The 56734-nt window shown below is 39.5% G+C and carries 53 protein-coding genes, 3 tRNA genes and 1 pseudogene; 16 read left to right on the plus strand and 41 right to left on the minus strand.

The window, feature by feature from the left end; genetic code table 11:
* The 4 genes from KTI79_RS17025 to tpiA form a co-directional block, all read right to left on the minus strand.
* Positions 1–72: transfer RNA gene (locus tag KTI79_RS17025), tRNA-Met, on the minus strand.
* A 39-nt stretch (positions 73–111) separates the two neighbouring features.
* Positions 112–196: transfer RNA gene (locus tag KTI79_RS17030), tRNA-Leu, on the minus strand.
* Positions 197–252: 56 nt separating this feature from the next.
* A complete protein-coding gene (gene secG, locus KTI79_RS17035; RefSeq protein WP_016142373.1) occupies positions 253–582 on the minus strand; it encodes a preprotein translocase subunit SecG in 330 nt (109 codons plus the stop codon).
* A 12-nt stretch (positions 583–594) separates the two neighbouring features.
* On the minus strand, positions 595–1389 hold the full coding sequence (gene tpiA / locus KTI79_RS17040; protein WP_032054281.1) for a triose-phosphate isomerase: 795 nt from the start codon (positions 1387–1389) through the stop codon (positions 595–597).
* Between the two features lie 291 nt (positions 1390–1680).
* Here tpiA and pilB point away from each other — a divergent pair, with 291 nt between their 5' ends.
* From pilB to coaE, 4 genes are read left to right on the plus strand one after another with little or no spacing between them, the layout of a single operon-like run.
* Positions 1681–3393, plus strand: coding sequence for a type IV-A pilus assembly ATPase PilB (pilB, locus tag KTI79_RS17045; protein WP_086376312.1), 1713 nt, complete (start codon positions 1681–1683; stop codon positions 3391–3393).
* 26 nt (positions 3394–3419) lie between these two features.
* Entirely contained in the window at positions 3420–4646 is a 1227-nt protein-coding gene (locus KTI79_RS17050) for a type II secretion system F family protein (protein ID WP_032054279.1), read from the plus strand.
* Positions 4646–5506, plus strand: a complete 861-nt coding sequence (locus KTI79_RS17055; protein ID WP_086376311.1) for a prepilin peptidase — start codon at positions 4646–4648, stop codon at positions 5504–5506. Before KTI79_RS17050 ends, KTI79_RS17055 begins: the two co-directional genes overlap by 1 nt.
* Position 5507: 1 nt before the next feature.
* On the plus strand, positions 5508–6104 hold the full coding sequence (gene coaE / locus KTI79_RS17060; protein ID WP_032054277.1) for a dephospho-CoA kinase: 597 nt from the start codon (positions 5508–5510) through the stop codon (positions 6102–6104).
* Here coaE and KTI79_RS17065 read toward each other — a convergent pair.
* The 4 genes from KTI79_RS17065 to KTI79_RS17080 form a co-directional block, all read right to left on the minus strand.
* Positions 6101–7015: a DMT family transporter gene (locus KTI79_RS17065; RefSeq protein WP_016142379.1), complete on the minus strand. Its 915-nt coding sequence runs from the start codon at positions 7013–7015 to the stop codon at positions 6101–6103. The two genes, coaE and KTI79_RS17065, sit on opposite strands and share 4 nt — an antisense overlap.
* Before the next feature lie 35 nt (positions 7016–7050).
* Positions 7051–7800: a 23S rRNA (guanosine(2251)-2'-O)-methyltransferase RlmB gene (rlmB, locus tag KTI79_RS17070; RefSeq protein ID WP_032054276.1), complete on the minus strand. Its 750-nt coding sequence runs from the start codon at positions 7798–7800 to the stop codon at positions 7051–7053.
* A 101-nt stretch (positions 7801–7901) separates the two neighbouring features.
* Positions 7902–8228 carry a pyrimidine/purine nucleoside phosphorylase gene (locus KTI79_RS17075; RefSeq protein WP_004795031.1) on the minus strand — a complete coding sequence of 109 codons (327 nt, stop codon included), beginning with the start codon at positions 8226–8228 and terminating at the stop codon, positions 7902–7904.
* Positions 8229–8304: 76 nt separating this feature from the next.
* Positions 8305–9615 (minus strand): tetratricopeptide repeat protein, encoded by a 1311-nt coding sequence (locus KTI79_RS17080; protein WP_032054275.1) that lies wholly within the window; start codon positions 9613–9615, stop codon positions 8305–8307.
* Positions 9616–9729: 114 nt separating this feature from the next.
* On the opposite strand from KTI79_RS17080, the gene recN reads away from it, so the two are divergent.
* The 3 genes from recN to ruvX all read left to right on the plus strand — a co-directional run bounded on the left by recN (position 9730) and on the right by ruvX (position 12515).
* The gene (recN, locus tag KTI79_RS17085; protein ID WP_032054274.1) at positions 9730–11397 is read left to right on the plus strand and encodes a DNA repair protein RecN; all 1668 of its coding nucleotides are present in this window, start codon (positions 9730–9732) and stop codon (positions 11395–11397) included.
* A 123-nt stretch (positions 11398–11520) separates the two neighbouring features.
* The gene (locus KTI79_RS17090) at positions 11521–12075 is read left to right on the plus strand and encodes a YqgE/AlgH family protein (RefSeq protein ID WP_002114753.1); all 555 of its coding nucleotides are present in this window, start codon (positions 11521–11523) and stop codon (positions 12073–12075) included.
* A complete protein-coding gene (gene ruvX, locus KTI79_RS17095) occupies positions 12075–12515 on the plus strand; it encodes a Holliday junction resolvase RuvX (protein WP_032054273.1) in 441 nt (146 codons plus the stop codon). The genes KTI79_RS17090 and ruvX overlap by 1 nt, the downstream gene beginning before the upstream one ends.
* A gap of 45 nt (positions 12516–12560) precedes the next feature.
* Here ruvX and KTI79_RS17100 read toward each other — a convergent pair whose 3' ends face one another.
* From KTI79_RS17100 to KTI79_RS17115, 4 genes are read right to left on the minus strand one after another with little or no spacing between them, the layout of a single operon-like run.
* On the minus strand, positions 12561–13562 hold the full coding sequence (locus KTI79_RS17100) for an HlyD family secretion protein (RefSeq protein ID WP_032005687.1): 1002 nt from the start codon (positions 13560–13562) through the stop codon (positions 12561–12563).
* A 39-nt stretch (positions 13563–13601) separates the two neighbouring features.
* Positions 13602–13808, minus strand: coding sequence for a DUF1656 domain-containing protein (locus KTI79_RS17105; protein ID WP_032054272.1), 207 nt, complete (start codon positions 13806–13808; stop codon positions 13602–13604).
* Positions 13801–15900 (minus strand): FUSC family protein, encoded by a 2100-nt coding sequence (locus tag KTI79_RS17110; protein WP_032054271.1) that lies wholly within the window; start codon positions 15898–15900, stop codon positions 13801–13803. The genes KTI79_RS17105 and KTI79_RS17110 overlap by 8 nt, the downstream gene beginning before the upstream one ends.
* Positions 15891–16022, minus strand: coding sequence for a hypothetical protein (locus tag KTI79_RS17115; RefSeq protein ID WP_002115031.1), 132 nt, complete (start codon positions 16020–16022; stop codon positions 15891–15893). Before KTI79_RS17115 ends, KTI79_RS17110 begins: the two co-directional genes overlap by 10 nt.
* A 367-nt stretch (positions 16023–16389) precedes the next feature.
* On the opposite strand from KTI79_RS17115, the gene KTI79_RS17120 reads away from it, so the two are divergent.
* Positions 16390–17163, plus strand: a complete 774-nt coding sequence (locus KTI79_RS17120) for an IclR family transcriptional regulator (RefSeq protein ID WP_016142387.1) — start codon at positions 16390–16392, stop codon at positions 17161–17163.
* A gap of 194 nt (positions 17164–17357) precedes the next feature.
* Here KTI79_RS17120 and KTI79_RS17125 read toward each other — a convergent pair whose 3' ends face one another.
* The 7 genes from KTI79_RS17125 to KTI79_RS17160 all read right to left on the minus strand — a co-directional run bounded on the left by KTI79_RS17125 (position 17358) and on the right by KTI79_RS17160 (position 24057).
* Positions 17358–17969 carry an alpha-ketoglutarate-dependent dioxygenase AlkB family protein gene (locus KTI79_RS17125; protein WP_017402599.1) on the minus strand — a complete coding sequence of 204 codons (612 nt, stop codon included), beginning with the start codon at positions 17967–17969 and terminating at the stop codon, positions 17358–17360.
* Complete coding sequence (locus KTI79_RS17130; protein ID WP_032054270.1) at positions 17966–18820, minus strand: methylated-DNA--[protein]-cysteine S-methyltransferase; 855 nt, start codon at positions 18818–18820, stop codon at positions 17966–17968. Before KTI79_RS17130 ends, KTI79_RS17125 begins: the two co-directional genes overlap by 4 nt.
* Positions 18821–18946: 126 nt before the next feature.
* Entirely contained in the window at positions 18947–19534 is a 588-nt protein-coding gene (pgsA, locus tag KTI79_RS17140; RefSeq protein WP_002114808.1) for a CDP-diacylglycerol--glycerol-3-phosphate 3-phosphatidyltransferase, read from the minus strand.
* A gap of 118 nt (positions 19535–19652) precedes the next feature.
* Positions 19653–20447: a thioesterase family protein gene (locus tag KTI79_RS17145; protein ID WP_032054269.1), complete on the minus strand. Its 795-nt coding sequence runs from the start codon at positions 20445–20447 to the stop codon at positions 19653–19655.
* Positions 20448–20568: 121 nt separating this feature from the next.
* A complete protein-coding gene (gene uvrC / locus KTI79_RS17150) occupies positions 20569–22368 on the minus strand; it encodes an excinuclease ABC subunit UvrC (RefSeq protein ID WP_032054268.1) in 1800 nt (599 codons plus the stop codon).
* A gap of 133 nt (positions 22369–22501) precedes the next feature.
* Positions 22502–23032, minus strand: coding sequence for a hypothetical protein (locus tag KTI79_RS17155; protein ID WP_032054267.1), 531 nt, complete (start codon positions 23030–23032; stop codon positions 22502–22504).
* A 188-nt stretch (positions 23033–23220) separates the two neighbouring features.
* Positions 23221–24057 carry a hypothetical protein gene (locus KTI79_RS17160; protein WP_032054266.1) on the minus strand — a complete coding sequence of 279 codons (837 nt, stop codon included), beginning with the start codon at positions 24055–24057 and terminating at the stop codon, positions 23221–23223.
* Positions 24058–24422: 365 nt separating this feature from the next.
* Here KTI79_RS17160 and KTI79_RS17165 point away from each other — a divergent pair, with 365 nt between their 5' ends.
* Positions 24423–24683: a hypothetical protein gene (locus tag KTI79_RS17165; protein WP_032054265.1), complete on the plus strand. Its 261-nt coding sequence runs from the start codon at positions 24423–24425 to the stop codon at positions 24681–24683.
* 45 nt (positions 24684–24728) lie between these two features.
* On the opposite strand, the gene lpxO is transcribed toward KTI79_RS17165, so the two are convergent.
* Together lpxO and KTI79_RS17175 are read right to left on the minus strand one after the other, a co-directional pair.
* A complete protein-coding gene (gene lpxO, locus KTI79_RS17170; protein WP_000598899.1) occupies positions 24729–25643 on the minus strand; it encodes a lipid A hydroxylase LpxO in 915 nt (304 codons plus the stop codon).
* 174 nt (positions 25644–25817) lie between these two features.
* Positions 25818–26825 carry a hypothetical protein gene (locus KTI79_RS17175; RefSeq protein ID WP_171073830.1) on the minus strand — a complete coding sequence of 336 codons (1008 nt, stop codon included), beginning with the start codon at positions 26823–26825 and terminating at the stop codon, positions 25818–25820.
* A gap of 389 nt (positions 26826–27214) precedes the next feature.
* Between KTI79_RS17175 and fadB the strand changes: the two genes are divergently transcribed.
* A complete protein-coding gene (gene fadB / locus KTI79_RS17180; protein WP_032054263.1) occupies positions 27215–29368 on the plus strand; it encodes a fatty acid oxidation complex subunit alpha FadB in 2154 nt (717 codons plus the stop codon).
* Positions 29369–29380: 12 nt separating this feature from the next.
* Positions 29381–30553, plus strand: coding sequence for an acetyl-CoA C-acyltransferase FadA (gene fadA / locus KTI79_RS17185; RefSeq protein WP_032054262.1), 1173 nt, complete (start codon positions 29381–29383; stop codon positions 30551–30553).
* A 47-nt stretch (positions 30554–30600) separates the two neighbouring features.
* Here fadA and KTI79_RS17190 read toward each other — a convergent pair whose 3' ends face one another.
* Together KTI79_RS17190 and KTI79_RS17195 are read right to left on the minus strand one after the other, a co-directional pair.
* A complete protein-coding gene (locus KTI79_RS17190) occupies positions 30601–31092 on the minus strand; it encodes a hypothetical protein (RefSeq protein WP_032054261.1) in 492 nt (163 codons plus the stop codon).
* Between the two features lie 245 nt (positions 31093–31337).
* A complete protein-coding gene (locus KTI79_RS17195; RefSeq protein ID WP_079284235.1) occupies positions 31338–31985 on the minus strand; it encodes an RBBP9/YdeN family alpha/beta hydrolase in 648 nt (215 codons plus the stop codon).
* A gap of 71 nt (positions 31986–32056) precedes the next feature.
* Between KTI79_RS17195 and KTI79_RS17200 the strand changes: the two genes are divergently transcribed.
* Complete coding sequence (locus KTI79_RS17200) at positions 32057–32422, plus strand: MerR family transcriptional regulator (protein WP_032054259.1); 366 nt, start codon at positions 32057–32059, stop codon at positions 32420–32422.
* Positions 32423–32443: 21 nt separating this feature from the next.
* Here the strand turns inward: KTI79_RS17200 and KTI79_RS17205 are convergent, their stop codons facing one another.
* Positions 32444–33202, minus strand: coding sequence for a hypothetical protein (locus KTI79_RS17205; RefSeq protein WP_032054258.1), 759 nt, complete (start codon positions 33200–33202; stop codon positions 32444–32446).
* Between the two features lie 177 nt (positions 33203–33379).
* Here KTI79_RS17205 and KTI79_RS17210 point away from each other — a divergent pair, with 177 nt between their 5' ends.
* The 3 genes from KTI79_RS17210 (at position 33380) to KTI79_RS17220 (ending at position 36606) form a co-directional block, all read left to right on the plus strand.
* Positions 33380–34081: a DsbA family oxidoreductase gene (locus tag KTI79_RS17210; RefSeq protein ID WP_032054257.1), complete on the plus strand. Its 702-nt coding sequence runs from the start codon at positions 33380–33382 to the stop codon at positions 34079–34081.
* A 360-nt stretch (positions 34082–34441) separates the two neighbouring features.
* Positions 34442–35584: a hypothetical protein gene (locus KTI79_RS17215; RefSeq protein ID WP_032054256.1), complete on the plus strand. Its 1143-nt coding sequence runs from the start codon at positions 34442–34444 to the stop codon at positions 35582–35584.
* 125 nt (positions 35585–35709) lie between these two features.
* Positions 35710–36606, plus strand: a complete 897-nt coding sequence (locus KTI79_RS17220) for a hypothetical protein (RefSeq protein WP_032054255.1) — start codon at positions 35710–35712, stop codon at positions 36604–36606.
* Between the two features lie 85 nt (positions 36607–36691).
* Here KTI79_RS17220 and htpG read toward each other — a convergent pair whose 3' ends face one another.
* The 5 genes from htpG to KTI79_RS17245 form a co-directional block, all read right to left on the minus strand.
* Complete coding sequence (gene htpG, locus KTI79_RS17225) at positions 36692–38611, minus strand: molecular chaperone HtpG (protein ID WP_032054254.1); 1920 nt, start codon at positions 38609–38611, stop codon at positions 36692–36694.
* Positions 38612–38712: 101 nt separating this feature from the next.
* Positions 38713–39066: a lysozyme inhibitor LprI family protein gene (locus tag KTI79_RS17230; protein ID WP_032054253.1), complete on the minus strand. Its 354-nt coding sequence runs from the start codon at positions 39064–39066 to the stop codon at positions 38713–38715.
* A gap of 187 nt (positions 39067–39253) precedes the next feature.
* Positions 39254–39835, minus strand: coding sequence for an OmpW/AlkL family protein (locus tag KTI79_RS17235; RefSeq protein ID WP_032054252.1), 582 nt, complete (start codon positions 39833–39835; stop codon positions 39254–39256).
* A gap of 327 nt (positions 39836–40162) precedes the next feature.
* Positions 40163–41587, minus strand: coding sequence for a Na+/H+ antiporter family protein (locus KTI79_RS17240; RefSeq protein WP_002114813.1), 1425 nt, complete (start codon positions 41585–41587; stop codon positions 40163–40165).
* Positions 41588–41688: 101 nt separating this feature from the next.
* Entirely contained in the window at positions 41689–42567 is an 879-nt protein-coding gene (locus KTI79_RS17245) for an alpha/beta fold hydrolase (protein ID WP_081039229.1), read from the minus strand.
* Between the two features lie 117 nt (positions 42568–42684).
* On the opposite strand from KTI79_RS17245, the gene KTI79_RS17250 reads away from it, so the two are divergent.
* The gene (locus KTI79_RS17250; protein ID WP_005079397.1) at positions 42685–43170 is read left to right on the plus strand and encodes a DUF4442 domain-containing protein; all 486 of its coding nucleotides are present in this window, start codon (positions 42685–42687) and stop codon (positions 43168–43170) included.
* Positions 43171–43214: 44 nt separating this feature from the next.
* Here KTI79_RS17250 and KTI79_RS17255 read toward each other — a convergent pair whose 3' ends face one another.
* The 12 genes and pseudogenes from KTI79_RS17255 to KTI79_RS17310 form a co-directional block, all read right to left on the minus strand.
* A complete protein-coding gene (locus KTI79_RS17255; protein WP_032054250.1) occupies positions 43215–43571 on the minus strand; it encodes a hypothetical protein in 357 nt (118 codons plus the stop codon).
* Between the two features lie 205 nt (positions 43572–43776).
* Positions 43777–44142, minus strand: coding sequence for a hypothetical protein (locus KTI79_RS17260; protein WP_016142414.1), 366 nt, complete (start codon positions 44140–44142; stop codon positions 43777–43779).
* A 179-nt stretch (positions 44143–44321) separates the two neighbouring features.
* On the minus strand, positions 44322–48515 hold the full coding sequence (gene rpoC / locus KTI79_RS17265) for a DNA-directed RNA polymerase subunit beta' (protein WP_025470394.1): 4194 nt from the start codon (positions 48513–48515) through the stop codon (positions 44322–44324).
* Positions 48516–48601: 86 nt separating this feature from the next.
* Positions 48602–52690 carry a DNA-directed RNA polymerase subunit beta gene (rpoB, locus tag KTI79_RS17270; protein WP_016142416.1) on the minus strand — a complete coding sequence of 1363 codons (4089 nt, stop codon included), beginning with the start codon at positions 52688–52690 and terminating at the stop codon, positions 48602–48604.
* Between the two features lie 304 nt (positions 52691–52994).
* Positions 52995–53366: a 50S ribosomal protein L7/L12 gene (gene rplL / locus KTI79_RS17275; protein ID WP_001229360.1), complete on the minus strand. Its 372-nt coding sequence runs from the start codon at positions 53364–53366 to the stop codon at positions 52995–52997.
* A 42-nt stretch (positions 53367–53408) separates the two neighbouring features.
* Positions 53409–53915 (minus strand): 50S ribosomal protein L10, encoded by a 507-nt coding sequence (gene rplJ / locus KTI79_RS17280; protein ID WP_016142417.1) that lies wholly within the window; start codon positions 53913–53915, stop codon positions 53409–53411.
* 312 nt (positions 53916–54227) lie between these two features.
* The gene (gene rplA, locus KTI79_RS17285) at positions 54228–54923 is read right to left on the minus strand and encodes a 50S ribosomal protein L1 (protein ID WP_005065788.1); all 696 of its coding nucleotides are present in this window, start codon (positions 54921–54923) and stop codon (positions 54228–54230) included.
* A gap of 3 nt (positions 54924–54926) precedes the next feature.
* Entirely contained in the window at positions 54927–55355 is a 429-nt protein-coding gene (rplK, locus tag KTI79_RS17290; protein WP_001074682.1) for a 50S ribosomal protein L11, read from the minus strand.
* Between the two features lie 109 nt (positions 55356–55464).
* Positions 55465–55998 carry a transcription termination/antitermination protein NusG gene (gene nusG, locus KTI79_RS17295; protein WP_016142418.1) on the minus strand — a complete coding sequence of 178 codons (534 nt, stop codon included), beginning with the start codon at positions 55996–55998 and terminating at the stop codon, positions 55465–55467.
* A 7-nt stretch (positions 55999–56005) separates the two neighbouring features.
* Positions 56006–56446: a preprotein translocase subunit SecE gene (secE, locus tag KTI79_RS17300; protein WP_002114837.1), complete on the minus strand. Its 441-nt coding sequence runs from the start codon at positions 56444–56446 to the stop codon at positions 56006–56008.
* Between the two features lie 75 nt (positions 56447–56521).
* Positions 56522–56597 (minus strand) — tRNA-Trp (locus KTI79_RS17305).
* A gap of 60 nt (positions 56598–56657) precedes the next feature.
* Positions 56658–56734, minus strand: a pseudogene (locus KTI79_RS17310) (elongation factor Tu); the annotation flags it as partial.

The following is a 56734-nucleotide window of genomic DNA, read 5'->3' on the forward strand; positions in this document are numbered from 1 at the left end:
AGCGGGAGCTGGATTTGAACCAACGACCTTCGGGTTATGAGCCCGACGAGCTACCAGACTGCTCCATCCCGCATCAATAAACTGCTTGCACTCAACTTTCTGGTTCAAAGTTGGTGCGGAAGGGGGGACTTGAACCCCCACGCCCGAAGGCACTACCACCTCAAGGTAGCGTGTCTACCAATTCCACCACCACCGCAGCTTGTGGGACGCATTCTAGTCCTTCCAACTGCAAAAGGAAAGCCTTATTTCGAATTATTGACTCGATTTTGGTGCATTTGGTGAAGTTTCAGGCGATGTCGTTTGAACAGGTGCTGTAGTTTGTACAGTTTTCAAGCTATATGCATCCGTAGTCTGTTTTTTTGCAAAAACAGCAAGAGTTAAACTCGTTACGAAAAACAAGGCTGTTAAAACTGCAGTAAGGCGAGTAAGGAAGTTACCTGAACCCGATGCACCGAATACAGTTGCTGCTCCGCCACCGCCGAAAGAAGCACCAGCATCAGCACCTTTACCGTGTTGCACTAGAATCAAGGCAATCATCAGTACCGCTAAAATAATATGTACGATCAGTACAAAAGAGTGCATACCCTATCCTCGTTATTTACTTTGTGCAAAGGCTTGTACAATTTGATAAAAAGATGCTGCATTTAGTGAAGCACCACCTACCAACGCACCATTAATATCTGGACATGCTGCCAATTCGACTGCATTTTCAGCTTTTACACTACCGCCATATAAAATCGCAATGTCTGAACCCGCTGAGGTAATCTGACTTAAACCTTCACGAATCTTAGCATGCATTGCCTGTGCATCTTGTGGAGAAGCAGTTTTACCTGTTCCAATTGCCCAGATTGGCTCATAGGCAATTACAATTTGCTTTTGCCACTGCTCAGCAGTAACTATAGGAGCAATATCACAAATTTGTTGCAATACAACTTGCTCTGCCAAACCTTGTTCACGTTGTTCGAGGCTTTCACCAACACAATAAATGGCAGTCAAGCCTGCATTTAAAGCATTTTGGAGTTTAGCTTTCAAAATTTCAACGTTGTCACCAAAAATATCACGGCGTTCAGAATGACCCACCAATACAAAGTTAATTTGGCTATCTTTTAATAATTCTGCACTGACTTCGCCAGTATACGCGCCAGTACCTGCTACACGTGATACGTCTTGTGCAACTGTATATACTGTTCTTGCAGCATCCTGCAATTGTGTTTGTACCATTGCAAGTGCAATAGAAACCGGAGCAACCCCTACATGACAGCTTTCATCTGCAATTTGGTCTTGTTGCAATAGTTGTTTAAATTCTTCTATAAGTTGTTTGGCATTGGCACGCATTGGGTTCATTTTCCAGTTGCCAACTACCCAAGGCGTAATCGTCGAACCCGACATACGGCTCACCTTTCATCAAAAATGCAGCACATTCTACACGCATTTATACAAATTTCAGATACTTTTCTTTAACGGCTTTACCCATATCTTTTCTACTCATTGAAAACAGTTATAAAAGTTTATTGAATCTAAAGAATCATCTTTCAAAAATTAATGAATAAAAACTTCGACTAGTTCAAGCTTTGGCGAATGGATCAAGACCAGAGCATCATTTTCTCAGGTAGTAATTTTAGATAACAAAAGTATAATTTTTTATATACCAATTATAAGCATATGAGCACAGGTAGGCAGATGTCAGTCATACATACATCTCCAAAATTTTCGGGGTTTTTTCGACGATTAGTCGAAGAAAAACATGTGTCGGCAGCGACCATGCAAACAGCATTAGATGCAGCAAAAAGAGCTAAACGGGATACGGTTGCGTACCTGATTGAAGAGGTTCATCTCTCCCCTTCTTTATTAGCTGAAACAATTTCTATTGAATTTGCTGAACCATATTTTGATCTGGATGTTTACGATACCAGCCAAATTCCCAAAGATTTGGTCGATCAGAAACTGATTTTAAAACATCGGGTCTTACCTCTTATACAAAGAGGGCAGATTTTATATGTCGCGACCAGCAATCCAAGTAATATTGAAGCGATCGATGCTATTCGCTTTAATAGCAAGCTCATGGTTGAGCCAGTTATTGTCGAGCACCATAAGCTTGAGAAAATTCTGACGCAGCAATTTACCGAAGAAAGCAGTTTCGAGTTTAGTGATGAAGAGTTTGATCTTGATGTAGACCTTGAAGCTCCACCCTCACAAGAGGATGAGGAAGAAACACCTCAAAGCGATGAAGCACCTATTGTTAAATATATTAATAAATTACTCATCGATGCGATTCGTATGGGAGCTTCAGACTTGCATTTTGAACCCTATGAAAAATCATATCGGGTCCGTTATCGAGTCGATGGTGTATTGCGTCAGATTGCAAATCCTCCTTTGCAATTGGCTAACCGTTTAGCTTCACGCTTAAAGGTCATGTCCCAAATGGATATTTCCGAAAAGCGAGTCCCTCAAGATGGTCGTATTAAGCTCAAGCTATCAAAAACTAAAGCAATCGATTTTCGTGTGAACTCACTTCCAACCTTGTTTGGTGAAAAACTAGTTCTGCGTATTCTCGATCCATCTAGCGCGATGCTTGGAATTGATGCTTTAGGATATGAAGAAGATCAGAAAGCTCTTTTTTTAGAAGCACTGGATAAGCCACAAGGTATGCTTCTAATTACAGGTCCTACAGGTTCCGGTAAAACGGTATCTTTATATACAGGCTTAAATATTTTAAATACTGAAAGCTCTAATATTTCCACCGCCGAAGATCCAGTTGAAATTAACCTTGAAGGCATTAATCAGGTTAACGTCAACCCGAAAGTAGGTCTGACTTTTTCTGCTGCACTTAAATCATTTTTACGTCAAGATCCGGACATTATTATGGTCGGTGAGATTCGTGATTTAGAAACGGCTGAAATTGCGATTAAAGCTGCGCAAACTGGTCACATGGTCATGTCCACACTACATACCAATAGTGCTCCAGAAACACTGACTCGCCTACGCAATATGGGCGTTCCATCCTTTAATATCGCAACATCAGTCAACTTGGTTATTGCACAGCGTTTAGCACGTCGGCTATGCCCGCAGTGTAAAATACCTGCCGACATTCCTAAACAGAGCCTATTAGAAATGGGCTTTACCGAACAAGATCTGACTCATCCCGATTTTCAAGTTTTCCAGCCTATCGGTTGTACTGAGTGTCGTGAAGGCTATAAAGGTCGAGTAGGTATTTACGAGGTAATGAAAGTTACACCTGAAATTTCCAAGATTATTATGGAAGATGGCAATGCTTTAGAAATCGCTGCTGCTTCTGAAAAACTGGGGTTTAATAATCTGCGTCGTTCAGGATTAAAGAAAGTCATGCAAGGTGTTACTTCGTTACAAGAAGTCAACCGCGTGACCAGTGAATAAAAGACAATTTAAAATAAGGATAATTCATGACTGTCAAAAAGGCACAAATGATGCCGACTTTTGCTTATGAAGGGGTTGACCGTAAGGGCGTAAAAATTAAGGGTGAACTTCCAGCTAAGAATATGGCCTTAGCCAAAGTCACCCTACGCAAACAAGGTGTAACTGTCCGTAATATTCGGGAAAAGCGTAAAAATATTCTTGAGGGTTTATTCAAGAAGAAAGTATCAACGCTCGATATCACAATTTTTACTAGGCAACTTGCAACGATGATGAAAGCTGGTGTCCCACTGGTACAAGGCTTTGAAATTGTAGCGGAGGGTCTAGAAAACCCAGCCATGCGCGAGGTGGTACTCGGGATCAAAGGTGAAGTTGAAGGTGGTAGTACCTTTGCTTCAGCTTTAAGAAAGTATCCTCAACACTTCGATAATTTGTTTTGTTCTCTTGTGGAGTCTGGTGAACAATCTGGTGCGCTTGAAACCATGTTGGACCGCGTGGCAATTTACAAAGAAAAAAGTGAATTACTTAAGCAGAAAATCAAAAAAGCTATGAAATATCCCGCAACGGTAATTGTAGTTGCTGTGATTGTTACCATTATTTTGATGGTTAAAGTTGTTCCGGTTTTCCAAGACCTGTTTTCTTCTTTTGGCGCAGATTTACCTGCATTTACCCAAATGGTCGTGAATATGTCGAAATGGATGCAGGAATACTGGTTTATTATGATCATTGTGATTGGGGCAATTATTGCCGCATTTCTCGAAGCTAAAAAGCGCAGTAAAAAATTCCGTGATGGCTTAGATAAACTCACACTGAAACTACCTATCTTTGGTGATCTGGTTTATAAGGCGATTATTGCCCGTTATAGCCGTACTTTAACCACTACGTTTGCCGCTGGTGTTCCGCTCATTGATGCGCTTGAATCAACTGCCGGTGCTACCAACAATGTTATTTATGAACAAGCAGTGATGAAAATTCGTGAAGATGTTGCTACAGGTCAACAACTTCAATTTGCAATGCGTGTTTCAAATCGTTTTCCATCAATGGCTATACAAATGGTCGCAATTGGTGAAGAATCTGGTGCACTAGACAGCATGCTCGATAAAGTTGCCACTTATTATGAAAATGAAGTTGATAATGCCGTTGATGGTTTAACTTCTATGATGGAACCTTTAATCATGGCAATTTTAGGGGTGCTCGTAGGTGGTCTAGTGATTGCTATGTATCTTCCAATTTTCCAAATGGGCTCAGTTGTATAATGCAAGACATCATTGCGTATTTTATTCAAAACTTAACTGCACTTTATATTGCTGTTGCACTCGTGAGCCTATGTATTGGTAGCTTTTTGAATGTGGTGATTTACCGTACACCAAGAATGATGGAACAAGATTGGCAGAAAGAATGTCAAATGTTGCTTAATCCTGAGCAACCCATCATTGAGCATGAAAAGCTGTCATTAAGTAAACCTGCTTCATCATGTCCAGAGTGCCATCAACCTATCCGTTGGTATCAAAATATTCCTGTCATAAGCTGGTTGATGTTAAGAGGAAAATGTGGCCATTGCCAGCATTCTATTAGCATTCGTTATCCAGCGATTGAATTACTCACGATGCTATGTTCATTGGTAGTCGTCATGGTATTTGGCCCAACTCTACAAATGCTTTGGGGGTTAGTCCTCACTTGGCTTCTGATTGCTCTGACATTTATAGACTTTGATACTCAGCTGCTCCCCGACCGTTTTACCTTGCCTTTGGCTGCACTCGGCTTAGGCATTAATACCTTTAATATCTACACCTCGCCTAACTCAGCTATTTGGGGATATTTAATCGGTTTTTTATGCCTTTGGATTGTGTATTACTTATTTAAAGTGATTACAGGCAAAGAAGGTATGGGCTACGGCGACTTTAAATTGCTTGCTGCCTTAGGTGCATGGATGGGGCCATTGATGCTGCCATTAATTGTGCTATTGTCATCTTTACTAGGTGCAATTATTGGCATCATTTTACTAAAATTACGTAATGACAATCAGCCCTTTGCTTTTGGGCCCTATATTGCCATTGCAGGTTGGGTTGCCTTTTTATGGGGTGACCAGATTATGAAAATTTATTTGGGAGGTTAAGATGGCTTTTATTCTGGGAATCACAGGTGGAATTGGCAGTGGAAAATCTGCAGCAACACAATGGTTTGAGTCCCAAGGAATCCAAGTCGTCGATGCCGACATTGTTGCTCGCGAAGTGGTTGAAAAAGGCCAACCTGTCCTCCAAAAAATCCAACAAACTTTTGGCGATTGGGTACTTCAATCCGACGGCAATCTAGATCGTCGCGCCCTACGTGAATATATTTTTCAAAACCCTGAAGCAAGACAAACACTTGAGAAAATCACACATCCAGCCATTCGCCAATCTATTATTCAACAGCTACAAAATCCAAAAAGTCCGTATGTGATTTTAGTTTCACCACTACTTTTTGAAACCAACCAGCATGAGCTGGTTAACCACACCTTATTAGTTGATGCGAGTGAACAAACTCAAATTCAGCGTGCAAGCCAGCGAGATGGGCAAAACCAAGAACAAATTCAGAAAATTATTGCCGCACAAATGCCACGCGAGCGCAAACGTGAACTTACCAATGACATTGTGTTTAATGACGGATTACTCGAACATTTATATCAGCAATTAGAGCCGTTACACCAAAGCTATTTGAAACGTGCAAACTAATCTTGCTTATTTTGCTGTTGAATCTTTTGCGCCAAGCTATCTTGTCGAAACCAGCGCCAAGGTTGTAAGGCACCGATTCCCATTCCGACCAAGCCCACAACAATCGATGGACTTAATGACTCGCCAAGTAAAGGTACAGCTAAAATGGCAGCAATAAACGGCGCTAAAGTAACAATACTTCCCGTTTTGAAAGCACCAAGTCTTTGGATAGCCGCAACATAGGTTAAGGTCGCAATAATCACGACAAACACACCATGGAAAATACCTTGTATCGCGAGATGAACAGGACTGACTTCCATGAAATGTTTAGGTAAGAATAAAGCATAGATGGGTAAGTAAATAATTGCAGACCAAATCGCGACACTTGCCATAGAGTGCCATGCAGAAAGTTTCCACTGTTTAAGTAATACAGTGAAAATGCCCCACCAAATCGCACTAATAAAAAGAAGTAAATCCCCTACGCCAAAAGCAGAAGCATTACCTTGCAACATCAAAACACTCATGAGAGCCAAGGCAGTGATCATAATCGCCAGACTAATCCATGTATGTTTATCAAATGGTTGCCTAAATAAAATGTATGCTGCAATTGCAGTACAAATTGGGATACAACCATTTAAAAAAATGGCAGCATGTGCAGCGGGAGCATAAAGAAAAGCGGTGTAGACCGTAAGACAATAAATGACTCCGCCAATGAGCGCCAAAATAACTGCGTGCTTACTCCATAAAAAAGCGAGATCTTTCTTATAGATCAGAATCGGCATCAAAATCAGGAAGGCGATAGCAAAGCGCAGTGCAGCAATGTCCCAAGCACTGATGTGCCACTGTGCATTTAAACGGGCAAAAAGTGTAAACCCGCCCCAAATGCACATGGTCACCAATACAAAAAAATAACCTTGCTTACGGGGAGACATATCAAGACTGCTTAGAAACTAGAAAGGCAGCTAGATTATACCTCAGAACGCTGACGACAAGCCTCATAAAGTGCCATACCTGTTGCCACGCTCACATTGAGACTCTGTAAATTTCCAGACATCGGAATATAAACTTTATGGTCACACTGTGCCTGTGTAATTGGGCGTAAACCCGTATCTTCGGCTCCCATAACAATCACAACTGGGCCCGTGAAATCACATTTTTGAATTGGCATTGCACTTTCATCCAGCATAGTACCAATCACACGTGTATGAGTCGTTTCTTTCAAATGGGCTAATGTACGAGCCAAGTTTGTGACTTGAATGAATTTAACTTTTTCAGCTCCGCCCGCTGCAACTTTACGCGCTGTAGGAGTTAAGCTTGCCGAACGATCACGAGGCACAATCACCGCTTGCACGCCCATTGCAGCAGCTGTACGAATGCAGGCCCCTAAGTTATGCGGGTCTGTCACCTGATCTAGTGCCAATAACAATGCATCTGGGGTCTCAGCCAAAATCTGATCTAGATCTTTTTCATTTAAAGTCGGATGCGGACGTACTGCGGCAACTACACCTTGATGAAATGGTAGACCTGCAAGCTTTTCGAGACTATCACGGCTTGCTTTTTGTACACTGATTCCAAAAGGCTCTGCCAATTGCAAAATCTTTTGCAAACGCTGGTCATCCCGTCCTTTTAAAGTAAACAGGGTTAGCACACGTTCCGGCTCAAGTTCTAACAATGACTCCACTGAATGAACGCCATAATAATATTCCGGTTTTGCCATGCATGACCTCTAACAACGTTTGAGCAAAAAAATAAAATCCTGTAAAGCCAACTTCACAGGATTTCTTTGGGCATAGTGTACCCGATTTGAATAGGAATTTCTTAGCCTTCTAAATGGCACACGTAATCGAGGACTTCATCAGTTTCGATTTTAAAAAGACTATTACCAGGCACATAAAATGATTGTCCTGCACGGAATAACTCACTTTCAGTGCTGTCCGCAATTGTTACGCGACATTCGCCTGAAATAATTTCCATACGCTCAGGAACATGCGTCTCAAAAGTTAAAGCCTGCTCAGTCGGCAAAATAACACCTAATGTTTTTTTAGTTCCATCTTCAAATTGCACGGTATGGCTAATACAAGCTCCGCCAAAATAAACGTTTGATTTTTTTATGACCGTTACATGATCAAATTGGGTTGAACTCATGCACACTCTCCAGATAATGCCGTATTTATATAAATTATGATGAATGTAGTTTAATTGTGCCTAAATAACTAATCAATCAGTTTTCATACGGATAGACTTGTAATTTCCACTGCTGTGCCTGAATTTTTTTGGCAAAAGCATGAGGTAAGTTAATCTCAATATTTCGATCAGTAGACACAATTGCATCGTATCTGCAAACTTCGACCTGATTTTCATCTAGAAGTACCCAACACACTCTCTGTGCAGTTGGATGGGCAACTGCTGTAGCAACTACCGGTGAACTGTCATTCATTCCTACATGAAAATTTTCGCTGTCGTTTTGCATTAACGCCAGATCATAAGCTGGAAAATCGGTAGCCTCCGGATCAAATTGCTGACTGTCGTGTATCAGCACACTTTGTTTTAAAGTCGGCCAAATACAATAGCGCAAATAATGCTGATCCATCACCCGATTATCCAGATAACGTCCGGTGGCAACATAATCCCTGATATGTGCTTCAATATTATGAAAAATCCCCGTACATCCACCCCACATTCCCGCCAAAACTAACTCAGTATGAGAATAATTATCTCGCATTAAGTGAAACCACTTATCACTTTTGAGCCATGCATCTACAGCCACTTTTTCACGATGCGACACAATAGAGTCGGCATCACGTATCAGAAAACGCTTAATTGTCGGATCATCCATCACCAAAAAGCGCCAAAACAGGCCAGATAGTTGTTTCTGAGAATCTGTAACCTGAATAACTTGCGCGCCCTTCTCTTTTAAGCGCTGTTGTACGAGTACTGGCACACTTTCATCGACATAAAATCGACACGTCCATTCTGGATAAATCTGTTTGGCAAGCTGAGTATTTAAAATAGAGGTTTCACAATAACGAGGGTTGGCTCCAAATAATGAAAAAGCAATAATATTCTCTTTAGGATTTGCACTAAATGCTGATGGTGCATGATCTGGAATCGCCAAAACAGGTTCGCTCTTCGCTAATTCTTTTTTGGTTGCAATTGCCAAGCGTCCAAATTTGATTGTTTCTTCTTTTTTCTTTAAATGATGACAAACTTCTGTGAGTCCATCATATAAGTTTGTATTTACGTTAGCTCCACTTGCTTGAATCGCTTGTAAATAATGTTGATAGGCATCGTTATAACGGCCTAAGCGTAATTCGGTATAAGCTAAGTCTGACAAGGCACCTGGATGCTTAGGAACTAAGCTAACAGCTTGTTTAACATGTTGATAAGCTTTGGCATAATTCCCTTGTGCTGCGGCTTGTTTAAATGCATTAAAAAGCTGATTTAAAATTTTATTCATTTCCGCAGGGTTGTTTTTTTTATGGCGGTTCATCATCCCTATTGGTGGTTTCGGTAAGCTTAATGTTTTTTTCATTGTAAATATCCGCAATCTTGCTGTTCTATAATTTCAGTTAGAATAATAGATCACTTGTAGCAAATTCAAAACTTCTCTATCTTTAACCCATAATTTGGCGCGTTGGATGCGTTTATGCTCACACATTTAACTTTAATTAATTTTGCATTAGCTGATCATTTGGCTATTGATATAGAACAAGGATTTAATGTTCTAACAGGCGAAACAGGTGCCGGAAAATCATTATTACTGGATGCACTCTCTGCCTGCCTAGGGGAACGTACAGATACAAATTATGTCCGTTATGGTTCGGACAAAGCGGATATTACCGCTGTTTTTACCTATCAAAATAATAGTCCTGAAGCAAAATGGCTCCAAGACCACGAGCTAGATGATGATTCTGGGGAAATTCATTTACGTCGTGTTATTTTTGCAACTGGACGTAGTAAAGCTTGGGTCAATGGACGTCCGAGCAGCTTATCTGAACTTAAAGAATTAGGGCGTTTGCTGGTTCAACTCTATAGTCAGCATAGTCAGCAACAACTTCTTGAACCGCCTTATCCAAAGCATTGGTTAGACCGTTATAACAATTTTTATGCTGAAGCGAATGATGTACGTGAAGCTTATAGCACATGGCAACGTACCATTCGTTTGCACCAAGCGGCCCTAGATGCACAAGCAACGCGTCTACAACGCATTGGTACTTTAGAACATCAAATTGAAGAACTCGAAGAGGTTATTCAAACTGACTATAAAGAAATTGAGCAAGAGTTCGACCGCCTCAGTCATCATGAACATATCATGCAAGACTGTAGCTATAGCTTAAATGTCTTAGATGAAGCTGAGCAGAATATTACTCAAGAAATGTCTTCGATTATTCGCCGTCTAGAGTCTCACGCGGGGCGTAGCGAACAACTTTCTGAGATTTATAATTCTTTACTCAATGCTCAAAGTGAAATAGATGATGCAACAGCAAACTTGCGTCAATTTATTGATCGTCAAAGTTTTGATCCAGAACGAATGGAAGAGCTAAATTCCAAATTGGAAGTTTTCCACCGTCTGGCACGTAAATATCGCACTCAACCAGAAACGCTTAAAGAAGAGTATGAAGCTTGGCAAAGCGAGCTTGAGCAATTACATCAACTTGAAGACCCAGAGACTCTGGCAGAACAAGTTGAAAAATCTCATGAGGAGTTCTTAGAGAAAGCTCAGCATTTAGATCATATTCGCCGTGAAGCTGCTGCTCCGCTTGCTAAACAATTAACTGAACAGGTTAAACCTTTAGCACTACCAGAAGCACATTTCGAGTTTAAATTTGAACCACTAGAGCAACCTACCTCTGAAGGCTTAAGTTTTATTCAGCTTCTATTTACGGCTAACAAAGGTATTCCGCCACAACCACTAGCACGCGTCGCTTCAGGTGGTGAACTTTCACGTATTGCGTTAGTTATGCAAGTCATGAATGCTGAAAAAACCGAAGCAGAAGTTTTGGTGTTTGATGAAATTGATGTCGGGATTAGTGGTGGAACCGCAGAAGTTGTGGGACGTTTACTTGCTGATTTAGCTCAACATGTTCAACTCTTATGTATTACGCACCAAGCACAAGTTGCAGCACAGTCTGATCAGCATTTATTAGTGAAGAAACAACAAACTGACCCAGCCAGTAGTACAATTGTGGAACTAGACGAAAATCAAATCATTTTCGAGTTAGCACGCATGTCAGGCGGTGTTGAAATTAATGAAACAACCTTGCAACACGCAAAACAATTACGCCAACTTAAATTTCAGGCTTCTTCAAATTAATAAAAAATGAGAGAAAAAGATTGGCGAAATCCGATTAACTCTTGTATGTTGATAAAAAGAACCTATATAGATAAAAGGGTCGAGAGACCCTCTAGTGACATTTTTTGAGGGAGAACCGCTTAGGTGACCAAACAATATCTGACTCACCGTTGTCTGATTGCCCCGCCAGAAATGGCAGATGACTTTTTCGCAAACACTGTAATTTATCTTGCCCGTCATGATGAAGAAGGTGCTCAAGGCATTATTATTAACCGCCCTTCCGGCATTCAAATTAAAGAATTACTCAATGATCTCGACATTGAAGCAGACAATGTAAATCCACATGTGGTTTTACAAGGTGGCCCATTACGTCCCGAAGCTGGATTCGTTCTTCATACTGGACAACCGACATGGCATTCATCTATCGCTGTAGGTGAAAATGTTTGTATTACCACCAGTAAAGATATTCTTGATGCGATTGCCCATAATGAAGGTGTTGGTCGATATCAAATTGCTTTAGGTTATGCGAGCTGGGGTAAAAACCAGTTAGAAGACGAGATTACGCGTGGTGACTGGCTCATTTGTGATGCCGATATGGATCTGATTTTTAACCTGCCTTATGACGATCGTTGGGATGCAGCTTATAAAAAAATCGGTGTAGATCGTGCATGGTTAGCATCTGAAATCGGACATGCTTAATGACCGAAACACAATCAAAATCGATTATGGCTTTTGACTTTGGTACTCAAAAAATGGGAATGGCGATTGGCCAGTCTTCAATTGAAAGTACCAATCCCCTCCCTCTATTTGTGATGAAAGATGGTATTCCAAACTGGGATCAGCTCTTAAAAATCGTGAAAGAATGGCAACCTGATCTATTTTTGGTTGGTTTGCCTTTGAATATGGATGATAGCGAGTCAGAACTTTCTACACGTGCCCGCAAATTTGCGAGACGTTTACGCCATCAAACCAATATTGAAACATTAATGGTAGATGAGCGTTTAACTACACGTGAAGCACGAGAAGAACTCGGTTTCTACCAAGAGCAAGGTCGAGCAAAAAAACTCTCGGCAGATAGTTTTGCAGCAGCATTACTCATCCAGAGTTGGTATCGAAATCCGGTCGGTTTAACACCGTAAGATTAAAAAAAGGAAGGCTAAAGCCTTCCTTTTTTATTTCTCGTTTTATTTCTCAATAATATGCACAGTTGCCGTACGTCCAGAGACAAAAGCAAGCTGGTTCTTTGGTGTTTCATCCAATACGATTTTTACAGGCACACGCTGCGCTAAACGAACCCAACTAAACGTTGGATTTACATTAGCAAGAAGTTTAGAGCTGCTTGAGCGTTCACGGTCTTCAATACCCGATGCAATACCTTGTACATGGCCTTTAATTTTCTGACTATCACCCATTAACTGTACACTGGCCTGATCACCAACATGAATACGGTTTAACTTCGTCTCTTCAAAATAGCCCACAACATAGAGTTGTTTACGGTCAAGTAATGCTGCAACCGCCTGCCCAACTTGAACATAGTTACCTGGGCGCATATCAAAGTTAGATAACGTACCATCAGCTGGAGCAATCACCGCAGCACGATGCATATTAAGCTCAGCCAAATGCAAATTACTCGTAGCCGCCTCAATGAGAGCCTGTTGTTGTTTAACAGTTGCTTCCGCTTGTTGAATAGCAGCTTGGAGTTGCTCATGTTCAGCGTGAGATTGATCACGTGTTGCGAAAACTTGATCTTGTTCTTGTTTAGAGATGGCGCCATCCATAAGATTTGAGTAGCGGCTTGCGTTTTTCTCGGCTAATTTAATATTTGTTTCAGATTTAATTAGGTTCGCTTTTGCTTGTGCTAAACCAGCTTGTGCTTGGGCAAAGGCTGCATTTGCTTTTGCTAAATCAGATTTTGCCTGTTCTACATCTAAAGCTCGGCGAGAAACATCAATTTTAAAGAGTACCTGACCTTTTTTCACAGTCTGGTTATCTTGAACCAATACTTCTGTAACAAGCCCTGCAACATCCGAAGATACTTGAATAACGTCACCACGAACTCGACCGTCGCGTGTCCACGGCGCTGCATTATAGTAGTTCCACAAATGCACAATGGTATAGACCGCCACCATTAATGCGACAATCAAAATTACTGGACGGATGACTTTTTTCAAATCCACCTGATTCATTTCACTCACCTAACTCAATCTTTAATTTCGCAAACATCTCTACGCACCGACCCCAACAAAAATTTGATGTATTACCAAAAGCAGTAATAGGTAAAAACACAAATTGAAAATACTAGGTAAAGCAATCCAGCCTTTTGCAATCAACTTGTTTGTCAAAGGGCTTAACCCTCGGAAACAGATATATGCCAAGAGTGCTTGAACGAGCAAAGAAGGCACGTAAATACCATAAACATTAAACTCACCCATTTGCTGGGGCTCCTCTCAGGGTGCTGTTTTCATTCATTTGATCTGATGAAACATGACACATGCTATAAGCAATATTGTTCAGTGAAATGAGTAATCTTTGTCGCATAGTCATATCTTCAACATTTGAAGCAAGCTGTTTTAATTCAAATAACGCTTGGTAGATTTTCTCTACTAAAGCCGCTGTATCATTTCTGTCATTTTCTTTCGCTCTAAACAGTTCATCCAGATTTTGTTGCAAATCACCAATATGCTGAGTGAGTTCGGATGTTTGAGGGAACTGATTAGCTAACTCTTGCAATCGGCTTAAATCGACAATACTACTCGACTCAATCAATGCTTGTTGAATTGAGGCTTTAATCTCGTCTGATTGCACCATTTTGCTGTTTAGAATCCCAATCCGATCTAGCATACTGCGTAGATGAACTTTAAAATCAAGGCCATATGGCAGGTAGATCGCTTGTCGCATGGCACGGTAATGTAAGGCTAAAATACGGCTAGCACTCGTGTCTGGTGACATGGCACGAACAACGTCAATGACAATCAAAGAAACTAAAACACCTAAGATCATGGCAAATGAACTATCAAGATAAGACACCGCATCCATGCTATAAGCATTGTGCAAGTTTAGTCCCATCATGGTATTAATACCCAACACCATACCTACTGGCATCAGCATCTGGTTAGCCATCATAGACACTGCGAATAAGAACATCGGTAATAAAACCAGTCCAAGTTCCCAGAAAGTTGTGACATGCGGGAAAATACCAAATGCATAAACGAAGACTAAAACTGCTGAAGCAATACTGCCCCAGATAAAAATACGCAAAACTGGCACGGGGTTATCTAAGGCCGTTAAAATACAGGCTGTTACTGCTCCCATTTGCGCCATCATAAATCCAGCTTTCCATCCCGACACAATCCAGACCCCAGTCACAATAAAAGTAATAAGGACTGCACTAATACCGCCTCGTATCGCCACCCCATGATCACGGTGTAAACTTGGATATTTGGTCGTCATTGGCGTAATGTTGTCAGGAATCTCTTTATTACCTTGCTGAATTCGCTGCCACAAAACTTTAACGGCTAACACATTACTAATGAAATGGCGCACATCCATTTTCATAGCTGCAACCAAAACTTGTTGATGTGTAGAAGCCGACTCCATCAAACTTGCAAAATCGCTTTCAAACTCATCAGGCAACTGCAAAATATTTTCATCAATAATCAGATCTTTTTGCTCTAAAAACTGTACAACATGAGCTGAAAGCTGTTGCAGTTTTTCTGCATGAGTCTCGATAAACCGAAGTTCTTGAAGCTGCTTAATACGCTCAGATAAAGCGACTAGATTAGCGACCACCATTGAGATTTGATGAAGCATTTCCTGCAAGGGTTTGGTCATACCATGCAACTCGCCCTTCTCATAACTCAAATGTACTGCCAAGGCATGAATGTCTGTGGTGTCACGAGTGATGGCAGCCAGAAGCTGAGTATTGTTCTGCTGCGAATCTGTAGTTAATAAATTAGCAAACAGATTTTCTGTATCTTTTAGGGTTTTGATCACCCGCTGTTTAATTGCCGAGCCAATATGCATTGGAAGAATCGTGGCAGAAACCACGGCACTTGAAATCACACCAATCGAGATTTCTATGACCCGAGCTAAAGCAATATCAAATATATTGTATTGATCAATATAGGTAATCGCATTGAAGACGATCATGGCTGTCGAGTAACCCGCCAGCATAAAAGCATAACTACGTGGAGTACGATCGAGTAACGAAACATAAAGCGCAAAACCCACCCACAACGATAACACCACGGTAAATATCCAAGGTGTATTAATTAGATGTGGCGTTAGAGTTAGGGCAATCACAGCTCCGCCAATTGTCCCTACCACACGATAGACACATTTAGAGGACACCATTCCTGAATATGGATTGGCAATAATCAGGACCGTACCAATCGACCACATCGGGTTAATCAGATCTAATTCAAACGAAACAAATAGTGCCAACATTCCGGCAATAAATGTTTTTAAGGCAAAGATCAGATCAAGCCTACTCGGGCGGAACGCCAGTATTTGCTTTAATAACATGAACTCATCTCAAATACAGATTTGAACTGATGAGCATGCCCTTCAATATTTGATTGTCTTTCTAAAGACAACACAACTTTGCCATTTGCCTCAAAGCAAATGATATGAGGGGCATCCTTCAATACAATGATTTTTCCACATCTCGCCTGATTGGCCGAAATGATTTCAGTTTGGGCGCCATTTAAACGGCCAAGCTTTGGAAAGAAGAGGTATCAAGAAATCAATCTGGAACCGACCAATTTCTCGATTAGATATTTTGTTTGGCAATTTTTTCAAAATAAAGCGATTTAGTCAACTAAAATATCTCTATTTGATAATTTGATATATTTTTTAATTATCGTATATGATGTATAAGCCAAGAGAAGTTTTCTCTTTGTCAGAGTAAAATACTCAAATCAGGCATTTATTTTAGAATTGAGACAAATCTTCTTTTTTTCTGTTATAAAAACTCAAAGATGACTCGTTGTTAAAGGATACGAACAAGACACTATGGCAATTTCAAGTTTTGGCAAAATTTTAACTGTACTGGACCTATTTTCGGTTTCGCGTCCAATCATTAATGTCGATATTATTTGCGAAGAACTTGGCTTGTCCAAACCAACGAGTTACCGTTACCTCAAAGAGCTAGTCTCAGCTGATCTATTAAAACGCATTAATGGAACCTCTGGCGATTATACCTTAGGCTCAAAAATTGCAGTTCTTGACTATATATCTAGAACAACCGACCCATTGGTTCAAATCAGCACACCGTTCATGCGGAATATTGTAGAACGTACCGAACTGTGCTGTTTGCTTACCTATTTAAATGATGACTATTGCATTGACATACATCATGAAATATTTAAAGACACTGAGCTACTTTCATATGGCCGAGGCTGTCCAAGACCAATTTATGTTGGGTCATCTCCAAAAACAATGGTTTCGCATTTAAGTAAACAGCGCATGCAGGACTACTACCACCGTTACCAGCAAGAATTAAAACAATCAGGTTTTGCTGAAGATGAACCGAGCTTTATTCAACGTATGCGTAAAATTAAAAAACAAGGGTTCTATTTCTCACAAGGTGAGATTGACCCAAATGTTTCAGGTCTAGCTGTTCCTGTTCGATTTTCAACCAAGGAAGTACCTTTAGCTTTAACTCTAGTTGCTTCTAAAAATCGTTTTGATTTTTTAAACGTTGAAAAGCTTATCGAAATTTTGCAAGAAAATGCAGCACTTATTGAACAACGTTTTATGGAATTATCTGAAAAAGGTGAAATCTAAAACTCCACCTTATGATAATTTAAAGTTTTCTTACACTTTAAAACATTGAATATATCGCAATATTCTCATATTATGATTTTAGCTCCTATTGATGATTCTTTTCATCAGCAGCTCATCAATAGAAGCATCCCCCTCAGAGGAATAAGCTCATGCTGCCATCATGGGCTTTTTTCTTGCCCGCTTTTTAATGAAGGTTATAAAAACTTAAATTGCCGAAAAGTAAGATTAATACGTGGTTGTAAAATCTTTGTTGAACGATTTAAACGGTGTTGCCAATATTGTTGAGTCTCACCACGCATCACAATAAGTTGGCCTGGCTGTAGCCATAATTCAACTTTCTCTTTACTTTGAATATGCCTAAAAGAAAATTTACGGGTAGCACCAAAGCTTAAAGAAGCGATAGTTGTCGTTCTTGCCAAAGAAACATCTGAGTCACTATGCCAAGCCATCCCTTGGGTTCCATCTTCATAAAGGTTTGCCAAACAAGAATTAAATTTTTCTGAAAGTATCTGCTCTACCTGTTGTTTTAGTTTGGCCAGTGCTTTGTCCCAAGGCAAAGAATCACGTGCGACACCCGAATATTTATATTGATAGTAGTCATCTCCATACCATGCAACTTTTCGAGCTGTAATAAAATGCTTGCCATACAACTTAGCCTCGTCATGTTTCCATGCGAGGTGTTGATAAAGATAGTGAAAATACTGTTCAGCTTCCTCAGGGCTTAAAATACAACCATAGTCCTGAACTTCACCATCGTAGGGTAATAAATTCTCACAAGGTTCTGGAGAAAATAAATCCAAGGTCATACGGTCTCTCCATGTTGCTTTGACATCTCCCAAGCTAACAATGCCAATTTACGCCCCTTTTGCCAATGATATTCTCCGACCATCCCTGTGGCACGGATCACTCGATGACAGGGAATCAGATATGCAATCGGATTTTTCCCAATTGCTGTAGCAACGGCTCTGACTGCTTTAGGCTTTCCAATTTGCTCTGCAATATCTTGATAAGTACGCAATTGGCCTTCTGGAATGGTGAGCAAGGCTTCCCATACTTGTAGCTGAAATGGGGTTCCAGCCAAATTAAGAGGAAGTTTCTGCTGTAAGTGTTCTGAAAAGTCCTGTTCAAACCACGTTGCAATTTGTTGATGCCAAATCGGTGACTGATTTTTCAATTGAGCTTTCGGAAAGTACTGCTTAATGAGTTGTTCAATATTGTCGTGAGTTTCGATAAATCGAATAGAACATATCCCTTTTTCACTACTGACAACCAACAACTCACCAAAGGGGCTTGTCTCAACTGAATAATTAAGAATAACGCCTTCGCCTTGTTGTTTATATTCACCAGGCGTCATCCCTTCAAGCTGAATAAACAGATCGTGTAAACGTCCTGTGCCAGATAAACCCGTATTTAAAGCAGTTTCTAATAAACTCTGCTGTTGCAACAGATAATATTTAGCCTGTTGCAAACTCATATATTGCACAAATTTTTTCGGGCTAATCCCTACCCATTCCTGAAACTGGCGTTGAATATAACCTGAACTTAAATTCATATGGCTCGCAACATCATCTAGACTGGGTTGCTGGTCTAGATGTTCATATAAATATTCAATCACAGTGGCAATTACAGCAAATTGCCGAGAAGAAAGCATTTGCATGTGTCACCTCCTTAGCACTTATATCTTACATTAAAGTAGCCAAAGCCCTATGACGACCCGATTCTTGCACTCTTCAAAAATAAAAAAGCCTTTCATTGTAGAAAGGCTTCATCATTCAATATGCACTTAAGGCTGCTTTAAATAAGGCCAAGCTGCTTTAAGATAAATAAACATTGACCATAGAGTTAAAATGACTGCCGTATATAATAAAGCATAGGCAAGCATTTCTAATGGCTGCCAATTGAGTAAGAACACACTAATCGCAATCATCTGAAAGGCTGTTTTATATTTACCTACCGTCGATACTGCCACACTGGTTCGTGCGCCAAGTTCTGCCATCCATTCACGTAAAGCAGAAACTGTAATTTCCCGTGAAATAATCACAATTGCGGCAAAAGCCATTGAAATGGTTGGATTCCACTGCACTAAAACAATCAGTGCAGCCGCCACCATGAGCTTATCTGCAACTGGATCTAAAAAACGGCCAAATGCTGAAGTCTGGTTTAAAGTTCGTGCTAAATAGCCATCAAACCAATCGGTAATAGCAGCAAACACAAAAATAGCCGTCAAGATAATATGACGACTCATACTTCCTTCATGCTCACCAATACCCATTGCAGGGGGCCAATACGCGATCACCAAAAATACAGGAATAAGCGCGATACGCGCTAATGTTAGGATATTTGGGATATTCAGGATTCGCCCTGTGGTCATAAACACCGCCAATTAAGTCTTCATGCATCTTGTAACAGACAAAAATACTTTCTTCAATATTGTATCTATCTGTAACAGCCACTTTATACGAAATATATGAATCGAGGAAGTGGACTGCTTAGGTAAATACCGTAACAGTTTGCCGTAAAATTGCAATTAAATGATCATTTTGGTCCCACAGATGGGCATATTCTGTGGAATAACCTTCACCTGCATATTCAGTTACCACTTTATATTTAAACCAGTCACACAATTGATGTTGGAACGGATGGACATAGGTAATGTGCCAAGTTAAAGAACTTGCAGGAGCAACTTGCTTAAACATCGGCAATACACCAGGTGGCCAAATATCCATCAAGACAATTAAATCTGGCAAAGTCATTTGACGATTTTCATGCTTATCGGGATTAAACCTCGACCACCCTCCAAAGTCAGCATACTGACTTCCTGTAACAGGATAATGACCTTCTGCCCAGCATACATCAAAATGTTGATAGCATTCTGGCATTTGTCTAGCAAAAGGAATAGGTTGTAACTCTTCAGGTTGCCTATAAACTGGAACGTTAGGCTCATGTCGCACTTCAATATTCGACGCACGCGGCACACCAAAGCTTGCGACCAAAATCGTTTGTACCGCACCATCTTGCCATAAACGGGTTTCAAGCGTAGTGACCGATTTCCCTTCTCTTAAAATTTCAATAGTCAATTGGGCAGGTCCCTGCTGTACGGGCCCCACAAAAGTAATACTACAGCTTAATAATCTTTTATTTGGATCTTGAATATTGCAGCAGGCTTTTTGCATGAGTAGTCCAGCAACAAGACCACCAAAAACAGTTCGCCCTTGTAGCCATCCTTCGGGTATTTCAATCCATTCCTTTTGTTTTATTTCTTCAAATAATTGCAGTAATGACATTCACTTCCCTAAAGCACTCTGACTCTTGATGAAACATCTTTCATCATTTTAAAGGGAATGTGAATGATCATTCTTGTACTTATATGCCAACTATTTGGTCACTCGGTATAGAAACCTATCTTTATTCATGCAGAATTTTATAAATCGTTCTTGCCATCATTTCACCAAAACCGGGCACAAGAGTAAGTTCTTTTTCGGATGCTTTTAAAACACCTTGGATCCCACCAAAATGAGTTAATAAATCTCGACGGCGCTTTGGACCCAACCCTGGAATTGCTTCCAAAACTGAGGTACTACGGCGTTTATCACGTTTAGCACGATGTTTAGTAATCGCAAAACGATGGGCCTCATCACGCACCTGCTGAATCAAATGTAATGCCTTATGGTCTTCTGGCAACTGGATTTTTGTGCCATCAGTAAAATGTAGAGTTTCAAGTCCGGGTTTACGCCCTTCACCTTTAGATACACCCACCATAAAAGCATCTAGCCCAAGCTCTTGCATAACCTCCATCGCCATATGGAGTTGGCCTTTACCACCATCAATCAACAGCAAATCAGGCAATATGGCCTTTTTATAACGTCGTGTTAAAGTTTGACGCATAGCAGCATAGTCATCGCCTGCTGTAATGTCTTGAATGGCAAATTGGCGATAGTCACGCTTACGAGCGCCCCCTTGATCAAACACGACACATGAGGCAATTGGAGCTTCACCCATGGTATGACTAATATCAAAACACTCAATACGATCGACAGGTCTTCCCACTACTTGCTCTAACTGATGGAAACGTTCATTCAGTTCTAAATGATTACTCAATTGCCCTTTAATGGCATGTTGAACGTTCATTTCAGCTAACTCTAACCACTCGGCACGAGTTTCTCGAACATTACTCTTAATCTGAACCTTTTTACCAAACTGCTGTGCCAACGCATCTTCTAATTCTTTACAGTCAGGCAAAGCAATATTTACGATAAGCTCATTCGGTACTTCATCTGCAACCTGAAAATAAAAGTTCGCCATAAAGTCACTCAGCATTTGCCCAAGATCATCACCCAGCATGTCTGGGAAATAGCTTTTCCCACCTAGCATTCGCCCGTTGCGTACATACATAATTTGCACGCATGTCACACCTGCTTGATATGCAATTGCCAGGATATCCGCTTCACCTTTGACTTTAAACACGGCTTGTTGCGCTTGAACTTCACGCAGTAAAGACAATCGATCACGGTAAAAAACAGCTTTTTCAAATTCAAGCTCAGCCGCTGCTTGTTCCATTTTGGCAATGAGCTCTTGATTAAGCTCTTTGGTATCACCTTGCAAAAAGCGAATACTATTATTAACGTCTTCTTTATAATCTTCGGGAGAAATCAGACCTACACACGGGGCTGAACACCGCTTGATTTGATATTGCAAACATGGACGCTTGCGCTGTGAGAAATAGCTATTTTCACACTGACGTACATTAAAAAGTTTTTGCAAAACCAGTAACGTATCGCGTGCACTATAGGCACTTGGATAGGGGCCAAAAAACTTACCAATTTGGTGCTTACCTTTACCACGTCCGCTCGCAAGCCGAGGATAAGGCTTATCGGCCGAAACAAAAATATAGACATACGACTTATCGTCCCGCAGCATAATGTTATACGGCGGACGATGTTGTTTAATTAAATTTTGTTCTAGGAGTAAAGCTTCAGTTTCTGAACGAGTAACTAAAGTTTCAATATCATAAATTCGTGCAACTAAAGCTTGTGTTTTAGGATGCTCAATCGTTTTAACAAAATAACTCGACACCCGATTTTTTAGATTTTTTGCTTTGCCGACATATAATAATTCGCCCTCCTTCCCTAGCATTTTATAAACACCTGGAAGCTGGGTCATGTTGGCTAAAATTTTTTCAATATGAGGACGAGCGTTTTGATTCACTATTGGCATGCATGGCTTAATACTGAATACCTAATGTGATGTTTTCACCCCTACTTTTCAAGTGCTTTACTGTGCCAGAACATAAATTTGGAAACAGATTTAGATATGACCCGACAGATTGTGTCGTACTTGCTTAAGAATCTAGACGATAGTAGCTATATTTAACGTCTTTTTCTTTATAGACCGCATAGGTTTTTTGACGAAAATCTGAGAACCAACCATTGCCTGTGTAACCTGCAATATGACCATAAGTGTGTCCACTTGTTCGCTCAATAATATAAATATCGCCTTCTTCTGGACGGTTAAAAGCAGGTTTAATTTTCTTATAACCGTTCTTCTCAAGTGTATGTCCCCAGTCTGAAGCTGCTACCGGATGCTTAGACACATCGGCGCCTGCTGCTTGTAAAGCAATACGAATATTTTTGGCGCATTTCTCTTTACTATGGTTGGCAGATATACTTTCAAGCTTACTTGAGAACTTATGCAAATTAATATTTTGGTCTTCAGTTTTATGATTTTGAGTTTTAGATCGTTTAGATTTTTCAGTTGTCGAAGCTGCTTGTCTTAACATCACTTTTGTTTTTAAATCGCCTTGAGAACTTTCTTCTTTTCTCTCTTCGATATGATGAACATGTGCATGAGCTGCGTGATGAGCATGAGCCATTTTAAAACCTACTTCCGCTGACCAGTCTTCGAAAAAACCGCGCCATTGTAGAATCAAAATTGCCTATTGGCTTTTAATAGTTGTAACAAATTGCCAGCACTGTGAAATAGGTCACAAAAGTTATTAGATACTTTATGTCATAAAAAAACGCCCTTTCGGGCGTAATAAATAAAACTATTTTTCTATAATTACTGGGTTAAAGATTCACCTTTCCAAGTCTTAATCATAGCATCCGCAGCATTTTCAGTGACAAAGTCACAATATTTACCTACATACGGTGGAACATATTCGTCCACACCCGACTTATGGTGGTACTGCCCAGAATATTCGGTATCGTTTATTGTAAATTTCATTGCTAATAATAACTCATCGCGCGACCAGTTAATACCTTGCCATGTTCCCATTACAGGCGCAGTAGCATTTGATTCTGTATATAAAGGTGCAGTACCGTCACTAGAGAACCCAATATAATCTTTATTGCTGTAGGTTTTATTAATCATCCAACAGGTGGAACCTTTCGGAAAATTAGCTACATTTTGTTGTAATAATGCATTGTAATAATCTTCAAAAAAGCCCTGTTGACTAAATGGTAATGACTCATAAATCCACTGGCCTAAATACTTAGTCACTGGTTGACCTGAAATATCAATTTTAACTAAATCTTGATTTAGAAATAAATTATCGCTTTTCACTAAGTTGGCAGGTTGATAGTTTAAAGCTGTATCAGAAAATTGGACTTGAGAACCTAACAAATACCATGTGCCATCAGTTGTTTTAATCGGATCTAAGGTCACTCCCTGATCAGTGAAATAATGCTGACTAAGTTCATAACCTAATGGATGATTATCAGGATAACTTATATAAATCTTATTATCCTGAATCTTATAATTTTTCTTCTCAATTACTGGATTCCCAGCGATCTGACCCACAGAAAAACCAACCAGTCTCTCACTTTGTTCCTCTGTCTCATCATCACATGCTGAAAGGCTTAATATACATAAACATGAAAGTAGTATTTTTTTCATTTTATTCCTCGATTCAAATTATTAATATAATATAATCTGAATTATCAATAATTTTCTCTTTTTATCAATCTAAAATTAAATATTCAGATAAAAAGCATTATATTTTTATTAAGAACTATTTTATAAAATTTTAATCTTAGACTAAGCAAAATCATATAATTAAATAAGATGACTCACTGCTATTATCTTTTTCCTAAATTATTTTATAGTCTTTTTTATTTTTTCTTTTAGAAAAGAGAACTAAAATTTTCATGCTAAATTAATCTAAAAACCTTCAATATTAAATCCTAATCATTCACATCACGAATCTTTATAAAAGTTTTGTGGTAATTAGACTAGCAGGTTAAATTCCATTGAAATATCCCATGCCCTTACAAGAAATGATATCAAATATTGAACATATTTCTGATGAACACACCATCTATGCTGAACAACCTTGGGATATTACATCCAAAGCAATTGCTCTATCAAACGATGAAAAGATGGAAGTTTTTATCAAGGATACGTGCTACAGCTATTTTCTTGAAGTATTTATTATCAAAGAGTTAATAGAAGACTTAGATGACTCTTTAAGTAATCAAGACGTTGTATTTAAGATCGTTCAATACGCAATAAATGATGCATGATGAATATCATTATTTAAAATAAAAACGCCCTTAAGGGCGCTTTTATTAAAATACATATGGTCGAACAAAAATCAGGAAGAAAATCCCAAGCATGAGGAACCATTTTAAGAAGTAATACAACTTACGGTTCTTAGCTTTTAAAGCTTTAGCTTTAATACGAATTTGATAGACATAACCAAAAGCTTTATTTAGGCCACCTGTTTGGTCGCCTGTTTCATTCGGTGAACTTGCCGCAGTCATCACATTACGACCAAACCAATGGTTGAAACGCTCCATCCATTTTACTTTCATTGGACGTTCAACGTCTGCAAAGAAAATAATACGGTTTTGATCAGTCTTATTTTCAGCATAGTGAATATAAGTTTCATCAAACACGACACTTTGACCATCACGCCAAGAATATCTTTCGCCATCGACGTCAATAAAACAACGATCATCATTTGGTGTAATTAGACCTAAGTGATAACGCAAAGAACCTGCATACGGATCACGGTGTCTTACCAAACGGCTGTCAGGTGCAAGCTCGGTAAACATTGCTGCTTTAATTGTCGGCAATGTTTTAAGAAGTGCTGTAGTTTTTGGGCAAAGCTCAGCAGCAGATGGATGACTCGATTCATACCATTTAAGGTAAAAACGCTTCCAACCTGTTTTAAAGAATGAGTTAAAACCTAAATCGTTATAGGTACTTGAAGCTTTAATCCCACCTTGGTCATATAAAGCTTTCGCTTCATCTCGAATCATTTCCCAATTTTCATCCAGCACTTTTAAATCTTTAAAATGCTGTGTATCGATATAAGGTTGATTCGGCACCTTTGAAAAGATGTACATTAAAAAGTTAATCGGTGCGAGCAAGGTTGAATGGTCAAAAAATTGACGATAAAACGAGTGACGCACTTTGCCGCGATGTTGGATATACAATGCTGATATCACAAAAATCGCTAATATGATCCACTTAATCATATAGTTACTCGCATTTAAGCATCTTTAAAGATACTTCGAAGGAATTTGAAATTGAGGGAATAATAACAAAGTCTCGAAGAAAATTCAGACCTAGATCAGCAAGTATTATTTTTTGGCTAAATAGAAATCTCAAAAATAACCATTTTTGAGATTTCTCAAACTCAACTTCCAAAGTTAGTCTTGATATGGTTTCCAATCTAATCCAGTCAGAGAAACAAGTGCTTTTGCAGCGGTTTCATTGTAGGCATAACAACCAGATTTCAATTGAGCAATTGTTAATTGGGCAAAACGGAGCTCTTCAGGATCATCTGTATTTTTTAAATATATTTCCCAATGCTTAATCTCTTGATCAGCAGTCCAAGCAATGTTACTCGTATAATTTGCTTTATAGAGCTTACCTTGATATTGCACCCCAACACCATCACCAATAGCAAAACCTAAAGTAGTATCATAAATCGTTGTCCATAGAACATTTTGCCATGATCCCTTAACTGCTTTATAAGTAAAACCAAATGGATTTGTTTGATTCAAATAATTAAGATAAGGACCATTTTCAGCATCAAACTGATCAAAACTTTGATTAATTTCATAGTTTTGATCAATATTAAATGCAAATGTTTCTTGATTAGATTTTTTTGAAACTAAACGATAACAGCTACTCCCTTGAGGGAATTTATTCTGTCCATAGGTAGTAAGAAATAGACGCCCATTAGTCGTACTTTCATCACTCACTGAAAAGCCTAATGCTCGATATCCTGGCAAGACAGTATCAAACATATTCTTATCAGATAAATCAACTCTTTGAAATTTCCAATCCTCTTTAACTTCTCCAATGATATCTAATCTCCAATCTGTCATTGAATTAAAATTCATGACATTGAGTGCTTTATCAGTAGGGAAATAGAGTTTTTTCTCTGTTAACAAATACTCATTTAAAGCTTGATTAGAGGAGCCATCTATTGATTTTTTATTAAAAATTTCAAAATAAGCATTATTTAGCTCATCTGTTTTTTCATTAGCATTGTAATCCATAAAATAATAACGCGTACCATCCGCAATAGAATCTTGTGATGTACCACTTTGGTTGTTATTTGCAGAATTATTATCACTAGAACCACCGCCTCCACATGCACTCAACATAAAAGGAAGGATAGCCAAAATCATAAATTTATTTTTTAACATAATAGATACTTTATTGAACATTTTTATAACACAAAGTTTATCCAAAGATAAAAAAATAGACAATACTGTCTGTCTAATAATTCACACAAAATATTAATTTTTATTACTAGACCAAAAATAATTTATTAATTGTCTACTACATTTCCCAGCTTTATCTTACCCCTTCTTAACAAGAAGCTTTTACAATTAAAAATATATTTTTCATAAATATAGATTAAAAAAATTATTTAAAAATAATTGATGACCCTTGCGTCACGGCTTGATACAACTTGTCAGGTTTTTTTTAGATATAGTTATCGTAAGATTAGCGAAGCATAAATGTGTACCGAAGCTGTACACACGCTTCATAACATCAACTTAGAAGTCCTCCAAAACTAAGGAGATCAGGCATGATCCACGCTGGCAATGCCATTACCGTCCAAATGCTTTCGGACGGAATTGCAGAATTCCGCTTTGACTTACAAGGTGAGTCGGTCAATAAATTTAACCGTGCAACAATTGAAGATTTCCAAGCTGCTATTGCTGCGGTAAAAGCAAATAATGATATTAAAGGCTTAGTTGTTACCTCGGGCAAAACAACATTTATTGTTGGGGCAGATATTACCGAATTTGGTGAAAACTTCGCACAAGGCGAAAAAGCGATTGTTGACTGGCTTATGCCTGTTCACGAAATCTTCAATAGCTTTGAAGATTTAGAGATTCCAAAAGTTGCTGCTATTAACGGTATGGCGTTAGGCGGCGGTTTTGAAATGTGTTTAGTTTGTGACTATCGTGTGATGTCAGAAGCTGCACAAGTGGGCTTACCGGAAATTAAACTTGGTATTTACCCAGGTTTTGGCGGTAGCGTACGTTTAAGCCGTCTTATCGGTATCGACAACGCGGTTGAATGGATGGCGATGGCTGCTCCTAAAAAACCGGCTGCTGCACTAAAAGATGGTGCTGTAGATGCGGTTGTAGCTGCTGATAAATTACTTGAAGCTGCAACTGACTTAGTTAAGCAAGCAATTTCTGGTCGTTTGAACTGGAAAGCAAAACGTCAAGAAAAACTTGATGCTGTAAAATTGAACCCACTTGAACAAATGATGGCGTTCAACACAGCAAAAGGTGCTGTACTTGCTAAAGCGAATCCGGCTCAATACCCTGCTCCAAAATTATTACTTGATTCATTACAAGCGGGTGCAAGCCTTGCGCGTGACGAAGCATTAAAAGCTGAAGCTGAAGGCTTTGCGAAAGCAGCCATTACTCCACAAGCTGGCGCATTGATTGGTTTATTCCTCAATGACCAAGTTGTTAAGAAAACTGCTAAAAAACATGAAAAAGGTGCACACCCTGTAAACCAAGCAGCTGTACTTGGTGCTGGTATCATGGGTGGTGGTATTGCTTACCAAGCAGCAAGCAAAGGTACACCAATTATCATGAAAGATATTGGTAATCCACAACTTGCTCTAGGTATGAAAGAAGCAAACAGCTTGTTAACTAAACAAGTTGAACGCAAGAAAATGAAACCTGCGCAAATGGGTGAAACCCTTGCACGTATCCGTCCTACTTTAAGCTACGATGAGTTTAAAGAAGTTGATATCGTGATCGAAGCAGTTACAGAAAATCCAAAAGTAAAAGAAATGGTACTTGCGGATACTGAGAAGAATGTTCGTGAAAATACAATCATTGCTTCTAATACTTCTACAATTTCAATCACGCGTTTAGCAAAAGCCTTACAACGTCCTGAAAACTTCGTTGGTATGCACTTCTTCAACCCAGTTCACATGATGCCGCTTGTAGAAGTGATTCGTGGTGAAAAGACTTCTGAAGAGGCGATTGCAACAACTGTGGTTCTTGCTCAAAAAATGGGTAAAACACCGATCGTTGTTAACGACTGCCCAGGGTTCTTGGTTAACCGTGTATTGTTCCCTTACTTTGGTGCATTCGACCTTCTTGTAAAAGACGGTGCAGACTTCCAACAAGTTGACAATGTAATGTCTAAGTTTGGCTGGCCAATGGGTCCTGCTTACCTCATCGACGTTGTAGGTATCGACACGGGTGTACATGGCGCAGAAGTCATGGCTGAAGGTTTCCCAGACCGTATGAAGCCAGACTACAAAGGTTCAATCCAAGCAATGTACGAAGCTAAACGTCTTGGTCAAAAGAATGACGTTGGTTTCTACAAATACGAACTCGATAAGAAAGGCAAAAAAGCAAAAACTGTTGATCCAACAGCGTATGAAATCATTGCTCCTTTCGTCACTGGTGAAAAACGCGAGTTTGATAACCAAGAAATCATTGACCGCATGATGCTTGCTTTCTGTAACGAAACAGTTCGTTGCTTAGAAGACAACATTGTTGCAACTGCTGCTGAAGCAGACATGGCAATGATTATGGGTGTAGGTTTCCCTCCATTCCGTGGTGGTCCATGTCGTTATATCGACCAGACAGGTGTTGCTGAATATGTTGCACTTTGCGACAAATATGCACACTTAGGTAAGGCTTATGAAGCGCCACAAATGTTGCGCGACATGGCTGCTAACAACAAAAAATTCTACGGTTAAGGAGCAACGTGAATGGCTACTTTAAATCCACGTGACGTTGTCATCGTTGATGGCGTACGTTCTGCAATGGGTAAAACCAAAAACGGTATGTTCCGTAATGTACGTGCTGACAGCTTATCTGCTGAATTGGTTCGTGCACTCGTTGCTCGTAACCAGTTTGATGTAAACGAAGTTGAAGACCTAATCTGGGGCTGTGTAAACCAGACTCTAGAACAAGGTATGAATATTGGCCGTAACATCGGCTTATTGGCTGACTTACCAAAAACTGTTGCTGGTCAAACAGTAAACCGTCTTTGCGGTTCTTCTATGCAAGCGCTTCATACTGCTGCTGCACAGATTGCAACCAACCAAGGTGATATCTTCATTATTGGTGGTGTAGAGCACATGGGCCACGTAGGTATGATGCACGGCATCGACTTAAACCCAGAAGCATCTAAGCACTATGCAAAAGCATCTAACATGATGGGCTTAACTGCTGAAATGTTAGGTCGCATGAATGGCATTAGCCGTGAAGAGCAAGACGCTTTTGGTGTTGAATCTCACCGCCGTGCTTGGGCTGCAACTCAAGAAGGCCGTTTCAAAAACGAAATCGTTGGTGTTGAAGGCCACGATGCAAATGGCTTTAAAATCCTTTGCGACATCGACGAAGTAATTCGTCCAGATGCAAACCTTGAAGCGTTCAAAGCATTACGTCCTGTATTCGATCCGAAAGGCGGTACTGTAACTGCGGCTACATCTTCAGCTTTATCTGACGGTGCTTCTGCAATGTTGCTTATGTCTGCTGAGCGCGCACAAGCGTTAGGTTTAAAACCACGCGCTGTCATTCGCTCTATGGCTGTTGCAGGTTGTGATGCTGCAATCATGGGTTATGGTCCAGTTCCAGCAACTCAGAAAGCGCTTAAACGTGCTGGTTTAACGATAGCTGATATTCAAACTATCGAGTTAAACGAAGCATTCGCTGCTCAAGGCTTATCAGTAATGAAAGGCTTAGGTATTTATGACAAGCAAGACATCATTAACTTAAATGGTGGTGCGATTGCTTTGGGTCACCCACTAGGCTGTTCTGGTGCACGTATCACCACTACGTTGTTGAACGTAATGGAACAACAAGATACTCAAATCGGTCTTGCGACCATGTGTATCGGCCTTGGTCAAGGTATTGCAACAGTAATCGAACGTGTTTAATTAACACCAAGATAAAAAAATCCCCGCTCAATGCGGGGATTTTTATTTTATCGGCCTTTTAACCCATCTTGAATTTGCTGTTGTAAATTTATGAGGTCAGTAAGGTTAACTTTCATCGTACCTTCACGGTAAGCATCGACATTACTTCGGTTAATGTTCAAAGGTCTTAACATTTCAAAAATACCGTTGGTTGGATCAGAAGACTGTATCCCCCCTGCTACCGCTAAAATGTATTGTTGTAAGAATGGAGAAAGTTGAGACAAATCAGGCTGTGCCATAACTGGCTGATAATCTACCGTAGTCATGCCTTCAGGCACCAAAGCATTTTGTATATCGTAATGCGTTTTATACTCACGATGTTGCAGAGCCTGACGCACTTTTTTATCTTCTTGGAAGGGTACAAATCCCACCTCTTCACGTAGCTCAGATTCAGCCATAACGCGAATTGTTGGTAAAGTCGCTACTTCCTCTGCTTGAACAGTCGGTAAACCCATAAAAGCAAATGCAGCAATGAAAGCTGATTGTTTTAGAAAGTTCATAACTTGCTCCAAAAATCATTCACCCTATTCAAATTAAAAAGATGATGATTAAATTAAAAGTATCTATAAATAGGCTACAACAAAGTCGAATTTGATTCAGTAATGCTCAGATAAACGGTAAATATAATTAAATTTTTTAATGTAATAGTAGGGTTCTTCTATTTATTAAAACCGCATTCTAATAAAACACTCTATAACTTGAACAAAAGTGTTCAGATTATAGAGTGCGATTTATCTTATAGATCTTATTGGCTCTCTAACATCTCTTTTAAAGAATCAACTAATTGCGGAAATTTCGTATAACCTTCTCGTCCTAAAAAGTGCCCACCATTAGGTACTGTAATGTACGGCGCACCAATTTCTTTCGCTAATTCAATAGTCAGTTTAGGCGGAACCAAATCATCATTATCAGACAAATACACCAGCTTTTTCTTTATGCCCTTAAAGTAATTTGTATCGACTTTACTCTTCGTTATATAACTATTAAGTACAGAAGAATCTGAAATGAAACCAGAGAATCCAGATACTAAAATCATTCCTCCAATATTTTGATACTCATGTCTTTGCAAAAAGTGCAGTAACGTAATCACCCCTAAACTGTGCGCAACAAAATAGGTACTTTCATCCACCTTAGGGATCTGTTGATCTAAAACCTTCTGCCATGCCTCTACGTCCGGATTCTCAGAATCTGGAAATGGAATTAGGGTAACAGAAGTGTGTTCATCTTCTATTTGATGCTTTAAATTTTGAAACCAGTGATCATTTATAGAAGCAGAATAACCGTGAAGCACAAATATTTGACGCATGTTGTTCTCCTGAAGTTCAAGTGTTTTGGCATTTGCAACAGATGTCATTAATCCAAATAACACCAATAAAATGAGTTTTCTCATCATGGAACAAGTATCATTTTGAAAGATAAAAATATGCTAAACTATGACACCACTGTTAAGGTCAACCCCATTTTATGAACTTAGCTAAAGTTGCCGAGCTCACAAAAGTAAGCCCTCGTATGCTACGTTATTACGAGAGTTTAGGGCTTATACAGCCTCATCGGGCAAGCAATAACTATCGAAGTTATACTCAAAAAGATATTGATAATATTAAGAAAATTAAAATATTAAATGATGCGGGCATGCATCTAAAAGATATTCAGGTCTTACTGCCTTGTTTTGATTTAGATGAACGCGTATTTACACTGTGTTCAGTGGTTCAAGAAAAACTGCAAACTGAACTCATGCATGTGTCTGACCAGTTAAACAAACTACAAACTTCTCAAAGTTTATTACAATCTTTTTTAACCAAAGGAAAAGTCGAGAGCACCAAATCATAATATTTGATGCTCATGCTCCGCTTATTCTTTTAAATCTCCTTCGAGCGCAGCCACATTTTTTTTCTTAATTTTTTCAATTTTTGCATTTAGCTTTAGAACATCTTGATAAAGCCCATTAAACTTTTTGACCTGAGCATTTTCATGAAAAAGAATCATCTGATCTTTCTTTTGCCATTCATAATTTTTTAGAAGCTTAAACATTTGTTCTGCTTTATCTAAAATTTGTAGCTCAATCATAAAAATTGCATGGTCTTGATCTGCTTTTTGCTGAGTTCCCAATTTCATTTCGAGCAGTTGCCTCATTTCTGCATCAACAGATAATTCTTGAACCTTTGCTAAGAAAGTTTTATGAATCTTTTCATATTCACTCTGATACTGATCCGAAGCTGTACGAACATCAGCTAGCATCTTTTCGGTTTCTACAAATTTTTGTTTTTTATCAAGATCTAAACGGTCCACATTTAAAAAAGTGTCCCATTTTGCTGCTTTGAGTTCTCTTAAGTACGCATTCCGTGCATTAATATTTTGAATCCAATAACTTAAAAGAAATTCTGAAATTTGCTTATAGTGTCCTGCCAAACGCTTATCGTGAATATCAAGCTGGACGGGTTTAGACCAGTCTTGTGCTTGTTCGTAAAGCTGATTCATTTTTTCAGTCATGACGACATCAAACATTTGACTACTGTCTTTGGCTTGCTGCTGTTTGATATGTTGATAAGTGAAAAAAATAATGCTTGTGATAACAATCAGACTTGCAATCGCAATCAAAACTCGGCGCATACACACCTCCTATTTCCCTTCTTATAGTTTTGCTCTTTATAGTTATAAAATAGAGCTTATTCTTCTTTATATGCCATTTATTTCACAATACGCAACACTGTATTCGCTATTGAAAGCTTTAAATCCTTATCCATCATCCCTATTATGATGGGTAATTAAAATTTATGAGATTCTCCCATGCGTGTTGATGTCTGGTCTGATGTAGTTTGCCCTTTCTGCTATATCGGCAAAAAACGCCTTGAACATGTAGCTGCTGAAGCTGGTATTGAGCTTGAAATCCACTGGCATAGTTTTGAATTAGATCCTGATGCGCCAGCAAAACATGACACTTCAAATACTGAACGTCTAGCTAAAAAATATGGCCGTACCTATGAAGAGATGGAAGAAATGGAGCGTAATATTGCGGCCATGGCTGCTTCTGAAGGCATTGATTTCCAATGGCAAAAGGCTAACTCAGGCAATAGTTTCAATGCACACCGCATTATTCACCTTGCGCAAAGCAAAGGTTTAGGCAATGAAGCAAAAGAAGCTTTTTTTCATGCTTATATGACTGAGGGCCTCGCAATTGGCGAGCGTGAAGTTGTAGAAGAAATTGCATCTCGTATTGGCCTTGATAATGCCGAAGTTGAGTATGTATTAGATACCAATGAACTATCTGACTTTGTCCGCCATGACGAAAAAATTGCTCGTGAACAGCTCAATGTAACTGGTGTTCCATTTTTTGTATTTGATCAAAGAATTGCTCTTGCTGGCGCTCAACCTCGTGAAGTCTTTTTACAAGTTTTAGAAAAAGCGCAAATCAAGGCAAATACTGAAGAAGTTGAGCAAGATGATGCGGCTGTTTGTACTGATGAATCATGTGATATTCCACAGAAATAAATAAACACATTTAAAAATGTGATCAAATCGTATGTTTTATCATCATTTTAGCAATAGAGCGTTCTAAAAAAAGAACTACCCAATTGCCAAAAATCAGTTTATTATTGCCGCTTAGAATATTCGCGCTGTAATGTTCTGTTTTTTATGTGTTTAATGATCGGAATTTGAAGTTTCCTTGATCTATCATCCTCCAGTAATGGGGGATTTTTTTTGGCTAAAAATAATCGCTAATAGCTTAAACTTTTTCATTTATTTCAAATATGTAAAAAAAGTTAAATTTACTTAACTTTTGTGTCTCCCTCTTGATTTTATTAGAAAAATCAACAAAAGTGGAAACAACAACAAAACATAAAGATAGATATGAAAACATTTCATGTAATGCCGTACCGGCAGCTTTTTGCACTTTTAACGATTGGATTTGGTTCAGTATGCATCGCTCATGCAGAGACCGCCTCTTCTTCTGCAAACCAACAAATAGGAAGTACATCATCTGGAGTACAAACTGAAGTCACCACAGACGAGAACCTCTTAGATCAAATTCCGCGCTGGGTGGATGCAACCCCAACCATTTTTCCAGAGCAGTCTAATGAGCCTATTGTTCCGCCTACCGAGCAAACCGAAGATCAAACTTGGGTTGACCGAAAACAAAAGAAAATTCGTAATTGGGCTGATCGTACTTCTGAAAAAATTGATAATTGGTTTGGTGAAGTTGATCCACAAAAACCGGCAACAGCAACCATTCGGGTCATGATCGATAACTATTGGAATGAATATGATAATTATGAAATCAAGCCCAGAATTCGCGGTAAGATTAAGCTCCCTACATTAGAAAAACGTCTAAGTGTGGTATTTGGTGATGACTCTTTAGATGATGAATTTAATAACAGTCCAGCCAATATTAATCAGAACCCGAATCAAGATCCAAACAAAAAATTAGATGGTAAGCGAACTCGAGATGACAACAGCTCAATTGCTTTACGTTGGTCAAATTTCTCAAAAAAACTACCTTTTGAAACCGATGCAGACTTAGGTATTCGTTCTGGAGACGATATTTATGTTCGTTTAAAAGCATCGAGAGATTGGCAACTCCGTAATGATTTTAAGTTTTATGCTGAACAAATTTATCGTTATGGAATAGACAGCGAAAACTACTTGCGTACCAATCTTGAACTTACACATGCCAGACCAAATCAACCTTTTTTATCCAATCAGTTCAGCCTGACCTATGCCGATGATCAAGACGATGATTTAGCTTGGGAAAACAGAACTTTCCGCGAGCACAGTTTCTTTGCAAATAACCGTTTTAATTATGGGATTTATACAAGTGGTTATTACAACGACAATGACTTACGTTTAAACAGTTGGGGACCGTTTGTTTCATGGCGCCAACCCGTTTTACGTGAATGGTTCTTTGTACAAGGCGATGTAAATTACTTTAATGACCATCGTGAAGATCGCAACCATTTCGTCAGTACCTTCTTGCGCTTAGAAGCACTTTTTTAAGCTAGCCAACGTCACCTTGGAACCTCATCCAAGGTGATGAATAATAAAATACTTTTAAATAAAATTTTAAGATTAGCCTTCTAAAGTACTGTTCTAATTTTATTTTTGATTCCTTCTCTTTAAAAATGAATCAATTTTCTTCTTCTCCATTTCAAAATAAATCGACAGTCTTCATTTGTATTTATAGTTTAGGTGTATTAGCTTTACTTCCACATACTCAATTTTTTTATAACTCTTTAAAACACCAACGGTCACGGCGTTATCCCTATTCTTCTACGAGTTTCGCTAAAGTAAAAAGACAACCACTTTCACGCTCAGCTTGTGAAGTAGAAGCAAACAATACTTTATCTGATGCTGGTTTAATTCAAGAGCTTATGGCTGTGTTCGGAAATGATACTTTATGGAAACGAGCGACTCAGCCTGAACAAACTTATAAAGCCTTTGGTAAGAAAAAGAAGAAGACCTCATCGGCACAGGTTTCGGCTACTAATCCACTGAGTGCAAGCTGGGCCACTATTTCAACTTGGATACCCTTTGAAAATGATCTTGATTTAGGATCAAACTCTGAGAGTGATGTGTATGTCCAGTTTCTGGCAAAAAAGAAATGGAAGTTGAGACATAACATTAGCTTTGATACAGAGCAGATATTTCGCTACGGATCTACTAGCCGAAATTACACTGAAACCACGCTAAACCTAACGCAAAAAATGCAAGATAACACATTATTTTCTAATAAATTTAATGTGAACAAGAGCGAAAATGAAGATTACAACTGGGGCAATTGGACTTTCCAACAATTTGAGTTTGTAAAAGATAATAGTCTGACTTACGGTATTTATAGCGGTGGCGTATATACCAAAAATGATATTCGACTCAATAGTTGGGGCCCCTTCATTTCATGGCGACAACCAATATGGAGAGATTGGATTTTTATGCAAAATGATCTTAATTTTTTTAACCATATTGATGATGATCCGAAACACCAACTCAGCGTTCAAATAAATCTAGAAGCTAATTTTTAATCATAAATTCCCAAATTGTGGATAACTCTTTCTTTATCCACAAAAAAAGCCCCTGACAGTTCAGAGGCTTTTTTATATCAAAAAATTATTTCAACAATAAGCTATTAATACGTTTCACATAAGCTGCTGGGTCTTCTGGTAAACCACCTTCTGCAATCACAGCCTGATCGAAAATCACGTTTGCCAAGTCATCAAACTGCTCTGAGCCTTCAAGTTTTTTCACTAAAGGATGTTCAGGGTTAATTTCTAAAATTGGCTTAATTTCAGGTACGGCTTGCCCCGCTTGTTTAAGCATACGAATAAGTTGTGGAGATAATTCACCTTCACTTGTTACTAAACACGCTGGAGAATCAACTAGTCGTGTAGTTACACGTACTTCTTTAGTTTTAGCCTTTAATGAGTCACTTAGTTTCTCAACAACAGGCTTAAACTGTTCAGCTGCTTGCTCAAGTGCTTTCTTCTCTTCAGCATCTTGCAAATCGCCTAAATCAACTGCACCTTTAGATACATTCTTTAATGGCGTACCGTCAAACTCATGAACAAAGTTCATTGCCCACTCGTCAACACGCTCTGCCATTAATAACACTTCAATGCCTTTTTTCTTAAACAACTCAAGCTGCGGCGAGTTTTTCGCTGCTGCTAGACTGTCAGCAGTCACATAATAGATGGCTTTTTGGCCTTCTTTCATGCGTGTCTTATAGTCAGCAAAAGAAGTCGTTACTTCATCATTTGTTGAAGTCGCATAACGTAATAATTTTAAAATACGTTCACGGTTACCAAAGTCTTCACCCAAGCCTTCTTTAATTACTGAGCCAAACTCACTGTAGAATGTCTTGAATTTTTCTTGGTCTTTTTCATCTTCTGATTTAGCTAAACCATCAAGCAAAGTTAATACACGGCGTGCGTTACCTTCACGAATCGTTTTAACATCACGGCTTTCTTGCAACAACTCACGGCTAACATTAAGCGGTAAGTCAGCACTATCCACTACACCTTGAACAAAGCGTAAATAATTTGGAATTAAATTATCTGCATCATCCATGATGAACACGCGTTTTACATAGAGCTTAATACCGGCTTTTGCTTCACGTGTAAAAATGTCATGTGGCGCTTTACTTGGGATATAAAGTAATTGTGTATATTCCGTACTACCTTCCACACGGTTATGTGCCCATGCAAGCGGCGCTTCAAAGTCATGAGTTAAGTTTTTATAAAACTCAATATATTGCTCTTCAGTAACTTCGCTTTTATTACGTGTCCATAAAGCACTTGCCGAGTTGATCGCTTCCCACTCGTCAGTTTTGACCATTTGGCCGCCTTTAGGTTCTTCACCTTCAGCAACTTCTTCTTCCTGCCAAACTTCTTTTTGCATTTCAATTGGCAAGCTAATGTGGTCAGAATATTTATTAACAATCTGCTTAACTTTATAAGATTCTAAATAATCAAGCGCATCATCACGTAAGTGAAGAATAATGTCGGTACCACGTGAAGCCTTATCAATTTGCTGAACTTCAAACTCACCTGTACCGCCACTAATCCAGCGCACCCCTTCAGATGCCTCTAGACCCGCACGGCGTGATTCAACAGTAATCTTGTCTGCAACAATAAAACCTGAATAAAAACCAACACCAAATTGACCAATCAACTGAGCATCTGCTTTTTGATCACCAGTCAATTTTGACATAAAATCTTTAGTGCCTGACTTCGCAATTGTACCTAAGTTATCAATTGCTTCTTGTTGGCTTAAACCAATACCGTTATCAGAAATTGTTAAGGTTTTATCTTCTTTATTTAAGCTGATTCGTACATGTAAGTCCGGATCATTTTCATAATATTCAGGATGATTAATTCCTTCAAAACGCAACTTATCACATGCATCTGATGCATTAGAGATCAGCTCGCGTAAGAAAATCTCAGGGTTAGAATAGAGAGAATGCGTCACTAAATGTAAAAGCTGAGCAACTTCTGCTTGGAAACTATAATTTTGTGATGCTTGTTCACTCATAAATCACTCCTTAAATTTTGAAGCTGTTTGTTCTCGAATGCTTTATGAATGGAGTATTTCTAGAATTTTTCAATCCTGAATATTAAAAATTTTTACTCTAATTAAAACGGACCGTGGCTTAACACTCTATCTTGCAATATCGTGTCTAACTGTTTTTGGCGTTGTTGATAAGCTTTGCTAATACAACTAACGCTAGCCGCACAAGCATTTCGCTTTTTCAGCCATTGATATTGAGCATCTTTCTGACTATCACGCCCACCCATAGGTAAAGCATGCAGAACGATTTGATAAGTCGTTGCCATTTTTACATCAGCATCATTTAAAGAACGATTTTTACAAATACTTTTTTCCGTTTTCGTTTTTGCAGCATCACACGAAAAACTCGCAGCTTGTGAACTTTGTGTAAAAGCAATACCGCTCAGAAGTGCAAAACAAATCACTAATTTGTTATTCATGTTTTTATTCCCATGTTTGTAATGAATAGAAGTTAGTTTAGAAAAAAACTTGCAGAAAATATGTATAAAACTGTCTGTTTTATGATTTTTTTAGTGCAAATAAAACCCATAAAAAAACCTCACATAAAATATATGTGAGGTGCCTGAGTCTAGGTTTATTATTATATTTTTCTATTTATTATTATGCTTAAAATTTATAGCTATAACCTAAAGTGTAAACAAACGGATTAATATCTAGATCAAATTTAGCACCATTTGTTAAGGTAACTTCTGGGCTTAAATCAGCATAACGTACGTCTACAAATACACCCCAGTTTTTAGCATCAGCAGGTTGGAAATTAAAACCAACTTGTCCTGCCACACCAAAGTCTTCTTTTACTTTGTCAGCAACGCCTTGCTCGTCCCAAGGAATAAATGCTGTAGCACCAATACCAATATATGGAGTGAAACGTGTAGAGTTTTTAAAATGATATTTTGCTGTAATTGTTGGTGGTAACTGTTTAATACGCGCTACATTTTTACCATCTAGCAATACATCATGATTAACCGGTGCTGCTAATAATAATTCTGCCGAAAATGGAGACTGGCCAAAAAAGTATTCTACCGATGGTGTAAATGCATATTCATGATCTGCTTTTACTACACCTAAATCCGTTGTTGTATCTTCAGATGGAGCAATAACACTACCACCAAATTTCACTTGCCAATTACCAGCAAAAGTAAAAGAAGACATCCCCATTAATACAACAACCAAAGCTTTTTTGAACACTTTAATATCTCCAACCTTATTTATATTTATAATAAACATTTATTTTAAAACCATGCAATACTCATTATAAAATTATTTTATTATTTATTTTTAAATACCTGTTTTAAATAAAATTATATATTAACCAACTATTTTAATAGGTTTTAATTCCAACTATATTAATCAAGATTATTTTATATTACCAACCATTTTAATATACTTTTAATTCTGAGTATTTTAATATAATTTATTTAAAATACATGTTTTATTTGAGCAATAAAAAACCTTCTTAATTTAAATCTAAAGATCGTTATTAAGAAGGTTTATATTTTAATATTTTATAAAAAACTATAAAACCATGGCAGCAATCCAGCCAAAAATTAATAGCGGAATATTAAAGTGAATAAAGGTAGGGACTACTGTATCCCAAATATGGTCATGTTGACCATCTACTCCCAAACCAGCTGTTGGCCCTAAAGTTGAATCAGAAGCTGGTGAGCCTGCATCACCTAATGCTGCTGCTGTACCAATAAGTGCAATCGTTGCTAATGGTGAGAAACCAAACTGCACACATAAAGGCACATAAATAACGGCTAATACAGGAACACTTGAGAAAGATGAACCAATACCAATTGTCACAAATAAGCCAATACAAAGCATTAAGAAAGCAGCAAGTGCACGGTTATCTCCGATAATCTCGACTACCCCATTTACTAACTGATTAATATCACCAGTATGGGTCATGACCGAGGCGAAACCGGCAGCAGAAATCATGATGAAACCTACTAAAGCCATCATTCGCATGCCTTGTACAAAAACATCATCTGCATCTTGCCATTTAAAGATTCCAGCAGTAGATAGAACAGCAAAACCGACTAAACCACCCAAAATCATCGAACCTGAATACAGCTGCGCAGCGAGCGTTAAGCCAATTGCGAGCAATGCCATCAAGATCGTTTTCTTTGCAATAACTGGTGCTTGCTCTGCTTCATGCTTTAACTCTTCAGCATCTGCTTTTAAGTCGGCTGTTTCAACTTGAGTAGTTGCGCGAATAGGTTTATCTAAATCAATCGTGGTAACAGGTGTAATCGCACGATCAGCATAAATTCTTGGTTTACGATAGCTAATAAATACAGCAACCAAGGTGCCTAACACCATACCTAAAACAGGAATAGCCATGCCAATTGGCATCATTGCTCGATCAACATGTAAACCGTACGCTGCCCCAATTTTGTTGATATTTCCCATCAGAATCTGTTCAAGGAAAATTGCACCAAATCCAACTGGAAGAAAAATATAAGTACCAACCAAACCTAGCGTAAGTACACAGGCTGCGGCGCGGCGGTCTAATTTTAAATGGTTCATTACCCGTAGTAGTGGCGGAACCAGTACAGGAATAAAGGCAATATGAACTGGAATAAGGTTTTGAGAGAAAATTGCAGAAATTAATAAAATACCTAAAAGTAGATATTTCACTTTAGTCTGACGGCTTTTTCCTGCTTCCATTCCCAATAAACCAATCAGCTTATGAGCAAGTAAATCAGGTAAACCAGATTTTGATAAAGCCAGAGCAAATGCCCCTAACACTGCATAGGCAAGTGCAACTTCAGCACCGTCACCAAGACCAGCGTTGAAAGCTTCAACGGTTTGAGAAAGGCTTAAACCTGCTACGAGGCCGCCCACAATGGCAGAAACCACTAAAGTCAGTACGACAGAAACGCGCGCCAGTGATAATAAGAACATCACTGCAATCGCAATAACGACAGCATTCATGAATAAGTTCAGAGCAAAACAAAAGGCGATATTCTAGCAGATTCATATCTATGAAGCCGAAAATATCGCCGAATTAACAGTTTTATGCAGTCATTCTATTCTTAAGCTTGAGCTTTAATAAACTCACGAATATGAGTTGCTATTTTCTCAGGCTCACTCAGAATTGCCCAGTGATTTGCGTTAAGCTCTACATATTCAAATTTTTCAACCCACTTTGGCATAGCGTCAGTGATATATTCTGGGCTTACAAACGTATCGTATTTTAAAATAACCGCTTTTACTGGGCACTGTGCATAACGTTGACGTGGACCAGTTAAGCGAGGAATAAAATTGGCACGATATAAATTAATGCCATATTTACCATCAGCATTAATATTATTATTTAAAGGTAAATTACTTTTTCTTTCCAGCTGAGTAAGAACTTTACCCCATTTTTCTGGACTAAAAAGAGACCATACAGTTGGTGCTAATAACGGAAGATGGAATGCCCCGATATACCAAGATTTGGTTAAAATTTTTAAGATTTGAGCTGGTGAAGATTTAAATTTATCACGTAAAAATAAAGCAGCATGATCAAGACATGGTCCAGAAATGGTGGTGTATGATAATAAACGACCTTTAAACTTAGGCTCGGTGACCGACTCCCAAGACTGAATCGAGCCCCAATCATGTGCAGCCATATGGAATTGACGATTTGGCAATAACTCATCAACAACTTCTTGGAGATCTAAAGATAAACGCTCTAAACGGTAATCACGTATACGTTTTGGTATAGATGACATACCAGCTCCACGCACATCGTAAGTAACAATATAGAAGTCATTGATCAAATGCTCAATGATTGATTCCCATACTTCCTGATTATCAGGGTAACCATGTACTAAAACCAACGGTGTATTTTTTTCGTCACCCCATGTTTTAGCACAAAGCGTTTGTTGATCACTTGTTGTTACTGTATGAACTTTTGGCTGCATAATCATTTCCTATCTTGTTTTTCAATCGATCATGTCGTTAGTCGGATAGAGCATTGCCATCACTATAAAAAAGATGATACTTATCTAGTATGAATACTGTTGCAATAAAAAAAATTGACTATTATGGCTATTTTAAGAAGACTTCAGAACAATCCTACGATTTCAAAATTTCTATTTAATCACTATCCCCCTTATCGTGGTGCAGGGATTTATATTGAAATCATGAATTTAGAACTTTGCCATGTGCGCGTAAAAATGCCACTGACTTGGAAAAACCAAAATTTAGTCGGTACACATTTTGGTGGAAGTCTTTATTCAATGGTTGACCCATTTTATATGATGATTCTTATGCATCATCTCGGATCAAAATATATTGTTTGGGACAAAGCTGCCGAAATCAATTTTCTTTCCCCAGGACGCAGTACTGTACATGCAGATATTCGAGTTGATTTAGCTGAAATAGAACAAATTCGTGAACTTGCGGAGAACTATGAACCTGTTTTAAGAACCTATCATCTAAATATTTTTGATGAATCTGGGGTACGAATTGCAGAGGTTCAAAAAACACTTTATATCAGACGTAAAAAAGCTAAGCCTTTTCCTCAATAAAAATAAGCGCTTATTAGCGCTTATTTTATAAATCTGCAAACCCTTTATTTTTTCTCTTCAATTGCTGCACCAGCACCACCACCGATTGCACCACCAATAGCAGCACCAGAGTCACCGCCAATCAATGCTTTACCTACTACAGAACCAATACCAGCACCAATTGCGCTCTTGGTAGTTGTTTGTTTACTACCACCTTGGGTATTAGAACCGACGCCAGCACCAACTGCTGCACCTAAACCTGCACCAACACCGCCACCGACATGATTACCTAAGCCACCACCAAGTGCTCCACCTGCTGCCGCTGCACCAATACGCTGGTCAGATGGGCTCATATTTTGACAGCCTGTGAACATAAGTGTAGACAACATTAAAGCAGAAACTAATCCAATTGTTTTTTTCATGACCGTACTCACTACTATCTGTCCTAATGAAAAGAATAATCCTCTTTTATGAGGAATTTGATCAGATTGTGTTATTCGTCTGTCCTAATCGATTGATATTTTGTAAAGCTATTCCTTTTACACTCATTAATAAAAAACTTAATTAAAAAAAAAGAAGTCTTTACTAAGATAAAGACTTCTTTTTTTAAATTTTATTAAGGGAATATTAGTACTTCCCTTTCTTCTCTTCATAAGCCGCGCCTGCACTACCACCAAGTGCTCCTCCAGCCGCTGCACCAGTATCGCCACCAATGATAGCTCCACCTAAAACAGCCCCTAAACCTGCACCAATTGCACTATTACGTACGGTTTTACTGCTAGATCCCTTTGCATTAGCTGCAACACCTGCACCGAGCGCCGCTCCTAAGCCAGCACCAATATTACCACCCACATGTTTTCCTACCGCACCACCTGCACCGCCACCAATCGCTGCCGAACCAATACGTTTACTTTCTGGACTAGCATTTTGGCAACCAACGAATAAAGTTGTTGACATGAGGCCAACACTAACAATCATCATCATTTTTTTCATTAGATATACTCCAGGCTTCGTATGCAGGTAGCCTAATGCGTTTTTGTGAAGTTTTTATCTCGCTTAAGTAATAAATTAATGACTCTTTAAGATCTTTATGTAATGACAACTTTTTATTGTTAAAAATAAAGATAAATAAAAAAGGCACCCTAAGGTGCCTTTTTAATGCCAGTTTAAACTTAGAATTGTTCTGAGTTTAATGCTTGACTGAACGCTTGGTCTACTTCGCTAAAGTCATTATGCAGCTCATGTTCTGCAGCTTCAGCTTCTTGACGACGACGCTCTAAGTGGTACGCAAGACCAGTACCTGCTGGAATCAAGCGACCTACTACAACGTTTTCTTTCAAGCCACGTAAATCATCTTCTTTACCTGTTACAGCCGCTTCAGTTAACACACGAGTTGTTTCCTGGAACGATGCAGCAGAGATGAACGAGTCAGTAGAAAGCGATGCTTTAGTAATACCCATCAATTGACGTTCAAACTTCGCTGGGAACTTGTTCTGAGCCAAGACAGCTTGATTCTCTTGAACAACGCGGATGTAATCCACTTGCTCGCCTTTGATGAAGCTTGTATCACCGCCATCAGTGATATCAACTTTACGCAACATTTGACGTACGATAACTTCAATGTGCTTATCGTTGATTTTTACACCTTGGAGACGGTAAACGTCTTGAACTTCGTTCACGATGTAGTTAGTTAATGCAACTTCACCTTTCAAACGCAAGATATCATGTGGGTTTTGTGGACCATCAGAAATAGTCTCACCACGGTTCACATGCTCGCCTTCGAATACGTTGATTTGACGCCATTTTGGAATCAATTCTTCGTAAATCTCAGAACCATCATCAGGAGTAATTACCAAACGGTTTTTACCCTTAGTCTCTTTACCGAAGCTTACAACACCTGATACTTCAGCAAGAATTGCATGCTCTTTTGGCTTACGCGCTTCGAACAAATCAGCTACACGCGGAAGACCACCGGTAATATCACGAGTACGTGATGTTTCTTGTGGTACACGACCAATAACATCACCCACACCAATCGTTTCGCCATCACGGACAGTTACGATTGTATTTTGTGGCAAGAAGTAGAACTGCTCGCCGCCATCTGTTGTATCCAACACGATTGCAGGACGTAAATCTTTACCAGAAGCAGGACGAGCTGTTACAGGCAAGATTTCAACAGTAGTCATACCAGTTGCATCATCAGTTTTCGATGTTGCAGTTACGCCATCAGCGATTTGGCTGAAGCGCGCTTTACCAGCAACTTCTGTTACCAATGGATGTGTATGCGGATCCCAAGTCGCTACGATACCGCCAGCTTCTACAGCTTCACCATCTTTCAATAAGATGCTTGCACCGTAAGGAAGTTTATAACGCTCGCGCTCACGACCTAAATCATCGGCAATACCAATTTCACCTGAACGCGAAACTGAAACCAAATGGCCTTTTGCATGTTGTACAGTTTTCACGTTATGGAAACGTACAGTACCTTTATTACGTACTTGAACACTGTTTGCAGCAGAAGTTCGGCTCGCAGCACCACCAACGTGGAACGTACGCATCGTTAACTGTGTACCTGGCTCACCGATTGACTGTGCAGCCATTACACCTACTGATTCACCTGGGTTCACCAAGTGACCACGTGCAAGGTCACGACCATAACAACGAGCACATACACCGAATGTTGATTCACATGCGATTACTGAGCGTACTTTAACTTCATCGACACCAGCTTCTTCAAGCTGAGCTGCGATTTTCTCGTCAATTAACGTACCGCGAGGTAATACAACTTCATCATCAGATGCACGACGTACATCTTCAGCAGTTACACGACCTAAAACGCGGTCACGTAATGGCTCGATGACATCACCACCCTGAATGAATGGAGTCATTACTAAACCACCCGCTGTACCACAGTCAGGTTCAGTAATTACCAAGTCTTGCGCTACGTCTACAAGACGACGAGTCAAGTAACCAGAGTTCGCAGTTTTCAATGCTGTATCGGCCAAACCTTTACGCGCACCGTGTGTTGAAATAAAGTACTGAAGTACTGTTAAACCTTCACGGAAGTTCGCTTTAATCGGAGTCTCAATAATCGAGCCATCCGGTTTTGCCATCAAACCACGCATACCAGCAAGCTGACGAATCTGCGCCGCACTACCACGGGCACCCGAGTCAGACATCATATAGATGCTGTTGAATGATTTTTGTTTCTCGTCTTCACCTTGTTTGTTTTTAACAAGTGTATAAGACAAGTTATCCATCATTGCTTTAGCAACTTGGTCGTTTGTACGCGCCCAAATATCGACAACTTTGTTATAACGCTCACCAGCAGTTACGAAACCTTGTTCGAACTGTTGTTCGATTTCACGAACTTCTGTTTCTGCTTTATCAATAATGGTGTGCTTAGTAGGTGGAATGAGCATGTCTTCCATACCTACAGATACACCTGAACGAGTCGCTTGACGGAAGCCCAAGTACATTAATTGGTCAGCAAAGATAACTGTATCTTTCAAACCAAGTTTACGGTAGCAAGAGTTGATCAATTTAGAGATGTTCTTTTTAGTCATCTCAAGGTTGATCATGTCAAAGCTTAAGCCTTGTGGAACAATTTCCCAAAGCAAACAACGACCAGGAGTTGTATCAACAATAATAGTTTCGTGTTCACGTTCACCATTTTCATTGATAACAGTCTGATGTACACGTACTTTAACACGTGCATGGATCGCAACCTGACCAGTAGCAAGTGCACGGTTTACTTCATGAGTATCCGCAAACACCATGCCTTCACCTTTGGCATTTACAGCATCACGGGTGATGTAGTAAAGACCCAAGACAACGTCCTGAGAAGGAACGATGATTGGCTCACCGTTTGCTGGTGACAAGATGTTGTTTGTCGACATCATCAATGCACGAGCTTCTAACTGTGCTTCAAGTGTCAATGGAACGTGTACCGCCATTTGGTCACCATCGAAGTCGGCGTTAAACGCAGCACAAACGAGTGGGTGAAGACGGATTGCCTTACCTTCAATAAGAATAGGTTCAAATGCTTGAAGACCTAAACGGTGAAGTGTTGGAGCACGGTTCAACATGACTGGATGTTGACGAATTACAGAAGCAAGAACGTCCCAAACTTCCGGAGTCTCACGCTCAACCATTTTCTTCGCAGCTTTAATGGTAGTCGCCTGACCCGAAGCTTGTAGTTTCGCGAAAATGAATGGCTTGAATAATTCAAGTGCCATTTTCTTCGGAAGACCACATTGGTGAAGACGTAAAGTAGGACCTACAGTAATTACCGAACGACCAGAATAGTCAACACGCTTACCTAATAAGTTCTGACGGAAACGACCTTGTTTACCTTTGATCATATCTGCCAAAGATTTTAATGGACGTTTGTTAGAACCAGTAATCGCACGACCACGACGACCGTTATCAAGCAATGCATCTACAGACTCTTGTAACATACGTTTTTCGTTACGTACAATGATATCTGGAGCAGCAAGGTCAAGAAGACGCTTCAAACGGTTGTTACGGTTAATGACACGACGATATAAATCGTTCAAGTCAGAAGTCGCAAAACGACCACCTTCAAGTGGAACTAATGGACGTAAATCAGGTGGAAGTACAGGAAGTACATTCATCACCATCCATTCTGGCTTGTTGTTTGAATCTTTGAATGCTTCCATCAATTTCAAGCGTTTAGACGCTTTTTTCAACTTCGTTTCAGAAGTTGTTTGAGGAATTTCTTCACGTAAACGTGCGATTTCAGCTTCAAGATCGATATCTTTCAACAAGTCCTGAACCGCTTCTGCACCCATTTTCGCAGTGAATTCATCACCGTGCTCTTCAAGTGCATTGAAGTATTCTTCGTCTGTTAAAAGTTGATACTTTTCAAACGGAGTCATACCAGGGTCAGTTACAACGTATGATTCGAAATACAATACACGTTCGATATCACGTAGTGTCATATCTAATAACAAACCGATACGGCTCGGTAACGATTTTAAGAACCAGATATGTGCAACTGGAGAAGCAAGTTCAATGTGACCCATACGTTCACGACGAACTTTTGCTGTAGTTACTTCAACGCCACATTTTTCACAAATGACGCCTTTGTATTTCATACGCTTGTATTTACCACACAAGCATTCGTAATCTTTTACTGGACCAAAAATTTTGGCACAGAACAAACCGTCACGTTCTGGTTTAAAAGTACGGTAGTTAATTGTCTCAGGTTTTTTAACTTCACCATGAGACCATGACTTAATCATTTCTGGTGACGCAAGACCAATACGGATACGGTCAAACTCAATTGGTGCATGACCATCTGAGTCCGTTTTCTTACGCATGATATCGAGCAAGTCTTTCAATTTTTTTCTCCGTGTGTCGGGAAGCAATGCTTACCCGACTGGGTCACAAATATTGTTTTTACCTAAAAAATCGTGAGTCTTACGACTTAATCACCATTTTTCAGTTCAATGTTGATACCTAAAGAACGGATCTCTTTGGTCAATACGTTGAACGATTCAGGCATACCCGGATCCATATAATGGTTACCATCTACAATATTCTTATAGATGCGTGTACGACCTTCAACGTCATCCGACTTAACAGTTAACATCTCTTGGAGAGTATATGCTGCGCCGTAAGCTTCAAGTGCCCAGACCTCCATCTCACCGAAACGCTGACCACCGAATTGTGCTTTACCACCAAGCGGTTGCTGTGTAACAAGAGAGTAAGAACCAGTTGAACGCGCATGCATCTTGTCGTCAACCAAATGGTTCAATTTGAGCATATACATGTAACCTACAGTTACAGGACGATCAAACTGTTCACCTGTACGGCCATCATACAATACTGTTTGACCTGTACGTGAAATACCAGCTAACTCAAGTAAGTCTTTAATTTGACTTTCTTCAGCACCATCGAATACAGGAGTAGCCAAAGGTACACCGGCACGCAAGTTGCCTGAAAGTGCTAAGATTTCATCATCAGTTAAGCTATCAAGATCTTCTTGCTCACCACCGACTTTGTTATAAATCTTGTCTAAGAATTCACGCAGTTCTAAAACTGTACGTTGTTCTTTCAACATTTTCTCGATTTTATCACCAAGCCCTTTAGCCGCCATACCTAAGTGAGTCTCAAGAATCTGACCCACGTTCATACGAGATGGTACGCCCAACGGGTTCAATACGATATCTACCGGCACACCGTTAGCATCGTGTGGCATGTCTTCAACAGGTAAGATGTTAGATACAACACCCTTGTTACCGTGACGACCAGCCATCTTATCACCAGGCTGAATACGACGTTTAACAGCTAAGTAAACTTTAACAACTTTCAATACGCCAGTTGTTAATTCATCACCTGTTGCAAGCTTACGTTTCTTCTCAGCGAATTTCTCATCAATTTCTGCGCTCTTTTCTTTTAAGAACACTTGAATTTGAGTTAAACGCTCAGCGATTGCTTCATCTGCGGGTTGAATTTCAAGTAAATCAACAAGCTCTAAACCAGATAACACTTCTTCAACAAGTTTGTCACCACGTTTAGTTGAACCACCGCCATTAGACTCTTGGCCTTTAAGCAAACGAATTACACGCTCACGAGCTGCTTCTTCAAAGATCTTGTATTCTTCTTTCAAGTCTTTACGGTAAGCATCAAGTTGTGCTTTTTCGATCGCCAATGCACGGTCATCTTTCTCTAAGCCATCACGAGTGAAGACTTGAACATCGATAACTGTACCTTTTGTACCTGATGGAACACGTAAAGATGAATCTTTAACGTCAGCTGCTTTCTCACCAAAGATTGCACGAAGCAATTTTTCTTCAGGAGTTAACTGAGTTTCACCTTTAGGCGTTACTTTACCAACTAGGATGTCACCTGCTGTAACTTCAGCACCGATATAAACGATACCTGATTCATCAAGTTTAGAAAGTGCAGCTTCACCAACATTAGGAATATCGGCAGTAATTTCTTCTGCACCTAACTTAGTATCACGCGCTACACAAGATAATTCTTGAATATGAATAGAAGTTAAACGGTCTTCTTGAAGTACACGCTCAGATAATAAGATCGAGTCTTCGTAGTTGTAACCATTCCAAGTCATGAACGCAACGCGCATGTTTTGACCAAGCGCAAGCTCACCCATATCTGTAGACGGGCCGTCTGCCAAGATATCACCGCGAGCAACTTTGTCGCCCAAATTCACGATAATATTTTGGTTGATACAAGTGTTTTGGTTAGAACGCGTATATTTAATGAGGTTGTAGATATCTACACCAGCCTCACCAGCAATCATTTCATCTTCGTTTACACGAATAACGATACGAGAAGCGTCTACGTATTCAATTGCACCACCACGGTTTGCGATCACACACACACCAGAGTCACGTGCAACGTTCGCTTCCATACCTGTACCTACAAGCGGTTTATCCGCACGTAGAGTAGGAACTGCCTGACGTTGCATGTTTGAACCCATAAGCGCACGGTTCGCGTCATCGTGTTCAAGGAATGGAATAAGTGATGCAGCAACAGATACAACCTGCTGAGCAGAAACGTCCATATGCGTCACTTTTTCTGGTGGCATACGTACGAATTCACCTTGATGACGAACAGAAACAAACTCTTCTGTTAAGTTGCCATCTTTATCTACTGCAGAATCGGCCTGTGCAATAACAGTGCCTACTTCTTCAATCGCAGATAGGTATTCAACTGCATCAGTTACTCGACCATCTACCACTTTGCGGTAAGGTGTTTCCAAGAAACCAAAGTCATTTGCTTTTGCATATACAGAAAGCGAGTTGATCAAACCAATGTTTGGACCTTCTGGCGTTTCAATTGGACATACACGACCATAATGAGTTTGATGTACGTCACGTACTTCGAAGCCCGCACGTTCACGTGTTAAACCACCAGGCCCAAGCGCTGATACACGACGCTTATGCGTAATCTCAGATAATGGGTTGTTTTGGTCCATGAACTGAGATAATTGGCTTGAACCAAAGAATTCTTTGATTGCAGCTGCAACTGGTTTAGCGTTAATTAGATCTTGTGGAGACAAGTTATCTGTTTCTGCTTGGCTTAAACGTTCTTTAACTGCACGTTCAACACGAACTAAACCAACACGGAATTGGTTTTCAGTCATTTCACCAACAGAACGTACACGACGGTTACCCAAGTGATCGATATCGTCGACTTCACCTTTACCGTTACGGATTTCAACTAATGTACGTAATACATCAATGATATCTTCGTGCGATAAAATACCTTCTACTTCACGTGACTTCTGGTCAGTGCCAACTTCGTATGGACGACCCAAACGACGGTTGAACTTCATACGACCTACTGGAGATAAGTCATAACGCTCAGAAGAGAAGAATAAGTTGTTGAATAAGTTTTCAGCAGCTTCTTTTGTTGGCGGCTCGCCTGGACGCATTACTTTATAAATTTCAACTAATGCCTCTTCACGGCCAGCTGTTGTATCTGCACGTAATGTGTCAGCAACAAACGAACCGCGGTCAATATCGTTCGTAAACAAGATATTGAACTGTTTAACACCACCTTCTGCTAGTTTCACCATAACTTCATGGCTTAACAAAGTATTAGCAGCAATTACTTCACCATCACGCAAAGTAATATTTTCAGCAGTAATACGCTCATATAAGTATTCATCTGGAACTGAAAGTTTTGTTAAACCAGCAGCTTCCATTTGACGTACGTGACGAGCATTAATACGCTTACCTTGCTCAACAATAACTTTACCGTCATTGTCAGCAATATCAAATTGCGCCATTTCCCCACGTAAACGTTCAGGGACTAGGTCAATCTGATAACTGCCCATATCAAGATACACAGGTACTTTTTCATAGAACAAATTCAAGATTTGTTCATTGTTATAACCTAGTGCACGTAATACAACAGTAGCAAGTAATTTACGACGACGGTCAATACGTACGTAAACTAAGTCTTTCGCATCAAATTCGAAGTCTAACCATGAACCACGGTAAGGAATGATACGTGCTGAATACAACACTTTACCACTTGAGTGGGTTTTACCTTTATCGTGATCAAAGAAAACGCCTGGTGAACGATGTAATTGAGATACGATTACACGCTCAGTACCATTAATGACGAATGTACCGTTTTCAGTCATGAGTGGAATTTCACCCATATAGACTTCTTGTTCTCGTACGTCTTTAATTGATTTAGTTTCGCGATCTTTAATAATCAAACGAATTTTAACGCGCATTGGTGCCGCATAAGTCGAACCACGAAGAATACATTCGCGTACATCGAACTCAGGTTTACCAAGGCTATACTCAACAAATTCTAAAGCAGCATTGCCAGAATAACTTTCGATAGGAAAAACTGAACGAAATGCGGCTTGGAGACCGATATCTTCGCGGTTTTTTGGAGTTTTGCCATCTTGCAAGAATGTTCTGTACGAATCGACCTGAATCGATAGTAAGTACGGTGCATCCATTACTTGGGGCAATTTACCAAAATTCTTACGGATCCGTTTCTTTTCGGTATATGAGTATGCCATCTGGAGTCCTCGGAAAGTAAACTAAGCCCGCCTGCAGAACGGGCTCAGAAGGAATTACGCAGGCCGATATGGCCACCACTGTTTACAAATGCTGCAATTTTTAGTGGTATAAAAACGCTTAACAATATTTTTAAAAAAGAAAAATATTGGTAAACATTTGAAATTTCTTGTTTTATTTTGATTTTCTCAAAAATCAAAATAAACTTACAAAAATCGAGCCGATTATTGTAACGCAAAAAGGCTGATGACCCAAGAGCCATCAGCCATTTTATGGAGCCGATTTAAAAACCGACTCCTTTTACAATTACTTAAGTGTAACTGTAGCACCAGCTTCTTCAAGTTTCTTCTTAAGTTCTTCGCCTTCTTCTTTAGAAACGCCTTCTTTAAGAACTTGAGGAGCACCTTCAACTAGGTCTTTAGCTTCTTTAAGACCAAGGCCAGTTGCTTCACGAACTGCTTTAATTACAGCTACTTTGTTAGCACCGAAAGAAGTCAACTCAACGTTGAATTCAGATTGTTCTTCAGCAGCAGCAGCAGCGCCACCAGCTGGAGCAGCAACAGCAACAGCTGCAGCTGAAACGTTGAATTTCTCTTCGAAAGCAGAAATTAATTCAACAAGTTCAAGAACAGTTTTTTCAGCAACTGCGTTTAAGATTTCTTCGTTAGTTAAAGCCATGAGAATAACTCCAAATGGATATTGAATGGTGTGTAAAATTGATTAAGCAGCTTCTGACTCGTTTTTCTCTTTGAGCGCTGTAATAAGGCGACCCAATTTCGAAATAGGAGCTTGAAGGACAGAGGCAAGCATAGTAAGAGCTTTCTCTTGGTTCGGAAGGTTTGCAATTACGCTAACGTCAGCACCTTGATAAACTTTGCCGTCAAATGCAGCAGCTTTTAACTCAAATGCTTTGTTAGTTTTAGCAAATTCTTCGAACAAACGTGCAGCTGCACCCATGTCATCTTCAGAAGTTGAAAAACCTAGAATTGTTGGACCAACAAGGTTGTCGTTCAAGATATTGAATTGAGTATCTTGAAGTGCGCGTTTAGCCAAAGTGTTACGTACAATACGTGTAGAAACACCTAACTTACGAGCTTCAACACGAAGTGTTGTTAATTGCTCTACGCTTAAGCCTTGGTAGTCAGCAACAACGGCTGCAAACGCCTTAGAAGCAACTTCACTTACTTCCGCAACGATCTGTTTTTTGTCTTCAATAAGAAGAGCCATTGTAAAACCTCCTAAGGTGATTTATGTACCCAATGGGCACACTCCCAATTCGTAAGCCTTTCGACTTACACGCGGAGGAGGAACAAATCACACCACCGCGTCTACGCAGGCTGGTTTATTAAGAAAAGTGCTATTCGAAAATAATATCTTTTCGCCTGAGGTCTTTGACGCTGATAAATTCTCATTTATCAATTCAAAGTCCGCCTGATGAGTAAGGGATAAGGCTTTGGCCTACCCCAACCTAATAGAAAAATATTTCTATTTAGGCTCTGTCCCCAATCAGGACTTTAAAATTCTTTACTAAGTCTAAACTTAGTTAGAAACGTTGTTTACATCAACAGTAAGACCAGGACCCATAGTTGAGCTCAAAGTGATCTTTTTGATGTATACACCTTTAGAAGTTGCAGGTTTTAACTTTTTCAAGTCAGCAACTAAGGTTTCAACGTTTTGACGGATAGCAGCAGCATCAAAGCCTAATTGACCGATGGCAGCATGGATAATACCCGCTTTGTCTACACGGTAACGAGCCTGACCAGATTTAGCGTTTTTAACAGCATTCGCTACATCAGGAGTTACAGTACCAACTTTAGGGTTTGGCATTAAACCACGTGGACCAAGAATTGTACCGAGCTTACCAACAACACGCATAGCGTCAGGAGCTGCGATTACAACATCAAAGTCAAGGTTTCCACCTTGGATGCTTTCAGCAAGGTCATCAAAACCTACAACATCAGCACCAGCTTCTTTAGCAGCTTCTGCTTGAGCGCCTTGAGCAAATACAGCTACACGTACAGTTTTACCAGTACCTGCAGGTAATGTAGTTGCGCCACGAACAACCTGATCAGATTTACGTGGATCTACACCAAGATTTACAGCTACATCCAAAGATTCTTTGAACTTTGCAGCAGGTAGGCTGTTAAGAACTTGTACCGCTTCTTCCAAAGTGTAAACTTTGTTTGCTTCAACAGCAGCAGCAATGGCTTTTTGACGTTTAGTTAACTTTGCCATGTCTTATAGCTCCACTTCCAAGCCCATAGAACGTGCAGAACCAGCGATGGTACGAACACGTGCGTCTAAATCAGCACCAGTTAAATCCGGTTCTTTAGTAGTCGCAATTTCTTCTAACTGAGCACGAGTCAACTTACCAACTTTAGTTTTGTTTGGTACAGATGAACCCTTTTGAATACCAGCAGCTTTCTTAAGAAGAATAGAAGCTGGAGGAGTTTTCATGATGAATGTGAACGACTTGTCGTTGTACACAGTAATCACTACAGGAATTGGAAGACCTGGTTCAACTTTTTGTGTAGCAGCATTGAATTCTTTACAGAATGCCATGATGTTTACACCACGTTGACCTAATGCAGGACCAATTGGTGGAGATGGATTTGCTTTACCAGCTGGAACTTGCAGCTTGATATAGCCGTCAATCTTCTTAGCCATTTTAAAATACCTCTGGGTACAAACGCCGCTAGGCTCCCCAATCTTTACGCAACACTACTGTTACAACAACAATGCCCGATAAAATCGGGCGCTTTTCAACCAATTAAGATTAAATCGTTTTTTCGACTTGGCGAAATTCGAGTTCAACCTGTGTTGGTCGATTAAATACATTAATCGTCAACGTTAAACGTGACTTATCGTATTGAACTTCTTCCACCACACCTTTAAAGTCTGTGAATGGACCGTCAATAACAAGTAATTCTTCACCTGGCTCAAACATCGTTTTAGGACGTGGTGCTTCACCAGTATTACGTACACGCGCAAGAATTGCATCTGCTTCACGCTGAGTGATTGGTGCTGGTTTTTCAGGTGTACCACCAATAAAACCTAGAACCTTTGGACATTCTTTAACAATATGCCAAGTATCATCATTCATTTCCATTTCAACTAACACGTAGCCAGGAAAGAATTTACGCTCAGATTTACGTTTCTTGCCATCCTTCATTTCTACCACTTCTTCGGTAGGAACAAGGACATCACCAAAGCTATCAGCAACAGCGCTACGCTGGATTCGTTCTGTAAGTGAACGCAACACTTGTTTTTCATAGCCAGAGTAGGCATGAATAATGTACCAACGTTTCATAGCTCTTTTACCCGATAATCAACTTAATTAACCAACCCAAACCATAGTCAAAGCACCATAAAACCAGTGATGCAACAACTACAACCAATAGAACCTGCCACGAAGTAGTGACTGTTTCTTGTTTTGTTGGCCAAGTTACTCGACGCAATTCGACTCGTGCATCTTTTAGCAAACGAACGAAGCCTTTACCTTGATGGGTGGCGTATAATAAACCTAAAGCCACAACGATACAAGCAAAAATTGCCCCAACGCGCACCCAAACATTATTTGCAGGCGCCCAATACGCTGGTAGGTGCTGATTCACCATGGTAGCTAAAAGCAACAATGCTATTGCAATCACCCATAGAACAATGTCTAGAGGCGAACCAGAACGAACAACTTCAGCGGAATTATTTCTTTGAGGAATTGGCGCGTCGCTCAATGCGTCACGCGATTTATCATTCGACATTTTTGTACTCGTCGTAGAACTCGCGACTTATTATATGAACAACTAAGCCAGCATCAAGCTTTTTATTTCAAAATATGGCAGGTCAGGAGGGACTCGAACCCCCAACATTCGGTTTTGGAGACCGACGCTCTACCAATTGAACTACTGACCTATAAAGCAGATTGAGAGCCAAAGCCCTCAACCTGAGACGTAATCCGTCACTATAATATGCTTATGCAGTTACTTTCGCAACAACACCAGCACCTACAGTACGACCACCTTCACGGATCGCAAAACGTAGACCTGGGT

The organism is Acinetobacter sp. WU_MDCI_Abxd143 (genome assembly GCF_025514195.1).
GTDB lineage: Bacteria > Pseudomonadota > Gammaproteobacteria > Pseudomonadales > Moraxellaceae > Acinetobacter > Acinetobacter pittii_H.

What these genes read in the sequence shown, in the direction of transcription:
- secG (WP_016142373.1), bottom strand. Translation starts at nt 582, where the DNA reads ATGCACTCTTTTGTACTGATCGTACATATTATTTTAGCGGTACTGATG.
- tpiA (WP_032054281.1), bottom strand. Translation starts at nt 1,389, where the DNA reads ATGTCGGGTTCGACGATTACGCCTTGGGTAGTTGGCAACTGGAAAATG.
- pilB (WP_086376312.1), top strand. Translation starts at nt 1,681, where the DNA reads ATGTCAGTCATACATACATCTCCAAAATTTTCGGGGTTTTTTCGACGA.
- KTI79_RS17050 (WP_032054279.1), top strand. Translation starts at nt 3,420, where the DNA reads ATGACTGTCAAAAAGGCACAAATGATGCCGACTTTTGCTTATGAAGGG.
- KTI79_RS17055 (WP_086376311.1), top strand. Translation starts at nt 4,646, where the DNA reads ATGCAAGACATCATTGCGTATTTTATTCAAAACTTAACTGCACTTTAT.
- coaE (WP_032054277.1), top strand. Translation starts at nt 5,508, where the DNA reads ATGGCTTTTATTCTGGGAATCACAGGTGGAATTGGCAGTGGAAAATCT.
- KTI79_RS17065 (WP_016142379.1), bottom strand. Translation starts at nt 7,015, where the DNA reads ATGTCTCCCCGTAAGCAAGGTTATTTTTTTGTATTGGTGACCATGTGC.
- rlmB (WP_032054276.1), bottom strand. Translation starts at nt 7,800, where the DNA reads ATGGCAAAACCGGAATATTATTATGGCGTTCATTCAGTGGAGTCATTG.
- KTI79_RS17075 (WP_004795031.1), bottom strand. Translation starts at nt 8,228, where the DNA reads ATGAGTTCAACCCAATTTGATCATGTAACGGTCATAAAAAAATCAAAC.
- KTI79_RS17080 (WP_032054275.1), bottom strand. Translation starts at nt 9,615, where the DNA reads ATGAAAAAAACATTAAGCTTACCGAAACCACCAATAGGGATGATGAAC.
- recN (WP_032054274.1), top strand. Translation starts at nt 9,730, where the DNA reads ATGCTCACACATTTAACTTTAATTAATTTTGCATTAGCTGATCATTTG.
- ruvX (WP_032054273.1), top strand. Translation starts at nt 12,075, where the DNA reads ATGACCGAAACACAATCAAAATCGATTATGGCTTTTGACTTTGGTACT.
- KTI79_RS17100 (WP_032005687.1), bottom strand. Translation starts at nt 13,562, where the DNA reads ATGAATCAGGTGGATTTGAAAAAAGTCATCCGTCCAGTAATTTTGATT.
- KTI79_RS17105 (WP_032054272.1), bottom strand. Translation starts at nt 13,808, where the DNA reads ATGGGTGAGTTTAATGTTTATGGTATTTACGTGCCTTCTTTGCTCGTT.
- KTI79_RS17110 (WP_032054271.1), bottom strand. Translation starts at nt 15,900, where the DNA reads ATGTTATTAAAGCAAATACTGGCGTTCCGCCCGAGTAGGCTTGATCTG.
- KTI79_RS17120 (WP_016142387.1), top strand. Translation starts at nt 16,390, where the DNA reads ATGGCAATTTCAAGTTTTGGCAAAATTTTAACTGTACTGGACCTATTT.
- KTI79_RS17125 (WP_017402599.1), bottom strand. Translation starts at nt 17,969, where the DNA reads ATGACCTTGGATTTATTTTCTCCAGAACCTTGTGAGAATTTATTACCC.
- KTI79_RS17130 (WP_032054270.1), bottom strand. Translation starts at nt 18,820, where the DNA reads ATGCAAATGCTTTCTTCTCGGCAATTTGCTGTAATTGCCACTGTGATT.
- pgsA (WP_002114808.1), bottom strand. Translation starts at nt 19,534, where the DNA reads ATGACCACAGGGCGAATCCTGAATATCCCAAATATCCTAACATTAGCG.
- KTI79_RS17145 (WP_032054269.1), bottom strand. Translation starts at nt 20,447, where the DNA reads ATGTCATTACTGCAATTATTTGAAGAAATAAAACAAAAGGAATGGATT.
- KTI79_RS17155 (WP_032054267.1), bottom strand. Translation starts at nt 23,032, where the DNA reads ATGGCTCATGCTCATCACGCAGCTCATGCACATGTTCATCATATCGAA.
- KTI79_RS17160 (WP_032054266.1), bottom strand. Translation starts at nt 24,057, where the DNA reads ATGAAAAAAATACTACTTTCATGTTTATGTATATTAAGCCTTTCAGCA.
- KTI79_RS17165 (WP_032054265.1), top strand. Translation starts at nt 24,423, where the DNA reads ATGCCCTTACAAGAAATGATATCAAATATTGAACATATTTCTGATGAA.
- lpxO (WP_000598899.1), bottom strand. Translation starts at nt 25,643, where the DNA reads ATGATTAAGTGGATCATATTAGCGATTTTTGTGATATCAGCATTGTAT.
- KTI79_RS17175 (WP_171073830.1), bottom strand. Translation starts at nt 26,825, where the DNA reads ATGTTAAAAAATAAATTTATGATTTTGGCTATCCTTCCTTTTATGTTG.
- fadB (WP_032054263.1), top strand. Translation starts at nt 27,215, where the DNA reads ATGATCCACGCTGGCAATGCCATTACCGTCCAAATGCTTTCGGACGGA.
- fadA (WP_032054262.1), top strand. Translation starts at nt 29,381, where the DNA reads ATGGCTACTTTAAATCCACGTGACGTTGTCATCGTTGATGGCGTACGT.
- KTI79_RS17190 (WP_032054261.1), bottom strand. Translation starts at nt 31,092, where the DNA reads ATGAACTTTCTAAAACAATCAGCTTTCATTGCTGCATTTGCTTTTATG.
- KTI79_RS17195 (WP_079284235.1), bottom strand. Translation starts at nt 31,985, where the DNA reads ATGATGAGAAAACTCATTTTATTGGTGTTATTTGGATTAATGACATCT.
- KTI79_RS17200 (WP_032054259.1), top strand. Translation starts at nt 32,057, where the DNA reads ATGAACTTAGCTAAAGTTGCCGAGCTCACAAAAGTAAGCCCTCGTATG.
- KTI79_RS17205 (WP_032054258.1), bottom strand. Translation starts at nt 33,202, where the DNA reads ATGCGCCGAGTTTTGATTGCGATTGCAAGTCTGATTGTTATCACAAGC.
- KTI79_RS17210 (WP_032054257.1), top strand. Translation starts at nt 33,380, where the DNA reads ATGCGTGTTGATGTCTGGTCTGATGTAGTTTGCCCTTTCTGCTATATC.
- KTI79_RS17215 (WP_032054256.1), top strand. Translation starts at nt 34,442, where the DNA reads ATGAAAACATTTCATGTAATGCCGTACCGGCAGCTTTTTGCACTTTTA.
- KTI79_RS17220 (WP_032054255.1), top strand. Translation starts at nt 35,710, where the DNA reads ATGAATCAATTTTCTTCTTCTCCATTTCAAAATAAATCGACAGTCTTC.
- htpG (WP_032054254.1), bottom strand. Translation starts at nt 38,611, where the DNA reads ATGAGTGAACAAGCATCACAAAATTATAGTTTCCAAGCAGAAGTTGCT.
- KTI79_RS17230 (WP_032054253.1), bottom strand. Translation starts at nt 39,066, where the DNA reads ATGAATAACAAATTAGTGATTTGTTTTGCACTTCTGAGCGGTATTGCT.
- KTI79_RS17240 (WP_002114813.1), bottom strand. Translation starts at nt 41,587, where the DNA reads ATGAATGCTGTCGTTATTGCGATTGCAGTGATGTTCTTATTATCACTG.
- KTI79_RS17245 (WP_081039229.1), bottom strand. Translation starts at nt 42,567, where the DNA reads ATGATTATGCAGCCAAAAGTTCATACAGTAACAACAAGTGATCAACAA.
- KTI79_RS17250 (WP_005079397.1), top strand. Translation starts at nt 42,685, where the DNA reads ATGGCTATTTTAAGAAGACTTCAGAACAATCCTACGATTTCAAAATTT.
- KTI79_RS17255 (WP_032054250.1), bottom strand. Translation starts at nt 43,571, where the DNA reads ATGAAAAAAACAATTGGATTAGTTTCTGCTTTAATGTTGTCTACACTT.
- KTI79_RS17260 (WP_016142414.1), bottom strand. Translation starts at nt 44,142, where the DNA reads ATGAAAAAAATGATGATGATTGTTAGTGTTGGCCTCATGTCAACAACT.
- rpoB (WP_016142416.1), bottom strand. Translation starts at nt 52,690, where the DNA reads ATGGCATACTCATATACCGAAAAGAAACGGATCCGTAAGAATTTTGGT.
- rplL (WP_001229360.1), bottom strand. Translation starts at nt 53,366, where the DNA reads ATGGCTTTAACTAACGAAGAAATCTTAAACGCAGTTGCTGAAAAAACT.
- rplJ (WP_016142417.1), bottom strand. Translation starts at nt 53,915, where the DNA reads ATGGCTCTTCTTATTGAAGACAAAAAACAGATCGTTGCGGAAGTAAGT.
- rplA (WP_005065788.1), bottom strand. Translation starts at nt 54,923, where the DNA reads ATGGCAAAGTTAACTAAACGTCAAAAAGCCATTGCTGCTGCTGTTGAA.
- rplK (WP_001074682.1), bottom strand. Translation starts at nt 55,355, where the DNA reads ATGGCTAAGAAGATTGACGGCTATATCAAGCTGCAAGTTCCAGCTGGT.
- nusG (WP_016142418.1), bottom strand. Translation starts at nt 55,998, where the DNA reads ATGAAACGTTGGTACATTATTCATGCCTACTCTGGCTATGAAAAACAA.
- secE (WP_002114837.1), bottom strand. Translation starts at nt 56,446, where the DNA reads ATGTCGAATGATAAATCGCGTGACGCATTGAGCGACGCGCCAATTCCT.